Raw genomic sequence first — 57,671 nt, 5'->3', positions numbered from 1 at the left:
GTTGAAATTCTTAATTTAGCATCTAAGTTTGAAAGTGGTTCATCTAATAAAAGAATTTTTGGTTTTTTAACAAGAGCACGTGCGATAGCAACACGTTGTTGTTGTCCACCACTTAATTGAGTTGGTTTTTTGGCTAAATTCTTTGTAATATCAACACGTTCAGAAACTTCAAGCACATCGCGAGCAATCGCTTCTTTCATCGAAATTAAGTCTTTTTTATATTCTTCAACTTCATGTTGAGCTTCAATAGGTAACAATCTAATTAATTCATTAAGTCCTTTGTTTGAATTCGATGAACTAACTGATGTTTGACTAGCAAAAATTTGTGAAACCAGTTCCTTTTGAGCAAGTTTGAATTTATTTTGATATTCTTTATTTTCTTGCTTAATAATTTTTTTGGTTTCATTTAACATTCTATTAACTGAGTGAACTTTAGTTAAAGATTTCATGAAATTAAGTTGTAATTTCAAGTTTTTAAGAATTTTATTGTGTTTTACTTTGACGTATTTAAATAAAACTTTATAAATTGATTCATTAATTTTATTTAATAATTTAACTTCAAAAGTACGAACAATTTCTTTAGGTTGAATACTAATGTTGTTTTTGTAAACTTCATTTTTGTAAGTTTCAAGTTCATCAAAAAGACTACTTCTTAGTTTGTAAATTTTGTCAATGTATAAATCTAAAGAATTGGTGTAATTTTCTTGTAAGAAATCATTAATTTCTAAAGAATTTAAGAATTTACTGATTTTTAATGAATTTTGATTTTCACAATATTCTAATTCATGAGTTAAATGTTTTGCAATTGGATTTTCTTTATTTGTCAATTGACTAACATTTTGAATAGGATTTGAATGAATTCTTCTTAATAATTCAATTTCTAAGCTTTCAGTGTATTTTAATTTTGATGAAAATTCATCTAATAAATCGTTAATTTGTTGAGTTTTATTTGCATAGATCTCTTTAATTTTTTCATTAATTAGCTCTTGATCAATTTCAGCAACGATTTTCTTTTGGTAAAGTGTTTTTTCGTTTGCTGCTTTTGCTTTTTTATATGATTCAAGCGAATCCTTAACAATAAAGTTCTTTTCGGCAGCAGACTTAGATTGAGCAATTTCTAAAAGGTTAACCTGATTTTGTGAAATATCTTCTTTACGAGTTTTTAAGTTTAAAAATGAAACATTATTTTTTTCAAAAATGTCATTTCTCTCGTTAAAAGCGTTTTCTAAATCAGTAATGTATTTAGATTCGACATTAAAATGTTTAGCTAAAATTGTAAAAATGTTTTTTTGTGCTTTTTCAAAATTTAACTTATATTCTTTTTGTCAGTGTTCATCATTGTAAAGTGGAAAAGCAATATTATCAAAAACATTCATGTGTGGATAAAGGGCATAGTTTTGAAATACTAATCCTAATTCTCTTTGTTGAGGTGAATATTTTGTAACATCAATTCCGCTAAAATAAATTTTACCGCTACTTGGTTTTAAAAGACCTGAAATGGCATTAAGAGTTGTTGTTTTACCACTACCACTAGGTCCAAGTAAAGTTACAAGCTCTCCTTGGTTGATTTTAAAAGAAACATTATCAACTGCAATTGAAGTACCAAAGTCAATAACTAAGTTTTTAATTTCAATTGCTGGAGTTTGCAATTTTACAGATCTTTGTTCTTTGTTGTCCATTATTTCCTTTCTTTATTACTTTAATTTTAATAGATTTCTAGAATTTAATGTTAATTGACATTCTTAATTTTCGAAATTCCATTTAGTTTATAATAATTTTTTCTTGTTTCTAAACCACCAAATTCTGGATTGCTTGGCAACATGAAAAATTCTCTTGCACTACTAAAACTTTTACCGTGTTCACTATAGAAAACAACTAAATCATCAGGTTTTTCAATTCGTTTATTTAAAACATTTTCAATACCATATTTTTCTTTTAGAATATTGTTTACTTTATTTACAGTTTCAGGAGAATAAAAACCTTTTTGATTTATAAAACCATAGTTATATGCATTAGCAATATATGGTGTTGCTAAAAGTTCAAATGAAGGATTTGGTTCATTTTCTTCATTTTTCTTATATGTGTTATATGCAACTACTGTAGTGTCATTAATAATTGGTAAGGTATAACCATTTTTTAAAAGTTCAAGTGCATATAATTTTCACTGACCGCTAGTTTCATCTTGATATAAAATGTGTGTCACATATCTATCATATGATCTTGTCGCTCAATTATCTGCAATTAATTTAACTTTTTTTCCTACTTTTAATACTGATTTAGCAAATTCTGTATCTAATTCTGATAAAGTTCTTTCGATTCGATTAATTTTCAATTTATTTTTCAATATTTCAAGATTAGCTTCTTCAACTGTTACTTGTTTTTGATCACCAGCTTTTTTAGCTTCATCAATTTTTTGCTTGTTGAGCATCAAAAATAGCTTGAATTTCTTCTGGTGTTTTTTCTTTTTGTTTGTTAGAGGCTGAAACAAATGGATCCACAACATAAGCTTCAGGAGTATCAATAAATGGAATACGAATATTAATCTGATTTTCAGTAATATGACTTTCCGCTCCTGATTGTTCTTGAGCTAATTTTAAATCATCGAATTTAACTACAACTGTATCTCCATCAATTACTCTAACAATTTCAGCATCAACAGCATGATAGTATTCTCAAAAGTTTTGTGTGACTTCGGTCGAAACACCACTGAAGTAATTATATTTTGTATATTTAATAATTTTATTATCAATGTCTTTGGTTAAATTATCAAAATCAAATTCATTAATTGAAAAAGCTTTGTTAGAAGGAGCACATTGACTTGAAAGCATTGGTACTGCTAGAGTTGTAAGAAAAATACCCGTAGATAGGGTAAGTATTTTTCTTCGTTTATTAACGATTTTGAACATTAAATTATTCAATTCCTCTTCTGAATTTTGCTAATGCTTCAGCAGGTTTAACTTTATTTCCAGTAACAAGACTTTTTGCAGTAGTAGAAATAGCTTTTCTAACTCTATCAGCTTCAGTTGCACCTGGATCTTCTACCAAGAAGTTACTTTCAGGATGTGTAACAAGTGCTTGGAATGCTTTAAAAATTAAGTTGTGTGGTGTACCTTCTTTAGCGAATAAACCTTTTGGTTGGTCAAAGAATTCTTTTGTAGTGTTTAAGTAGTTACCAAATTCATTGAAAATATCGATTGGTTTTTTGTTTGTAAATGTTTGAAACTTATCACTTTTATCTGGATTTTTTCCATTAGGAATTCGCAATTCTTCAACTGTAGTAGAAATAAATCATTCAACAAATTTTCTTGTTTGTTCGTCTTCATTAGCATTAGAGTGAATTCCGATAATAGATGGTCCTTGTCCTACAATGTAACTTTTATCAGATTCTGCTGTAGCTTTTGTAGGTGCCATTAAGTTATAAACTTCATCACTATTAACAAATGAACTTGCAGAAGCTAGTGTAATTTCAAATTCTGCAGGATCAATTAAGTAAAGTTGTTTTTTACCTAATCTAAAGTCGATTTCACCTAATAACTTACTTTTATCACTCAATTGGATTCCTTTAAATGTAACGATTCCTTTTGAATCAGAAGAAACTGCAGTAGAATTAGCATCTGCAACAACAATTACATAGTTTTTACCATTACCAAATGCTTTTAAAGTAGCATCTTGTTCTGCACTTGTTAATTTACCATCGTGTTTTAATTTATCAGGTTTTTGTTTATCATTAGTACTTAAATAAATACTATTTTGATAAGAACCATCGATAAATTTGATACCATCATCGCTAGAAGATTCTACAACGTATAAATTAGTTGTTTTTCTTTCATCATCAGTTAAAATTTCAGTAAGATCATTTTTCTTATCTTTGAATTTAGCGTTAATGAATTTAGCGCCATCAACTTGTGCAGCTTTACCAGATACATAGTTATATGAAACTCCAGCACTTGATCCAATTGTTGCAAGATATTCATGTTTTGAGAAACGAGTTGAACCATATGATCCATCACCATTAATAATTAATGAACTAGTAGAAATAGCTGGATTAAAAATATCAAAAATTTTCTTAATTCCATCATATTCTGCAGTACCTGATTTTTTGTATGATGTAAAGTCAAATCCACCGTAAATTTCAGTACCAGCTGCATTAGTTTTAGGGAATAATGTAATACCGTTTTGTGCAGCACTTGTATAGAAATCATTAGGGAATGAGTCTGTTGAAGCGATGTAAGAAACTTTTTCTGGATTGTAGTATGATCTTACAATTGTAATGAATTTTAAATAATCATTTCAATTACCGAAAGTAGTATCTGAAAGAGTAAATCCTGTTCTTAAGTCTGCTGCTTCGTTTCATGATTTTTCATCAAAAGCACCATCTCATTTTTTATTAATCATAGCTTTATCAGCATCTTCGCTTGCAGATGATCATTTTTCAATAGCTTTATTAATAATTTTATTTGATTCAGATTTATCAACCGCAAGTCCTTTAGCTTCTAAATCTGAAATGATTTTACCTAATAATGGCAAGTTAATTGTTAATATTGAAGTTGATTTTGAAGTAGGAATAAATACAATTTCACCATCATTAATTCCAGCGATTTTTTTGTTAATGTCTAAGAATTGGTCGGCAATATTATCTAAACCACTAATTCCTTTAAAATCTAAACTCATGTCATATTCAGCGATTTCAGCTGCTGCTGCAGGATAGTTAAAGATCAAGTTACCGATTGAACCACTTTTATCACGTGCTTTAAGACCTTGAACAATAGAAGTTGTTGTATATCCACCAACTCTAACTATTTCAATTGGATAAAGATTGTTTGGTGCGACCACATTAGCGTTGTAATAATCAACAATTGCTTGTAGTGCTTTACCTTGTTTATTAGTTTCTGAAAAACCAGAAGTAATAATGATCTTTTTATCATCATTTTGATCAAAACGTCCTTTAGCACCACAAGCTGCTGAAAGCAATGGTGCAGCAAGCATTGAAGCACTCGCAACAGTTAATAAAGTTTTAAATTTTGTTTTCATTTTTCTCCTTGAAATTGATTGCAAATAAATACACAAATAATTATATTATTTATTTCTGTAGAATCTGAATTTTTATTCAATTGTGGAAAAAACATGGAAAAAAATAAAAAACGGATTTTAAAGCTAAAAATTACATTTTTTAGTGAAAATTATTTTCGTTTTAGAGTTTCACACAACAGTGGAGAAACATTTTTATATTAAATAAATCAAGCAGAACAAAAATAAAAAAATAAACTATTTGCGAATTCCAAAAAAATTCGGTCATAGTTTATTTAGTGAGTTTAAATTATTTGTTTTTGTTTACAAAATCATCTAAACGTGAGTGTTTTCTAGCACCTTTATTAGCGTGGAAAACACCTTTTTTCACAGCTTTTCCAATTAATGAGTGTGCTAAAGCAACTTTTTCAGCAACTTTTTCATCTTTTGCTAAAACTGCTTCACGTGCAGCTCTAATAGCTTTACGTACACGTGATTTCATAGCAGCGTTTTTAACTCTAGCAGCTTCCATTTTTGAAATGCTTTTGATTTTAGATTTAATATTTGCCATGTTAAACCTCCCTTTTTCATACATTTTTATATATTTTTAAAAATATAGAAAAATCGTGTTTATTATATCAAAAAGACAAAAGAAATGATAAAATTAATTCATATATTAGATGTGAAAAGGAGTCAAAATGACTGTATCAAACAAAAGTCGTGTTGTTCTTGTTATATTGAGTTTCTTCTTAGGAGCATTAGCGATTGATCGATTTTATGCTGGTAGAATTGGATTAGGTATTGCTAAATTATTATTAGGTGTATTTACTTTATATATTTGAAATTTTGTTGATTTTATTTTAGCAGTTGCTGGAAGACAAAAAGATAATTTTGGATTATATATTCAAAACTGATAAACATAAGATACGAAATATTCTAGAGAAATTAAAATTCAAACTCTATTGCACTGCGATAGAGATTTTTTATTAACTAAATTCAATTCAAAAAGTGAAAAAAATCTCCATTTATTTAACGGAGATTACTTTAGCATCACAAAAGTGAAAGTTTGTAGTTTATTTACGCTTAGTTACAATTACAAGCGAACCATCTTGTAAGTCACATTCAACTGGATTGGCTAAATTCAAACTATATAAAATATTTCTAAAATCAAAAATTTGTTCTAAGGAGATTTCTTCAAATTTTTGTTCAGGAATTAAGACGTAATTATTTCCTAAATGACAAATTTTAGTTTTTTTAATAAATTCGACTGGATAATAATCTTTAAGTCATTGCAATAATAAAATATCACTATGATCTAAATCTTTTTCATTAATATGAATTTTAAGATTTTCATCGATGTATCTTTTACGAATTATGTTGAAATTATAAATAAAGTTTTGAATTTCTTTTCTGGTCAAAACAGTTGCAAGAAAAGCACACAAAATAGCTCTATTTTTATTTATCGCATAACTTGTGTTTTTAAATTCTTCAGATTGAAGAAGTTTAATTAATTGTGTTTTTTCTTTTTTTAAATCATGTAATACATTCATAAAAATTGGATATCTTTTATAAAGTACTAAGTATTTAAAATCACAAACATCGTATTCTATTTTTGAGTATAATTCATATAAAAATAGAAAAAAATTAAACTTAATCGTGTTATCAAACAACTTTGGTTTATTCGTGTAAATTCATTTTGCTAAGTGTAATTTTCTAATATTTAAGCACAACATTTGACCTTCTTTTTTATCTACTCATTTTAATTATAGTTTTATATATGCATAAAATGCAAAAAGTGCAAATTAATTGATGAATTTTTGCATTTTATGACATGTTTTTTCATAAAAAAGTCGATTTTGCCTAAAAATTATGAAAATTAATTTATTTTCGTTTTTGTTTCTTGAAATTATATTTAATTTAAAATTAAAGATTTGTTGATTTTATGCTTTTGAAGAATATGATAAAATAATATTACAAGCCCAAGTGGTGGAATGGTAGACGCTGCGGACTCAAAATCCGCTGGAGCAATCCGTGCAGGTTCAAGTCCTGTCTTGGGCACCAGAAAAATTGCGACATTGAGTGTCGTTTTTTTTTTTTTTTTTGCCTTAGTCAAAATGATTTTCCTTTTAAAAAAAAATTTAAAGTATTAAAATTTAATTAATATGAATTAGAAGAAAGGAAAAATATGATTATCAAAGAAATTACATCACAATTAAGAAGTGATTTAATGCAATTAAAAGCGGTTTTTAAAGGTGATGAATATCCAAAAACACTTTTAGAAAAAAATTCACAAATTACTGAATATTTCGATAAAAACGAAGCTTTGGTTTACCTTGGAGAAAAAGGTAAATTAAAATATGACGATGTCTATGCTTTCGCTAAAAACTTAGCAAGTGCTAACACACGTGCTTACCAAGTTAACTTAGACTCATTTGTTGGTGAAGGATTATGCATTAAAGGTGTTGTTAAAGCTTTTGTTGAAGCTATTAACTACACAAATGCACAATTATGAAATGCTAAAACTAAAGAAAAAGAAGTAAAACACGAAATTAGTTTATATTCAAGTGCAAACCAAAGTGAATACGAAAAAGCTTTAACTGAAGCTTTAGTATTATCTCAAGCAGTAAACTTTGTACGTGATTTACAAGTTACACCACCAAATATCTGTAATTCAGAATGATTAGCTGATTTTGTAGCAAATGATTTAAAACAACACGAAAACTTAAAAGTTACTGTTTTAAATAAGGCACAAATCGAAGAGCAAAAAATGGGATTATTACTTTCAGTTAACCGCGGAAGTATGTATGAACCTCGTGTAGTTGTGATTGAATACAACGGAAATCCTGAAAGTGACCAAAAAACTGTTTACGTTGGAAAAGGAATTACATTCGACTCTGGTGGATACAACATCAAAACTGGTGGACACATGTTAGGAATGAAATTCGACATGTCAGGTAGTGCAATTGTAGCCGGAGCTCTTAAAGCGATTGCTCAATTACAACCAAAAGTTAACGTAGCGGCTGTAATGTGTATTACTGACAACCGTGTAAACGGAGACGCTTCATTACCTGATTCAGTATGAACAAGTATGAACGGAAAAACAGTTGAAATCAACAACACAGATGCTGAAGGTCGTTTAGTAATGGCTGATGGATTAACATACGCAGTTAGAAACTTAAAAGCAACTCGTTTAGTTGATGTGGCAACTTTAACCGGAGCTATCTTAGTTGCTTTAGGTTCAACATACACCGGAACATGAGCAACAAGCGAAAAAGCATGAGAAGAATTAAAAGCTGCCGCTGATAAACAACACGAATTAGTTTGAAGAATGCCATTAGACGAAGCATTTGCTAAAGAAATTAGAAACTCAGTTGTTGCTGACTTAAAAAACACTGACTTAAGTGGTCGTGGTGGAGGTAGTTCTTCAGCCGCTATGTTCTTAAAAGAATTCACCGAAGGTGTTGAATACATTCACTTAGACGTTGCCGGAACTGCTGATTTAGGACACAGACCTACCGGAGTTATGGTTAAAACTTTAACTCAATTAGCACTTGGTACTTCTTGCGGATGCTCAAGTAAAAAAGAAGAAAAATAATACTGAGGATATATGTATTTTTTAATACATATATTTTTTATTCTCTTTTTGTGTATCATTGCTAAATTGCAACCGCGACTACTCACAAGTAAAATTTAAGCTAGCGGTTTTGCAAAAAAGAGAAATATTATAAAATTTAAAGTATATATTTTGAATAAGAGATAAGAAATTTAATTAATGTTAGTTTGAAAGGAATATTAATGTTTATGATTCAAAAATGGTTCAAAACTTTTTTTAGTGTTCATTTTCCAGATTCAAAACGACAGTGATGAGAATACTTCATTCACGCTTTTCCGGTTGTTTTATCAGGATTGTGTTTTGCCTTTAATAACTTTGTCGACAACTTCATGGTCTTAACGGTTAATGGTGGTACTTCAGCACTAAGCTTTGCCAACTTCTATACTTCAATCATTTTAGCGATTTTTACCGGAATTGGATTTATCGGTGCTACTTTGGTTGGACAATATTTAGGAGCTGGTAATATTAAGAAAACCCGCGAAGTTATCAGCTTAAGAATTATTCTCAGTGCAATCGTGGTTATTGTCATTTTAGTTTTTGCTTACGCAACTCCACAAGCTATGATTGAATTAGTTGCTGGTCCGCGTAATAATGAATCCGGTCAAAGTTACGATGAAATTGTACGATTGGCACAGGATTATCTAAAATATATTGCAATTGCTTGAATTTTATTAATCTGAACCTTTACATCTGGAAATTTATTACGTGAAATAGGTCTTGGAAAATATTCAATGTACTCGACCATCACAACTTTATGTGTTAATATTACATTCAACTCGATTTTTATGTATGCCCTAAACATGGGGGTTATTGGTGCTGCTTTAGCTAGTGTCATCGCTCGTGTTTCGGCTCTGGTTATGAATTTCTTATTCTTATATATCAAACGTAGAGAATTAAATGTCTTTCCATGACAACTCTTTCATGTTTCACCAATTATTTTTATTCAATTCGTTAAACGTTTTCCGTCAATTCTATTATCTTCAAGTGCTGTTGCATTTAACACCGTAAGACAAATTTTCTACAATAGTGCTCATACTGATAATGCATATAACATTATGAACGTGGCGGTTTTATCAATTACAGCTACTTTTACTGGTATCTTTACTGCAACATTCGCTTCCTTTAGTGCCAATATCACTAAATATGTTGGTATGCATCTAGGTCGTAGTGAATTTGATATTGCTGTTAAAAATGGAAATCAACTCAAAGGATTCCACTTTATGATGCAAGTGTGCATGTCACTCTTTTTCTCAATCTTTCTTTTTATTCTTCCACACATTGGACTCTTTTCAAACTCAGCAATTAAAAACTGAGCTCTTTCAAATCCAAACCAAACTCAAGAAACATTAGAAGCGGTTAAAAAAGTTTATAATGAATATCTAATTGGTACATTGATTATCATGTTAGCTTTTAGTCCATTTTGAGCTTGATTTATCACCAGTGCAAGGTTAATTTCTGCTGGTGGTAGAAATAACGTTATCTCACTCTTAGAATTTATCACTGGCGCCTTACAACTTGCTTGATTAGCTCTTTTAACTTATGTTTTTGTTGCTCCTAATAAATGAGATTTAAACGTTGTTTGATTCTACTTAGTCTTTTTCTTATCAGATATTGTTAAACTTGCAATTTTTGAAATTGTCTACTACAATATTCGTTGAGACCGTAATCTAACTCACGAAAAATTTAATTTTCACAAGAAAAAAGTAGCGAAATCCGAATAAAATTATTAATTTAAAACACACAAGTACAACCGTTGCTTTGTGTGTTTTTTTGTAATTTCCTTAAGGCATCAATCTTTTTTCACTGTAATTTAATTTTGATATTAATTCCTGAAAATATTTGAAAAAATGTACTTTGAAATGAAAATGCGGTAATTTTTTTCATAAAAAAACGAAATTTCATATTTTTCTATGTATTTTTACAAAAAAAAAAAAAAAAAAGGAGCTAGTTGTATAATGTGAATGAAATTGTATTTTACATATAAATTTCAAACTTATTTTTGATCAAAAAAGAGGAAATTATACATGAAAAGATTCAATAAGAAATTATTAATTTTAGGACTAGGTTCAGTTGCTGCTCCTATTGCTATTTCACCAGTTATGTCAGCTGCAAATAATGATTCATCGGAACAAAAAGTTAATGAAGTACTTCAGGCTGTTTATGGTACTCTTGTTGGGATGCCAAATAATAGCATTAGTCAAAAGTACAGTTTAGCAGGTATGTCTTTAGCTGGTACTCAATATTATAAAAATCTTTTTAATAATAAAGTAACAGAAATAAAAACTAAATATGGTGACGGAATTAACTTCGGTGAAAAATATCTTGAAGAATATTGAAATGAGTTTAAGGAAAAACATGATATGGCTATCAGTACAGAACAGACAGCTGAAAATGTTCAAGGTATAATTAATATTGTATCTCATGAAGTTCTACCAGCCGCTTATGAAATGTTAAAACAATATGAAGCTTTAATGGCTATCGAAAGCTTATTAGATACTGATGAAAAAAATGTCGCTCTTTTAAAAGCTAATTCAGAAAGAATTAGTTCAAAATTTCCTTCATCTCCATCTACTTATCATTTATTAATAAAATACATCGAATTAATTAAATTAACAAGTAAAGTGAGTGTCGAAACAGCAGAAAAATTAGCTTCAGATGCATTAGAAGTGAAATTAAGTCAAGATAGACAAATTGAAGAATTAAAAGCTCTTTTAGAAAAAGCAAAAAGTGAAATTGAAAAACTAAAAGAAGCAGGTAAATTAAAAGACCAAGAACTTGCTAAAATTGCTGCTCAACTTGTTGCTCAAAGAGGTGAATATTCAAAACTTTTAGCTGAAAATCAAGCACAGACAAATAAAATTATCGAATTACAAGCTTTAGCTGCTTTAGCAAATGATAATGATTCAAAATTAGTTGATTTCATTAAAGCTGTAAACAACATTTTTAAAGAATTAGACTTAAATTACAACATCGAATTAACAGCCACTGTTGATCAATACAACGACACAATTAAAAAAGCATTAAGCGATCTTCAAAACAAATTATTAGAAACACAAACTGACCTTAATAACCACAAAAATAGTGTAAAGACCAACAATAACTCAACTAGTTGAAAAACACCATTTATCATTTCTACTGTTATAGCTGTATTGCTATTAGCAGCAGTTATTGGTGTTTCTCTTAAAAAATCTAAAAAATAATTTCTTTCAAATAAAAAACACAGAATTAAGTTTCTGTGTTTTTTGTTGTTCCTAGTCTAAAATGGCTATAAATTCAATTCGTTGTTTCTTTGATCAATTATCTACAATGAATTTTGGTCTAACACTTTTAAAATGTTTTGAGAAATTGCATGAATTACTGGTACAGCAACAGAGTTACCAAATTGCTTATATGCTTGCGTGTCGCTCACAGGAATGATAAATTCGCTTGGAAACCCCTGTAAACGACTAGCTTCACGCGGTGTTAATTTACGAGGATTTTTACCAATTTGTTAAATCAAGATTTCACTTTCATCCTTATAATAACGAGCTGAAATAGTATTAGCGTATTCACTTTCTTCATTAAATAAAGAATAACCAAATCCATTTCCGTTCTTAAGGTGTTGTTGTTTACGACTTTGATGACCTTCTCGTAAAGCATCAGAAATGGTATATTTATCATTAACCGACTTTTCTAATATAATGACTTGGTTGCTGCTAAGCTTCACGCAAGTATGGGCTATCCGCTTGTAGAGCAAACCACAAAGGTGATGGTGATATTTGAGGATTTTGAGTTTACCAATAGTAGCAAAGTCATTGTGGGAGAAGGTTTTACAAAGTACATGAAGCAGTATGCAAAGAAAAAAGAAGAAGTCATACTACCAAAGATTGAAGCTAACGAAAACTATGAAATTCAAGCAAGGGAAATCAAAGAAAAGTTCACAAATCCTTCAAAGCACTACACCGAGGATACACTTCTAAAGGCGATGGAGCTTGTGGGAACGGAAGATTTGGAAAAAGGGATTGAAGTGGAGAGAAAAGGAATAGGGACACCTGCCACAAGAGCCGGCATTCTGGAGAGTTTAATCTCTAAAGGATTTGTGGAACGTGATAAAAAGAACCTTCTTGCGACACACAAGGGAGTGGCACTGGTTACCATTGTTTCTGAAGCTTTTAAATCAGCAAAGACCACAGCGGAGCGGGAAACAAAGCTGAGTAAAGTTACTGCTGGGCGTTGGATAAGGCGGTCTTTTTGAAAGAGATTGAAGGTGGTATTCTTGAGGAAATCAGTCATTATCAAAAGTAGCGGTTGTGAAAATAATAGTAATAGGCACAAAGAAATGTTATAATTAAACAAAAATACAAAGGTGAGGTGAGCTATAATGCAGCGTTCTGATATACAGAGAATGGCTCATGATATTTTAGAAAAACAGGTGCTTGAAAATAGCTATATCGAGTATAAGAAATCAGCTCAATTTAAAGATAAAATCTTAAAGACAGCATGTGCTTTTGCAAACAATTACATGAATAATGAGATTGGACTGATTTTTATTGGTGTAGAGGAAGTGGATGATAAAGAAACAAAAGAAAAGGCCATCCCAAAGCGTCCAATCTCCGGCATTAAAGAAGCAATGATTGAGAGTATTGAAAATCGGCTTAAATCATTACTTTCCTACATCACACCTAAAATTAGCTATCAGCTTATTCAAGATAAGATTGATGATGAATACTATATTGTCATTGCTGTTGAGCCAAGCGTAAAAGGGCCATGTCAAACGACCGAGAAAGCTGAAAAGGATAAGGAGATCGGACTTAAATCTGGAAGATATATTCGAGTTTCAAGAGATTCAAAGCTACCCAATACTACAGAAGAATTTGAGCTACTAAAGAAATTTGCAAATTTTAATTTCAGTTCAAGTTTAAATAAAACAGCTACGCTTGATGATTTGAGCTATGAATATATGAAAGAATATCTTACTTTGACAGGAGCCAAAGAGGATCTTAGAAGTCTTTCTAAAATAGAAATGGCAAAGGCATTAGGATTAATTGATGAAAGTGAATATGGTGGATTTAGAGCAAAAAACTTTGCTGTTTTGATGTTTTGCGAAAAACCAAATCGCTTTATTCCTAATGCACAAGTAGAAATCATTCGTGAAATTGATGGAACAGATAAGATGGAGAGAACAACATTCGATGCTCCAGTATGGTTACAAGCAAAGCAGGTTGTTCGCTACTTTCAAGACAATATCATGCGTTCTTATACTTTACGTTATCCAGATCACATGGAACACAAGATTATTTATAACTATCCTGTTTCAGCGTTTGAAGAATTAGCAACAAATGCAATTTTACACAAAGAGTACGATGAGGATGAATATGTTGGAATCTATGTTTATAAAGATAGAATCTCTTTTGTAAATCCGAATCGTCCACTTCCTCCGGTTACAATTGAAGCTTTGAATAAGGAGAGAAGTTTTGATAAAAGAGAGTACCTGAATAAAGAATTAAAAGATATGTTTTATGCTTTAGATTTGATTGAATCATATGGTTCTGGAATCAGAAGGACAAAAGAAGCTATGGAAGCTAATCTTTCCCCTGATATTGTCTTTTTACCAAATGACGATTTAGGAAATTATACAAATGCAATTATTTATATTCAGCCTGAATTCTTAAAGGATCATTTCTTGGCTAGTACTAACCTAGAAACTGGCCTAGAAATTGGAAAAGAAACTTCCATGAGTAAGCAAATTATTGACTTGATGAGTGCAAATCCGCATATTACAATCAAGGAACTCGCAGAAAGGATTGGAGCTTCAATTAATGGTGTGAAGTACAATATTAATCTTCTAAAAGAGAATGGAAGAATCACCAGAAAAGGCTCAACTAAGTCGGGTAAACTAGGACTCGAAATATGGACATTCCATGTTTCGAGTTTTTTTATAGAGTTAGTGAAATGAAACAATTAAAAGAAATACAATGATTAGAATTATTTGAAAAATATCACGATTACAAGAACGGAGTTTTAGGCAAAAATGAATTCGAATCTTTTTATCGCTCAATTAGAGGTGTGAGCTATTTTGATAATAAGTCACGATACACAAGAAAATATTTCGTATCAAAATATAATAGATATAATTTAGGAATGATTGATTTAAACTCACAAACAGGTAAAGCTACTAAAAAAGGAAAAGGTACAGGTCGACCAAAAAAGAGAAAAATAACACCAGTAGAAATTGCTAGAAAAGAATGAAAAAAATGCCAAAAGAGCAATTAATTGAAATTTTGGAAATCTTTAAAGATTCTTTTGATAAAAATAATATTGAAGTTGGCATATCTAAAATCGAGAAATCATCAATTTCATCAAGACGTTTAAGCGTTACCTTTAATAAATCTAAATCAACTATTCATAACATTAAAAATGGTCAAGAGAAAACTAATAAATTAGTAATAAATAAGAATAAACATGACGATCTAATAATCGAAGCATTTAAAAAGAATAAATGCTTGTTTGGAAGAGTAAGGTTAGCAAATTATATTAGAGAAAAATATCAAATTTATCTTAATTATAGGACTTTAGGAAGAATTATGAATAGATTAGGATTGTTCTGTGTAATCCGTAGAAAAAGAAAACAAAGAGAACAAAAAGATACAAAGTGTTAAAATTCTTAGAATCTTGTTCAGCGTGACTACAATGGTGAAAATAATCAAATAATAGCAACAGACGTTACCTACATTCCTGCACCTAGAGATTGTGAAAACAATTTTGTATTTTTATCTATTGCAATCGACCATAGAAGTAAATATATTGTAAATTACAACATTTCAAAAACAAATGATTTGGAACTTGTTATGAAACATATGTCTAAAATCAAATTTAACAAAAAATGAATAGCACATTCTGACCATGGATTTCAATATTCATCAAAAAAATATTTAGAATCAATTCAAAACAATAATGGTGTAGTTTCTATGGCGAGAATTGGAAATTCATTAGATAACCGAGAAGTTGAATATTTTTTCTCAATTTTAAAATCTGAGTGTTTAAAATTAATCGACGTGACAAAGATAAATTTTGCCGAATTAAAATCAATTATCGACAATTTTATACTTTGATACAACAATGAGAGAATTCAATCTTCATTGAAATGAAAAAAACCTCAAGATTTTTGAGGTGTTTGCGGACAATAAATAAGCTTTTTTCCATTTTCGTTGTCCTAGTTTACAAAAAATGGTATTTTATTATTATTTGTTGTTATATTGTAGATTAACTCTAGAAATCGTTGTTTTTGACTAAAAAGCGGGATTTTGTTACTTTGTAAAGAAAAATAAACCAGCAGTTTAAATTTTCCTGATTAGGATTTTATCATTCAGATTATAAAAAAGAATTCTATATATCATTATTATTTTAAATTGAATATTTCTTTTATTTGTTTTCTTAATTCTCCTGATTTTGCTGTTTGATAATTCATTAATAAGATGTTGTTAAAAGCTTTTTCTAGAAGATTTTCTTGCACAGTTTGTCAAAAATAACCGTCTGTTATTAAAATAAATTCTATATTGTTATTATTTAATTCTTGTTTTCTATTTATATAACTATCAATTGTCTCTTGTGGTTTTGAACCAGCAGAACCATAGAAATTAACTTCAATATTTAAAAATGTGTTACCTTTATATAGGATAAAATCAGGTTTTTTACCTGAAATGTTATTGTTTATTCTTATATTGAAATTTTCTAGATTTTTAAACTTATTTTGAACTAATAAATTAATATCGTAATCTTTGCATATAGATTCAATTATTTCTTTGCACATTTCTTCAAAAACTAAACCACTTCTATTTTTTCTACCATTACTATCTAAACCAACCAAAACACCAGTAATATAATCATAAACACTTTTTTCTATAATTTCTTGAAACAATTTTTTTAATCCTATTTTTTCGAAAAATCTATAATATATCTCTTTTTCTTTTTCATTTATACCTTTTTTTGCTTTTTTTATAGAAAAATCAAATTCTTCCACAAAACCATCTTCATTTAAAACCTCAAGGTTTGAATTACCTAATTTTATTCTTTTTCTAGAGTCTTTCGAAATTGCGATTAATAAAGGAAAAACAGTTATTACAGTAGGCACTTTTTCTAGTAATTCAAAAAATTTGTTCTTAAAATCATTGCATTTTATTAATGAATTCATAGCGTTGATTTCAATGCTATTTTCTATTTGACTTGTTACGTTGTCTCAGTTAACAAAATAATCATATTTTTTGTTTTTTGTCAATAAAGTTTTGACAAATAGTTTTTCATTTATTTGATTCTTTTTCATTTTTTAATACCTATTTTTAAGTTTTTTATAAACTAATTATTTTTTTTAATTGTTATATACAATAAATTTTAAATAAAAATATAACTATTTGCAACTAATATTCATAATTAGTAATTATAACTTCAAATCCTTTTCTATTTTTACCGTCACTATTTACATTTCTTTTGACATTAACTGTTTCTATATTATATTCAGAATATAAATCTCTAATTAAATCAGTATTATGATTTGTTAGCATTACAAAACATCCTTTTTCATCAAGAGTTTTAAATACTTTTGACAACCTAATATGACTTTCTAAATTAAAACCTTCTTTTGTATAAGATTCAAATGTGTTTGAATTTAAAGGAACATAAGGACTATCTATGAAGATAAAATCTCCTTTTTGAGCTTGTTTCAAACTTTCTTCAAAATCTAAATTAGAAATTTCTACATTTTGAAGATAATTACTGATTTTTAAAATATTTTCTTTGTCATAAGAACGTACTTTGGTTTTATTGTTAAATGGAACATTAAACAAACCTTTTGAATTAACTCTATATATGCCATTAAAACATTTTTTGTTTAAAAAAACAAACAATGATGCTAACTCTATATCAAATTCATTTGCTATTATTTTTTTGTTAAATTGTTCTCTTTTCTCGTAAAAAAATTCTTTAGTGCATTCTTTTTCATCCAGTTCTTTTAAATTTTCTATTAAATGATTCGGGTTAGTTTTTATGACATTAAATGCATTTATAAGAACAGCATTAATATCATTTACATATGCCTTTTTGGGTTGTAAATTAAATAAAACTGCCCCTCCACCTAGAAATGGTTCAAAATAATTTTTGATTTTTTTAGGAAGTCTTTTCTTAATTTCTTCAATTAATTGAGTTTTACCACCTACTCATTTTACAAAAGGTTTAATATCATTTTTCATCTTGTAAATCCTTTATATTTTGTTTTATCATTTAATTTATATTTTAATATTAAAAATACTTTATTTTTATAAAAATAATTAAAACATTTTTAATAATTAAAAAATAAACTCGAAGTAAAATAAACTAGGACAACGAAAATGGACAAAAGCTTATTTATTGTCCGCAAACACCTCAAAAATCTTGAGGTGTTTTTCATTTCAATGAAGATTGAATTCTCTCATTGTTGTATCAAAGTATAAAATTGTCGATAATTGATTTTAATTCGGAAAAATTTATCTTTGTCACGTCGATTAATTTTAAACACTCAGATTTTAAAATTGAGAAAAAATATTCAACTTCTCGGTTATCTAATGAATTTCCAATTCTCGCCATAGAAACTACACCATTATTGTTTTGAATTGATTCTAAATATTTTTTTGATGAATATTGAAATCCATGGTCAGAATGTGCTATTCATTTTTTGTTAAATTTGATTTTAGACATATGTTTCATAACAAGTTCCAAATCATTTGTTTTTGAAATGTTGTAATTTACAATATATTTACTTCTATGGTCGATTGCAATAGATAAAAATACAAAATTGTTTTCACAATCTCTAGGTGCAGGAATGTAGGTAACGTCTGTTGCTATTATTTGATTATTTTCACCATTGTAGTCACGCTGAACAAGATCTAAGAATTTAACACTTGTATCTTTTTGTTCTCTTTGTTTTCTTTTTCTACGGATTACACAGAACAATCCTAATCTATTCATAATTCTTCCTAAAGTCCTATAATTAAGATAAATTTGATATTTTTCTCTAATATAATTTGCTAACCTTACTCTTCCAAACAAGCATTTATTCTTTTTAAATGCTTCGATTATTAGATCGTCATGTTTATTCTTATTTATTACTAATTTATTAGTTTTCTCTTGACCATTTTTAATGTTATGAATAGTTGATTTAGATTTATTAAAGGTAACGCTTAAACGTCTTGATGAAATTGATGATTTCTCGATTTTAGATATGCCAACTTCAATATTATTTTTATCAAAAGAATCTTTAAAGATTTCCAAAATTTCAATTAATTGCTCTTTTGGCATTTTTTTCATTCTTTTCTAGCAATTTCTACTGGTGTTATTTTTCTCTTTTTTGGTCGACCTGTACCTTTTCCTTTTTTAGTAGCTTTACCTGTTTGTGAGTTTAAATCAATCATTCCTAAATTATATCTATTATATTTTGATACGAAATATTTTCTTGTGTATCGTGACTTATTATCAAAATAGCTCACACCTCTAATTGAGCGATAAAAAGATTCGAATTCATTTTTGCCTAAAACTCCGTTCTTGTAATCGTGATATTTTTCAAATAATTCTAATCATTGTATTTCTTTTAATTGTTTCATTTCACTAACTCTATAAAAAAACTCGAAACATGGAATGTCCATATTTCGAGTCCTAGTTTACCCGACTTAGTTGAGCCTTTTCTGGTGATTCTTCCATTCTCTTTTAGAAGATTAATATTGTACTTCACACCATTAATTGAAGCTCCAATCCTTTCTGCGAGTTCCTTGATTGTAATATGCGGATTTGCACTCATCAAGTCAATAATTTGCTTACTCATGGAAGTTTCTTTTCCAATTTCTAGGCCAGTTTCTAGGTTAGTACTAGCCAAGAAATGATCCTTTAAGAATTCAGGCTGAATATAAATAATTGCATTTGTATAATTTCCTAAATCGTCATTTGGTAAAAAGACAATATCAGGGGAAAGATTAGCTTCCATAGCTTCTTTTGTCCTTCTGATTCCAGAACCATATGATTCAATCAAATCTAAAGCATAAAACATATCTTTTAATTCTTTATTCAGGTACTCTCTTTTATCAAAACTTCTCTCCTTATTCAAAGCTTCAATTGTAACCGGAGGAAGTGGACGATTCGGATTTACAAAAGAGATTCTATCTTTATAAACATAGATTCCAACATATTCATCCTCATCGTACTCTTTGTGTAAAATTGCATTTGTTGCTAATTCTTCAAACGCTGAAACAGGATAGTTATAAATAATCTTGTGTTCCATGTGATCTGGATAACGTAAAGTATAAGAACGCATGATATTGTCTTGAAAGTAGCGAACAACCTGCTTTGCTTGTAACCATACTGGAGCATCGAATGTTGTTCTCTCCATCTTATCTGTTCCATCAATTTCACGAATGATTTCTACTTGTGCATTAGGAATAAAGCGATTTGGTTTTTCGCAAAACATCAAAACAGCAAAGTTTTTTGCTCTAAATCCACCATATTCACTTTCATCAATTAATCCTAATGCCTTTGCCATTTCTATTTTAGAAAGACTTCTAAGATCCTCTTTGGCTCCTGTCAAAGTAAGATATTCTTTCATATATTCATAGCTCAAATCATCAAGCGTAGCTGTTTTATTTAAACTTGAACTGAAATTAAAATTTGCAAATTTCTTTAGTAGCTCAAATTCTTCTGTAGTATTGGGTAGCTTTGAATCTCTTGAAACTCGAATATATCTTCCAGATTTAAGTCCGATCTCCTTATCCTTTTCAGCTTTCTCGGTCGTTTGACATGGCCCTTTTACGCTTGGCTCAACAGCAATGACAATATAGTATTCATCATCAATCTTATCTTGAATAAGCTGATAGCTAATTTTAGGTGTGATGTAGGAAAGTAATGATTTAAGCCGATTTTCAATACTCTCAATCATTGCTTCTTTAATGCCGGAGATTGGACGCTTTGGGATGGCCTTTTCTTTTGTTTCTTTATCATCCACTTCCTCTACACCAATAAAAATCAGTCCAATCTCATTATTCATGTAATTGTTTGCAAAAGCACATGCTGTCTTTAAGATTTTATCTTTAAATTGAGCTGATTTCTTATACTCGATATAGCTATTTTCAAGCACCTGTTTTTCTAAAATATCATGAGCCATTCTCTGTATATCAGAACGCTGCATTATAGCTCACCTCACCTTTGTATTTTTGTTTAATTATAACATTTCTTTGTGCCTATTACTATTATTTTCACAACCGCTACTTTTGATAATGACTGATTTCCTCAAGAATACCACCTTCAATCTCTTTCAAAAAGACCGCCTTATCCAACGCCCAGCAGTAACTTTACTCAGCTTTGTTTCCCGCTCCGCTGTGGTCTTTGCTGATTTAAAAGCTTCAGAAACAATGGTAACCAGTGCCACTCCCTTGTGTGTCGCAAGAAGGTTCTTTTTATCACGTTCCACAAATCCTTTAGAGATTAAACTCTCCAGAATGCCGGCTCTTGTGGCAGGTGTCCCTATTCCTTTTCTCTCCACTTCAATCCCTTTTTCCAAATCTTCCGTTCCCACAAGCTCCATCGCCTTTAGAAGTGTATCCTCGGTGTAGTGCTTTGAAGGATTTGTGAACTTTTCTTTGATTTCCCTTGCTTGAATTTCATAGTTTTCGTTAGCTTCAATCTTTGGTAGTATGACTTCTTCTTTTTTCTTTGCATACTGCTTCATGTACTTTGTAAAACCTTCTCCCACAATGACTTTGCTACTATTGGTAAACTCAAAATCCTCAAATATCACCATCACCTTTGTGGTTTGCTCTACAAGCGGATAGCCCATACTTGCGTGAAGCTTAGCAGCAACCAAGTCATTATATTAGAAAAGTCGGTTAATGATAAATATACCATTTCTGATGCTTTACGAGAAGGTCATCAAAGTCGTAAACAACAACACCTTAAGAACGGAAATGGATTTGGTTATTCTTTATTTAATGAAGAAAGTGAATACGCTAATACTATTTCAGCTCGTTATTATAAGGATGAAAGTGAAATCTTGATTTAACAAATTGGTAAAAATCCTCGTAAATTAACACCGCGTGAAGCTAGTCGTTTACAGGGGTTTCCAAGCGAATTTATCATTCCTGTGAGCGACACGCAAGCATATAAGCAATTTGGTAACTCTGTTGCTGTACCAGTAATTCATGCAATTTCTCAAAACATTTTAAAAGTGTTAGACCAAAATTCATTGTAGATAATTGATCAAAGAAACAACGAATTGAATTTATAGCCATTTTAGACTAGGAACAACAAAAAACACAGAAACTTAATTCTGTGTTTTTTATTTGAAAGAAATTATTTTTTAGATTTTTTAAGAGAAACACCAATAACTGCTGCTAATAGCAATACAGCTATAACAGTAGAAATGATAAATGGTGTTTTTCAACTAGTTGAGTTATTGTTGGTCTTTACACTATTTTTGTGGTTATTAAGGTCAGTTTGTGTTTCTAATAATTTGTTTTGAAGATCGCTTAATGCTTTTTTAATTGTGTCGTTGTATTGATCAACAGTGGCTGTTAATTCGATGTTGTAATTTAAGTCTAATTCTTTAAAAATGTTGTTTACAGCTTTAATGAAATCAACTAATTTTGAATCATTATCATTTGCTAAAGCAGCTAAAGCTTGTAATTCGATAATTTTATTTGTCTGTGCTTGATTTTCAGCTAAAAGTTTTGAATATTCACCTCTTTGAGCAACAAGTTGAGCAGCAATTTTAGCAAGTTCTTGGTCTTTTAATTTACCTGCTTCTTTTAGTTTTTCAATTTCACTTTTTGCTTTTTCTAAAAGAGCTTTTAATTCTTCAATTTGTCTATCTTGACTTAATTTCACTTCTAATGCATCTGAAGCTAATTTTTCTGCTGTTTCGACACTCACTTTACTTGTTAATTTAATTAATTCGATGTATTTTATTAATAAATGATAAGTAGATGGAGATGAAGGAAATTTTGAACTAATTCTTTCTGAATTAGCTTTTAAAAGAGCGACATTTTTTTCATCAGTATCTAATAAGCTTTCGATAGCCATTAAAGCTTCATATTGTTTTAACATTTCATAAGCGGCTGGTAGAACTTCATGAGATACAATATTAATTATACCTTGAACATTTTCAGCTGTCTGTTCTGTACTGATAGCCATATCATGTTTTTCCTTAAACTCATTTCAATATTCTTCAAGATATTTTTCACCGAAGTTAATTCCGTCACCATATTTAGTTTTTATTTCTGTTACTTTATTATTAAAAAGATTTTTATAATATTGAGTACCAGCTAAAGACATACCTGCTAAACTGTACTTTTGACTAATGCTATTATTTGGCATCCCAACAAGAGTACCATAAACAGCCTGAAGTACTTCATTAACTTTTTGTTCCGATGAATCATTATTTGCAGCTGACATAACTGGTGAAATAGCAATAGGAGCAGCAACTGAACCTAGTCCTAAAATTAATAATTTCTTATTGAATCTTTTCATGTATAATTTCCTCTTTTTTGATCAAAAATAAGTTTGAAATTTATATGTAAAATACAATTTCATTCACATTATACAACTAGCTCCTTTTTTTTTTTTTTTTTTGTAAAAATACATAGAAAAATATGAAATTTCGTTTTTTTATGAAAAAAATTACCGCATTTTCATTTCAAAGTACATTTTTTCAAATATTTTCAGGAATTAATATCAAAATTAAATTACAGTGAAAAAAGATTGATGCCTTAAGGAAATTACAAAAAAACACACAAAGCAACGGTTGTACTTGTGTGTTTTAAATTAATAATTTTATTCGGATTTCGCTACTTTTTTCTTGTGAAAATTAAATTTTTCGTGAGTTAGATTACGGTCTCAACGAATATTGTAGTAGACAATTTCAAAAATTGCAAGTTTAACAATATCTGATAAGAAAAAGACTAAGTAGAATCAAACAACGTTTAAATCTCATTTATTAGGAGCAACAAAAACATAAGTTAAAAGAGCTAATCAAGCAAGTTGTAAGGCGCCAGTGATAAATTCTAAGAGTGAGATAACGTTATTTCTACCACCAGCAGAAATTAACCTTGCACTGGTGATAAATCAAGCTCAAAATGGACTAAAAGCTAACATGATAATCAATGTACCAATTAGATATTCATTATAAACTTTTTTAACCGCTTCTAATGTTTCTTGAGTTTGGTTTGGATTTGAAAGAGCTCAGTTTTTAATTGCTGAGTTTGAAAAGAGTCCAATGTGTGGAAGAATAAAAAGAAAGATTGAGAAAAAGAGTGACATGCACACTTGCATCATAAAGTGGAATCCTTTGAGTTGATTTCCATTTTTAACAGCAATATCAAATTCACTACGACCTAGATGCATACCAACATATTTAGTGATATTGGCACTAAAGGAAGCGAATGTTGCAGTAAAGATACCAGTAAAAGTAGCTGTAATTGATAAAACCGCCACGTTCATAATGTTATATGCATTATCAGTATGAGCACTATTGTAGAAAATTTGTCTTACGGTGTTAAATGCAACAGCACTTGAAGATAATAGAATTGACGGAAAACGTTTAACGAATTGAATAAAAATAATTGGTGAAACATGAAAGAGTTGTCATGGAAAGACATTTAATTCTCTACGTTTGATATATAAGAATAAGAAATTCATAACCAGAGCCGAAACACGAGCGATGACACTAGCTAAAGCAGCACCAATAACCCCCATGTTTAGGGCATACATAAAAATCGAGTTGAATGTAATATTAACACATAAAGTTGTGATGGTCGAGTACATTGAATATTTTCCAAGACCTATTTCACGTAATAAATTTCCAGATGTAAAGGTTCAGATTAATAAAATTCAAGCAATTGCAATATATTTTAGATAATCCTGTGCCAATCGTACAATTTCATCGTAACTTTGACCGGATTCATTATTACGCGGACCAGCAACTAATTCAATCATAGCTTGTGGAGTTGCGTAAGCAAAAACTAAAATGACAATAACCACGATTGCACTGAGAATAATTCTTAAGCTGATAACTTCGCGGGTTTTCTTAATATTACCAGCTCCTAAATATTGTCCAACCAAAGTAGCACCGATAAATCCAATTCCGGTAAAAATCGCTAAAATGATTGAAGTATAGAAGTTGGCAAAGCTTAGTGCTGAAGTACCACCATTAACCGTTAAGACCATGAAGTTGTCGACAAAGTTATTAAAGGCAAAACACAATCCTGATAAAACAACCGGAAAAGCGTGAATGAAGTATTCTCATCACTGTCGTTTTGAATCTGGAAAATGAACACTAAAAAAAGTTTTGAACCATTTTTGAATCATAAACATTAATATTCCTTTCAAACTAACATTAATTAAATTTCTTATCTCTTATTCAAAATATATACTTTAAATTTTATAATATTTCTCTTTTTTGCAAAACCGCTAGCTTAAATTTTACTTGTGAGTAGTCGCGGTTGCAATTTAGCAATGATACACAAAAAGAGAATAAAAAATATATGTATTAAAAAATACATATATCCTCAGTATTATTTTTCTTCTTTTTTACTTGAGCATCCGCAAGAAGTACCAAGTGCTAATTGAGTTAAAGTTTTAACCATAACTCCGGTAGGTCTGTGTCCTAAATCAGCAGTTCCGGCAACGTCTAAGTGAATGTATTCAACACCTTCGGTGAATTCTTTTAAGAACATAGCGGCTGAAGAACTACCTCCACCACGACCACTTAAGTCAGTGTTTTTTAAGTCAGCAACAACTGAGTTTCTAATTTCTTTAGCAAATGCTTCGTCTAATGGCATTCTTCAAACTAATTCGTGTTGTTTATCAGCGGCAGCTTTTAATTCTTCTCATGCTTTTTCGCTTGTTGCTCATGTTCCGGTGTATGTTGAACCTAAAGCAACTAAGATAGCTCCGGTTAAAGTTGCCACATCAACTAAACGAGTTGCTTTTAAGTTTCTAACTGCGTATGTTAATCCATCAGCCATTACTAAACGACCTTCAGCATCTGTGTTGTTGATTTCAACTGTTTTTCCGTTCATACTTGTTCATACTGAATCAGGTAATGAAGCGTCTCCGTTTACACGGTTGTCAGTAATACACATTACAGCCGCTACGTTAACTTTTGGTTGTAATTGAGCAATCGCTTTAAGAGCTCCGGCTACAATTGCACTACCTGACATGTCGAATTTCATTCCTAACATGTGTCCACCAGTTTTGATGTTGTATCCACCAGAGTCGAATGTAATTCCTTTTCCAACGTAAACAGTTTTTTGGTCACTTTCAGGATTTCCGTTGTATTCAATCACAACTACACGAGGTTCATACATACTTCCGCGGTTAACTGAAAGTAATAATCCCATTTTTTGCTCTTCGATTTGTGCCTTATTTAAAACAGTAACTTTTAAGTTTTCGTGTTGTTTTAAATCATTTGCTACAAAATCAGCTAATCATTCTGAATTACAGATATTTGGTGGTGTAACTTGTAAATCACGTACAAAGTTTACTGCTTGAGATAATACTAAAGCTTCAGTTAAAGCTTTTTCGTATTCACTTTGGTTTGCACTTGAATATAAACTAATTTCGTGTTTTACTTCTTTTTCTTTAGTTTTAGCATTTCATAATTGTGCATTTGTGTAGTTAATAGCTTCAACAAAAGCTTTAACAACACCTTTAATGCATAATCCTTCACCAACAAATGAGTCTAAGTTAACTTGGTAAGCACGTGTGTTAGCACTTGCTAAGTTTTTAGCGAAAGCATAGACATCGTCATATTTTAATTTACCTTTTTCTCCAAGGTAAACCAAAGCTTCGTTTTTATCGAAATATTCAGTAATTTGTGAATTTTTTTCTAAAAGTGTTTTTGGATATTCATCACCTTTAAAAACCGCTTTTAATTGCATTAAATCACTTCTTAATTGTGATGTAATTTCTTTGATAATCATATTTTTCCTTTCTTCTAATTCATATTAATTAAATTTTAATACTTTAAATTTTTTTTAAAAGGAAAATCATTTTGACTAAGGCAAAAAAAAAAAAAAAAAAACGACACTCAATGTCGCAATTTTTCTGGTGCCCAAGACAGGACTTGAACCTGCACGGATTGCTCCAGCGGATTTTGAGTCCGCAGCGTCTACCATTCCACCACTTGGGCTTGTAATATTATTTTATCATATTCTTCAAAAGCATAAAATCAACAAATCTTTAATTTTAAATTAAATATAATTTCAAGAAACAAAAACGAAAATAAATTAATTTTCATAATTTTTAGGCAAAATCGACTTTTTTATGAAAAAACATGTCATAAAATGCAAAAATTCATCAATTAATTTGCACTTTTTGCATTTTATGCATATATAAAACTATAATTAAAATGAGTAGATAAAAAAGAAGGTCAAATGTTGTGCTTAAATATTAGAAAATTACACTTAGCAAAATGAATTTACACGAATAAACCAAAGTTGTTTGATAACACGATTAAGTTTAATTTTTTTCTATTTTTATATGAATTATACTCAAAAATAGAATACGATGTTTGTGATTTTAAATACTTAGTACTTTATAAAAGATATCCAATTTTTATGAATGTATTACATGATTTAAAAAAAGAAAAAACACAATTAATTAAACTTCTTCAATCTGAAGAATTTAAAAACACAAGTTATGCGATAAATAAAAATAGAGCTATTTTGTGTGCTTTTCTTGCAACTGTTTTGACCAGAAAAGAAATTCAAAACTTTATTTATAATTTCAACATAATTCGTAAAAGATACATCGATGAAAATCTTAAAATTCATATTAATGAAAAAGATTTAGATCATAGTGATATTTTATTATTGCAATGACTTAAAGATTATTATCCAGTCGAATTTATTAAAAAAACTAAAATTTGTCATTTAGGAAATAATTACGTCTTAATTCCTGAACAAAAATTTGAAGAAATCTCCTTAGAACAAATTTTTGATTTTAGAAATATTTTATATAGTTTGAATTTAGCCAATCCAGTTGAATGTGACTTACAAGATGGTTCGCTTGTAATTGTAACTAAGCGTAAATAAACTACAAACTTTCACTTTTGTGATGCTAAAGTAATCTCCGTTAAATAAATGGAGATTTTTTTCACTTTTTGAATTGAATTTAGTTAATAAAAAATCTCTATCGCAGTGCAATAGAGTTTGAATTTTAATTTCTCTAGAATATTTCGTATCTTATGTTTATCAGTTTTGAATATATAATCCAAAATTATCTTTTTGTCTTCCAGCAACTGCTAAAATAAAATCAACAAAATTTCAAATATATAAAGTAAATACACCTAATAATAATTTAGCAATACCTAATCCAATTCTACCAGCATAAAATCGATCAATCGCTAATGCTCCTAAGAAGAAACTCAATATAACAAGAACAACACGACTTTTGTTTGATACAGTCATTTTGACTCCTTTTCACATCTAATATATGAATTAATTTTATCATTTCTTTTGTCTTTTTGATATAATAAACACGATTTTTCTATATTTTTAAAAATATATAAAAATGTATGAAAAAGGGAGGTTTAACATGGCAAATATTAAATCTAAAATCAAAAGCATTTCAAAAATGGAAGCTGCTAGAGTTAAAAACGCTGCTATGAAATCACGTGTACGTAAAGCTATTAGAGCTGCACGTGAAGCAGTTTTAGCAAAAGATGAAAAAGTTGCTGAAAAAGTTGCTTTAGCACACTCATTAATTGGAAAAGCTGTGAAAAAAGGTGTTTTCCACGCTAATAAAGGTGCTAGAAAACACTCACGTTTAGATGATTTTGTAAACAAAAACAAATAATTTAAACTCACTAAATAAACTATGACCGAATTTTTTTGGAATTCGCAAATAGTTTATTTTTTTATTTTTGTTCTGCTTGATTTATTTAATATAAAAATGTTTCTCCACTGTTGTGTGAAACTCTAAAACGAAAATAATTTTCACTAAAAAATGTAATTTTTAGCTTTAAAATCCGTTTTTTATTTTTTTCCATGTTTTTTCCACAATTGAATAAAAATTCAGATTCTACAGAAATAAATAATATAATTATTTGTGTATTTATTTGCAATCAATTTCAAGGAGAAAAATGAAAACAAAATTTAAAACTTTATTAACTGTTGCGAGTGCTTCAATGCTTGCTGCACCATTGCTTTCAGCAGCTTGTGGTGCTAAAGGACGTTTTGATCAAAATGATGATAAAAAGATCATTATTACTTCTGGTTTTTCAGAAACTAATAAACAAGGTAAAGCACTACAAGCAATTGTTGATTATTACAACGCTAATGTGGTCGCACCAAACAATCTTTATCCAATTGAAATAGTTAGAGTTGGTGGATATACAACAACTTCTATTGTTCAAGGTCTTAAAGCACGTGATAAAAGTGGTTCAATCGGTAACTTGATCTTTAACTATCCTGCAGCAGCAGCTGAAATCGCTGAATATGACATGAGTTTAGATTTTAAAGGAATTAGTGGTTTAGATAATATTGCCGACCAATTCTTAGACATTAACAAAAAAATCGCTGGAATTAATGATGGTGAAATTGTATTTATTCCTACTTCAAAATCAACTTCAATATTAACAATTAACTTGCCATTATTAGGTAAAATCATTTCAGATTTAGAAGCTAAAGGACTTGCGGTTGATAAATCTGAATCAAATAAAATTATTAATAAAGCTATTGAAAAATGATCATCTGCAAGCGAAGATGCTGATAAAGCTATGATTAATAAAAAATGAGATGGTGCTTTTGATGAAAAATCATGAAACGAAGCAGCAGACTTAAGAACAGGATTTACTCTTTCAGATACTACTTTCGGTAATTGAAATGATTATTTAAAATTCATTACAATTGTAAGATCATACTACAATCCAGAAAAAGTTTCTTACATCGCTTCAACAGACTCATTCCCTAATGATTTCTATACAAGTGCTGCACAAAACGGTATTACATTATTCCCTAAAACTAATGCAGCTGGTACTGAAATTTACGGTGGATTTGACTTTACATCATACAAAAAATCAGGTACTGCAGAATATGATGGAATTAAGAAAATTTTTGATATTTTTAATCCAGCTATTTCTACTAGTTCATTAATTATTAATGGTGATGGATCATATGGTTCAACTCGTTTCTCAAAACATGAATATCTTGCAACAATTGGATCAAGTGCTGGAGTTTCATATAACTATGTATCTGGTAAAGCTGCACAAGTTGATGGCGCTAAATTCATTAACGCTAAATTCAAAGATAAGAAAAATGATCTTACTGAAATTTTAACTGATGATGAAAGAAAAACAACTAATTTATACGTTGTAGAATCTTCTAGCGATGATGGTATCAAATTTATCGATGGTTCTTATCAAAATAGTATTTATTTAAGTACTAATGATAAACAAAAACCTGATAAATTAAAACACGATGGTAAATTAACAAGTGCAGAACAAGATGCTACTTTAAAAGCATTTGGTAATGGTAAAAACTATGTAATTGTTGTTGCAGATGCTAATTCTACTGCAGTTTCTTCTGATTCAAAAGGAATCGTTACATTTAAAGGAATCCAATTGAGTGATAAAAGTAAGTTATTAGGTGAAATCGACTTTAGATTAGGTAAAAAACAACTTTACTTAATTGATCCTGCAGAATTTGAAATTACACTAGCTTCTGCAAGTTCATTTGTTAATAGTGATGAAGTTTATAACTTAATGGCACCTACAAAAGCTACAGCAGAATCTGATAAAAGTTACATTGTAGGACAAGGACCATCTATTATCGGAATTCACTCTAATGCTAATGAAGACGAACAAACAAGAAAATTTGTTGAATGATTTATTTCTACTACAGTTGAAGAATTGCGAATTCCTAATGGAAAAAATCCAGATAAAAGTGATAAGTTTCAAACATTTACAAACAAAAAACCAATCGATATTTTCAATGAATTTGGTAACTACTTAAACACTACAAAAGAATTCTTTGACCAACCAAAAGGTTTATTCGCTAAAGAAGGTACACCACACAACTTAATTTTTAAAGCATTCCAAGCACTTGTTACACATCCTGAAAGTAACTTCTTGGTAGAAGATCCAGGTGCAACTGAAGCTGATAGAGTTAGAAAAGCTATTTCTACTACTGCAAAAAGTCTTGTTACTGGAAATAAAGTTAAACCTGCTGAAGCATTAGCAAAATTCAGAAGAGGAATTGAATAATTTAATGTTCAAAATCGTTAATAAACGAAGAAAAATACTTACCCTATCTACGGGTATTTTTCTTACAACTCTAGCAGTACCAATGCTTTCAAGTCAATGTGCTCCTTCTAACAAAGCTTTTTCAATTAATGAATTTGATTTTGATAATTTAACCAAAGACATTGATAATAAAATTATTAAATATACAAAATATAATTACTTCAGTGGTGTTTCGACCGAAGTCACACAAAACTTTTGAGAATACTATCATGCTGTTGATGCTGAAATTGTTAGAGTAATTGATGGAGATACAGTTGTAGTTAAATTCGATGATTTAAAATTAGCTCAAGAACAATCAGGAGCGGAAAGTCATATTACTGAAAATCAGATTAATATTCGTATTCCATTTATTGATACTCCTGAAGCTTATGTTGTGGATCCATTTGTTTCAGCCTCTAACAAACAAAAAGAAAAAACACCAGAAGAAATTCAAGCTATTTTTGATGCTCAACAAGCAAAAAATTGATGAAGCTAAAAAAGCTGGTGATCAAAAACAAGTAACAGTTGAAGAAGCTAATCTTGAAATATTGAAAAATAAATTGAAAATTAATCGAATCGAAAGAACTTTATCAGAATTAGATACAGAATTTGCTAAATCAGTATTAAAAGTAGGAAAAAAAGTTAAATTAATTGCAGATAATTGAGCGACAAGATCATATGATAGATATGTGACACACATTTTATATCAAGATGAAACTAGCGGTCAGTGAAAATTATATGCACTTGAACTTTTAAAAAATGGTTATACCTTACCAATTATTAATGACACTACAGTAGTTGCATATAACACATATAAGAAAAATGAAGAAAATGAACCAAATCCTTCATTTGAACTTTTAGCAACACCATATATTGCTAATGCATATAACTATGGTTTTATAAATCAAAAAGGTTTTTATTCTCCTGAAACTGTAAATAAAGTAAACAATATTCTAAAAGAAAAATATGGTATTGAAAATGTTTTAAATAAACGAATTGAAAAACCTGATGATTTAGTTGTTTTCTATAGTGAACACGGTAAAAGTTTTAGTAGTGCAAGAGAATTTTTCATGTTGCCAAGCAATCCAGAATTTGGTGGTTTAGAAACAAGAAAAAATTATTATAAACTAAATGGAATTTCGAAAATTAAGAATGTCAATTAACATTAAATTCTAGAAATCTATTAAAATTAAAGTAATAAAGAAAGGAAATAATGGACAACAAAGAACAAAGATCTGTAAAATTGCAAACTCCAGCAATTGAAATTAAAAACTTAGTTATTGACTTTGGTACTTCAATTGCAGTTGATAATGTTTCTTTTAAAATCAACCAAGGAGAGCTTGTAACTTTACTTGGACCTAGTGGTAGTGGTAAAACAACAACTCTTAATGCCATTTCAGGTCTTTTAAAACCAAGTAGCGGTAAAATTTATTTTAGCGGAATTGATGTTACAAAATATTCACCTCAACAAAGAGAATTAGGATTAGTATTTCAAAACTATGCCCTTTATCCACACATGAATGTTTTTGATAATATTGCTTTTCCACTTTACAATGATGAACACTGACAAAAAGAATATAAGTTAAATTTTGAAAAAGCACAAAAAAACATTTTTACAATTTTAGCTAAACATTTTAATGTCGAATCTAAATACATTACTGATTTAGAAAACGCTTTTAACGAGAGAAATGACATTTTTGAAAAAAATAATGTTTCATTTTTAAACTTAAAAACTCGTAAAGAAGATATTTCACAAAATCAGGTTAACCTTTTAGAAATTGCTCAATCTAAGTCTGCTGCCGAAAAGAACTTTATTGTTAAGGATTCGCTTGAATCATATAAAAAAGCAAAAGCAGCAAACGAAAAAACACTTTACCAAAAGAAAATCGTTGCTGAAATTGATCAAGAGCTAATTAATGAAAAAATTAAAGAGATCTATGCAAATAAAACTCAACAAATTAACGATTTATTAGATGAATTTTCATCAAAATTAAAATACACTGAAAGCTTAGAAATTGAATTATTAAGAAGAATTCATTCAAATCCTATTCAAAATGTTAGTCAATTGACAAATAAAGAAAATCCAATTGCAAAACATTTAACTCATGAATTAGAATATTGTGAAAATCAAAATTCATTAAAAATCAGTAAATTCTTAAATTCTTTAGAAATTAATGATTTCTTACAAGAAAATTACACCAATTCTTTAGATTTATACATTGACAAAATTTACAAACTAAGAAGTAGTCTTTTTGATGAACTTGAAACTTACAAAAATGAAGTTTACAAAAACAACATTAGTATTCAACCTAAAGAAATTGTTCGTACTTTTGAAGTTAAATTATTAAATAAAATTAATGAATCAATTTATAAAGTTTTATTTAAATACGTCAAAGTAAAACACAATAAAATTCTTAAAAACTTGAAATTACAACTTAATTTCATGAAATCTTTAACTAAAGTTCACTCAGTTAATAGAATGTTAAATGAAACCAAAAAAATTATTAAGCAAGAAAATAAAGAATATCAAAATAAATTCAAACTTGCTCAAAAGGAACTGGTTTCACAAATTTTTGCTAGTCAAACATCAGTTAGTTCATCGAATTCAAACAAAGGACTTAATGAATTAATTAGATTGTTACCTATTGAAGCTCAACATGAAGTTGAAGAATATAAAAAAGACTTAATTTCGATGAAAGAAGCGATTGCTCGCGATGTGCTTGAAGTTTCTGAACGTGTTGATATTACAAAGAATTTAGCCAAAAAACCAACTCAATTAAGTGGTGGACAACAACAACGTGTTGCTATCGCACGTGCTCTTGTTAAAAAACCAAAAATTCTTTTATTAGATGAACCACTTTCAAACTTAGATGCTAAATTAAGAATTTCAACTAGAAAATGAATTCGTGAATTACAACAAGAAAGTAAAATTACTACAGTTTTTGTTACTCACGATCAAGAAGAAGCGATGTCAATTAGCGACAAAGTTATCTGTATGTCAATGGCTCAAGTGCAACAAATGGGATCACCAATGGAACTTTACCGTAGACCAGCAAACGAATTCGTTGCTAAGTTTTTAGGTATGCCTGAAATGTCAGTCTTTCCAACCAAAGTTCACAATGGTGAAATCTTAATTAATGACAAGGCAATTACTACAATTTCAAACTATTCAAAACCTGAAATTAAAGTTGGAATTCGTGGAGAAGATTTAGTTGAAACTACAGCGGCTAAAGGAATTTTCAAAGGTACAATTAAATCTGTTGAATACTTAGGAAAAGAAATTCAAGCCCAAGTTATCATTGAAGAACCTAAAGTTATTGCTAACGTATTCTTAAGTAAAAAAGATGAATACAATATCGGTGATGTTGTTTACATGGATATTTCAAAAGTTTCAAGATTGCATTTATTCGATATTGATACGACTGAAAGAGTTAATTAATTCATGTTTTTTAATAATTTATCATTATTTTCAATTCGAATTAAAAACTTTTTCCGTTCAAAGTTTTCTATTACTAAAAAGCAATCAAGTTTAAGAATTATTGATGCAAAATCTCCATTTTGAAAACCATCATTATTAATATTACCTTCAATTTTAATTATTTTACTTTTTACAATTATTCCGTTTATTTTAACTATTTTTGTCGCTTTTGAAAGAAGAGTTGGGCCAAAAGCGTATGACATTGTATACTCAACTCAAAATTTCATAGATTTCTTAGACGCTAAAACTAAAATCGGTGGTGAGTTTTACATCGCATTAAGAAACTCATTCGTGTATTCAGTTGCTGCGTTACCAATCTCATTAACTATTTCGATTCTAATTGCATCCGCAATTTTCCACGTTATTAATAAATATACACGTGGATTTGTACAAACGGTGTTCTTCTTACCGTATGTTACTAACGCTATTGCGGTTGGTTTAACGTTTTTCTACCTTTTTGGTGGAACTGAACCACAAGAAAAAGGGTTAGTTAATTTAATTTTTGGTACTAATCTTAAGTGATTAAAAAGCGGTGAGAGCGATTCATGATTACCTTTAGTCGTTATTTTAGTACGTGGTGTTTGAGGTAATCTAGCTTTCCAAATTTTAATCTTAACATCTGCAATGTTAGGTGTTAACAAACAGCTTTATAAATCAGCTTCAATTGATGGAGCTTATAAAGCAAAACAATTCTTCTTTGTTACTTTACCATCAATCCAAAAAACAATTTCATTCTTAATTACGGTCGGATTAATTGGTGGTATTAAAGTCTTTCCACTTGCTATTTTCAACAACTCTGCCGGTGCAGCGGTTCAAAATGGTGGTGGATCGATTATGTTATTAATCTATAAATATATTACTGTTGATAAAAGTTTTGAACGTGCCGCAGCTTTATCTGTGTATTTAGTTATCATCGGTATAACCGTATCATATACTTTACGTAAATTTGTAGCATTAATGTTTACACTTAAAGAAAAGAAAGGAGAAAAGAATGTTTACAGTAAAATTGCTAATAAAACAAATGTTCTTAAAACGAAATTTAAAATCTAAACAAGAAAAAGTAGCAAATCCTATTGAAACAACCAAATATATCAGTAAATTACTGATTATGTTTTTCAAATTATCAGTTTTATTATTCTTTGGTGCGGTAGTTCTTTTCCCTTTTTACTTTATGATCGCTAATTCTCTTTTCACACGTCAATTAGCTGAAGATACAGGTACAGTGCACTTAGTACCACGTGATTTAGAGTCTGGTAAAATACTATTTGAATGATCAAACTATGCTAAAGCATTCCAAGACGGATACTGAAAAGCTTTAATTTTTACTTCATTAATTACTGCAGTAAGTATCGCCGGAAAAACATTTTTCTCAATGACTTTTGGATACGCATTTAGTTTAAAACAATGAAGATTTAAAAATGCGATGTGATTCTTCTTCTTATCATTACTTGTTTTACCTGAGCTTGCATTGCTTTCGCAACAATATATCGTTATTGTTAAGCTTGGATGAAAAGATGCGGCTAACAACTTTAAAATCATAATCGCTTTAACAATGCCATTCGTTGCTTCAGTATTCTCAGGATTTATGTTCCGTAATGCTTTTGAGGCGATTAATGATAGTGTTCGTGAATCTGCAAAAATAGACGGTGCAAGTGAATTAAAATTCTTTGTCAAAATTGCAATTCCAATGATTAAACCAACTATTTGAACTGTAGCTATTTTAACCGCTTTTGCTTCATGAAACAGCTACTTATGACCTTCTACTGTTTATGAAGGTAGAACCGATGCTCCTTTATTATCAATTTGATTATTTACAACCGGAAAAGAAGAAGTTGATGGTCTTACCAGAATGGTAGTTAACATCAGAATGGCCGGGGCTGTCTTAGTTGTATTACCATTAATTATTATTTACTCATTGATTAGAAAAAGAATTATGAATGCTATATCAAGACAAGGTGTTGCAACGAAAGGATAATATGTTTTCATTTTACTTTAAAAAATATGTTTGAACAAACCTAATTAAATATTCGAAATTAATTATGGTTCTTGCAGCATTTTCGGTTTTCTTAATCTTTATTGGTTTGGTTATCTTTGGATTAATTTACTTACCAATTGGATACTTGGAATAATAAAAATCAGTGTAGCGATATCGCTACACTTTTTATTTACTTTTCTCTCTACCAATAAGACGTTATCGTTTTAATTGACTAAGGATGAAAATGTGGAAAAAATATGAAAAATACCGTTATTATTATTATTATTATTATTATTATCGCAGAACTTAATAAAATTATTTTGTATGGCAAAACAAAATCTTATCGAAAAGAAATACAAGTCGAATCTTTCAAATAATCAAAATAATCGTTATTTAATCGATTTTATAGAATCTAATCCTGATTTAGTAATTCAATTGTCTGCAAAAGAATTATCAGTAAAGGTTTTTTGCTCACAATCAACTCTGACTCGTTTTATTCAATCTTTAGGTTTTGAGAACTATCGTTTATTTCAACTTTATATTCAAAAACGTAAATATATCGTTGAAAATAACGACCTTGAGCTTAAAGAAGAGGGACAATTAAGTATTCATGATATCATCAATAACATCCACAAACACTACAAATTTAGTATTGAAGATGCTTTTGAGCGTTACAGTGAAAATTTCGACAATATTCGTGAATACATTCGTAGACTAAAATACTGCAAAAACCACATTATTTTTGGAATCGGAGAAAGTTCGTTTGTCGGTTCGTATCTGTCAAAAAATCTGAATAAAATCGGTATAACGACACACAATATTTCAAGTGTGCATGACTTTTTTGGTCTTAGTCACGTTCTAAAAGATAACTGTTTTGTTACAGTCATTACTCGTAGCAGTAATACGGCAGAAATTTTTCCGGTATTAAGCCATTTAATTAATAATCGAATTCGTCATTGTGTATGAACACGTAATAAATCGCTTGAACGCAATGACATTCGTAATGTATTAATTGTAAACTCATTACCACAACAACACCGCATTACTAGTGCTGGTAGCAAAATTGGATTTTTATTCTTAGCTGATTTAATTTATTTTATTTTGGTTAATCGCGTTGATCCAAAATTCTCGATTTTTGACGAGATAAATTCTAATATTAAAAAATGAAATGATTCAAACAAATAACATTAAATTGAATTTTTCGGCAAAAAGTTTTAAAGTGCACCAAAAATGCACTTTTTATTTGACCTAACAAGATTCTCAAAAGATAAATTTGATAAATTCATATAATAAAAATAATATGAAAAAAAGTTTGATTTTTATGAAGTTAGCAACATTAGCTGGTAGCTCTTGCTTGCTAGTACCTTCATGTGTTAATAATGCTAAAAAGTTAAAAAATTGAGGTGATCAAGAATTTACTCAGAAGATTCAAAGTCAAAACATGAATCATTTGTCATATATTTTAGAAGCTCAAAATGCAAAATTCATCGCTCCATTTAACAAACAAGCTCCACAAAGTAATGTAATGTACCAATTAATCGTTTATTCATTTGCTGATGGAAATAACGATGGAATTGGTGATTTTATCGGTCTAAAAAATAATTTAGACTACTTTAGTAAGCTTGGAGTGGACACTTTATATTTATCACCTATTCATCCAGCTAGTTCATATCATGGATATGATGTGATTGATTATTTAGATGTAGCTCCAGAATTAGGTGGAATGCAAGCTTTTGACGAGTTTTTAATTGAAGCACATAAACGTGGAATCGCGGTTATTTTGGACTTAGTTTTTAACCATACTTCTTATGAACATCCATGATTCCAAGCAGCTTTAAGAGGCGAGCAAAAATATCGTGACTTTTATCGTTTTTATGAACGCAAAAATGATGAACATGTTCAAGCATATGGTATAGATGATCAAAATTCAATCGATATATTTTTAAACATTGATAAAACTCGCAAACCAACTAATTCTGAATATGTCGCAGAATTTTGAAAAGGTATGCCCGACTTAAACTTGGACAATCCTGAAGTGGTTGAAGAACTTAAAGCAATTCAAAGCTTCTGAAGTAAAAAAGGAGTCGATGGATTTAGGTATGACGCATTCTACCATTTTTGAGGTTCAAAAAACAAATACGAACCATCAGATTTAGATGGAACTAAAACTGCTAAATTATTTACACAATTGCGTCAAGCGAGCGAAAATGCGATGAATGATGGTGAATCAAGAAAAAGTGACAAAGTCTTTATGTTTGGTGAATGATGAGAAAGTCCATTGAACGCAAAAAAATACTTTGCTTACCAAAATAATCCAGCACTTTCAAGTGTAATTGATGGTTGACATTCTAAAGGTTTAGGAAACATCCAAATGAACTTTAATGAAAATGATGACTTTTTAAATTCAATGAATGATTTAGAAAAAACAGTTAATCATCATGTTGAATGATTACCATTTTTAGATAATCATGACGTACACCGTTGAATTAATAATGTAAGAATTAATGAATTAAATGGAACTTGAAATGAAGAACTTTCAAAACTTGACCAAGATTTAATGAAATTTGGTTTAAGTGCACTTTTGGTCAAACAAGGGACACCTATTTTATACGACGGAAACGAATTAATGATGCATGGTGGTCCAAAAGAAAGAGGGGACAATTTAATTCGTGAAGCTTTCCCTTGATCTGATGCGAAGAAAAATGTCGATTTCTATGAAAAACGCAGTGGAAGTGAATATAGTCGTATTTTCTTAAATTCATCAAAAGACATTCCAACTATCGAAAAACAAATGAGTGATTCTGACTCTGCTTATAATTTAACTAAAAAATTAATCCAAATTCGACAAGCAAATAGTGATATGTTTAAAATGAAAAATTTAGACTTAGATCCTAGTTTGGTAATTGACTCAAAAGCATCAATTGGAATTTCAGAAAATAGTATTGTAGTTCGTAAGAATCCAAAAGAAAATGACGATTTTGATTATTTAGTTTATTACTTTTCATTTAACCAATCACCGCAAAATTGAAAAATGGTTTTAAAGGATAATTATAAAATTACTGATGTTTTAATTAAGCAAAAAGTATCGATTAATCAAAACCAAATTGAACGTAGCAAAAGCGGATTTTCAATCATCGGTTTTAAAGTTAAAATAATTTAAGTAGTAAATGTGAAATAATTTTCATATGCATTTTTTACTCAAGCACAAAAGTTAGTTTTTTGTGCTTTTTTTAACCAAAATACTTGACCGGTCAAAGCTTACCAACAACTTATGCAACAATAAAATACGTGAATAAATTGATTTAATACATATAATTTAATTGCTTAATATGAAAAAAAACAAATCAAAATTCACGATTAAAAAATTACCATGAAAAACTAAAATGCGGTATCTCTTTTTAGGTAAATATCCGCTTGAACGACGTTATTTACCTAAAGTTTTAGAATATTTAATTTTAGTTTTTGCAAATACTGTTATGTTAATCTCGCAAATCTTATTGTTTTTCTATGTTATTAAGATTGATGCTAATTCTAAAATAACAGTCGATACAAAAATTTTAATGGAATATCACTGAAGAATCGTACTTGCAATAATAATACTATCTTACCTTGTGATTGCGTTTATGAGTTTACATATCTGCTCAATTTTGTCTAAAACTGAATTTAATAAATGAATTGGAATAGTAAGTATGTTAGCGTCATTGTTATTCTTAAGTCCGATCGGAATGCTCTTTGCAATGGTAGCTTATGTGAAAAATGAAATTGTTTTTGAATAGAATTTAAGGAGAGAAAATGAAATTAAAGAAAAAGCTTCTTTTAGGTGGTTTAGGATTAGGTGGTTTAACTTTAGTAGCTACTTCAGCAGCTTGTGGACCTGACACTAAAGCTGAAGAAATTAAAGAAATTGTTATTGGTGTTGACGGTGTTCAAAAAGATTTTTACAACAAAGTAATTGAAGAATTCAACAAAACAGAATATCACACCAAACACGGATTTAAAATTACTATTTTAGAAAAAGACGTCTTTTCAGCAAAAGAAATCGGAACAACTGGGGCGAGTGACTATAAAGTAGTACCTGACATTTTCTATGCACCAGAAATTACTGACTTAGCATCAAAAAATGCTTTAACAAACTTAGATAAATTTGATCCAAGTTTATTTGATACAATTACAACTCAACTTGGACTTAGTGATGCTGAAAAACAATCAATGAAAGAATACGGAACTGTTTCAGGGATTGAACGTAATGCTGCAAAACCAACTCCTGAAAAACGTCTTTACGGAATTCGTCACAACGTTGAGGGAATCGTTATGGCGTCAAACTTGGATTATGAAACAACTAAGAATGTTTTATTAAGTCCAAATACCAACTCATTAAAAGAATTGGTTGAGGAGGGTCTTGCAATTGTTCGTCTTCAAGACTTTTGATACGGAGCCGGAATCATGGGAGGGGTTTTTACAGAAATTGCTAAACAAAACTCTGGTAAAAAAGATTTACAAGATTTAATGGCTAAAATCCTTTATAGTGATGGAGCTTCAGCTAAATCAGGATTCATTATCGGTGATAAATACCACGAACACTTTAAAAAAGGTGTGCAAGCGGCTATGGACTTAGTTTTCCCTATTTGACAAGCAGCATATTTAATGAATGAAGAAGAATTCAAACAAACTAAATGAGCTCAACGTGGTATTACACAATCAGATTTAGTTGCAGTCATCGACAAGGATATGGGGACAGTTCAACAAAAAATCTGAGAATTATTAAAAGCTAAGAAAATTAACTTCGCAGTTGTTGGTACTTGAGACGTGCAAAACACACAGAAAAATGCTGACACTAACGTATTTGTTAACGTAATTAAAGCAACTGATGAAAGTGCTTATGTACAACAACCAGGTGCTTGATCATATGCAATTAACTCAAGAAATAATGGTGCGAGTGCAGAACGTAAAGGTGCTATTTCAGAATTTATTAAGTTAATTTTTAAATTAGAACCTTACAAAGCTTACTTTAAATCAGACTCAAAAATTCCATATGGTAACCATATGCAAGATGAGTTGAAAAAATCAATGACCAATGAATTGAAAGAAGAAAATAAAGAATTTGCTAAATTCTACGAACCTTTAGGATATACAAGTGCAGATGAATTTATTGATGCATATCACTCACAAGGAAAAGTTCTTTCAAAAGCAAAAGTTGACTATGGAACATGAGATATTTCAAATTCAAATACACCTTTAGATGAAAAAAATATTATCAAAGTTGATTATGGTCTTGATGGTGCAGAATTTGAATCAGAAGCTTGAGTTGAATTAAAAAATGCTCTTAAACCAGTTACAGGACTTCGTAATGCTGAAGCTGCATTACTTGGAATTGAATTATCAGCACTTGTTGGGGACGGTCAACCATGACAAGTTGGACCTGAAATTATTAAGAGTGAATTTGTTCAAGCTCATCCAGAATTAATTCAAAATGCCGAAATAGGAACTTTACATGTAAGAAAAGTTGAAGATTATATTTTTGGTGCTAACGGTGATTCAGGTGACTCAAAAGAAGCTTTATATGCAAAAATTACTGAAGCAATCAAAAACAATACTTTGAATGCACTTTATGAAGAAGTAAAAGCTAAAGCAACTGAATTTGCTAACGCAGCTAAAGTTGAAGTATCTGACGAAGTAATTACTAAAGCGAGCGAATTGTACTTCAACAACTATGTAAACAATGCACAAATCCGTGTATTAGTTGAAAAAGTTGCACCTAAATTCGTGTTAAGAAAAGATGGAACAGCTAGCGATGTTGAGTTATCAAAAGCGACTGATGAAATTGCTAAATACGAAAAAAATGGTGCAATCAACAAAATTCTTGACGTAGTTACATCACGTAGAAGTATTGAAGATGGTGGTTTAGGTGTTTTAACAACCTTAACTGAACGTATTGACCACTCAAATCCACAATTTGCTTCAACCGTTTGAGGAATTTGAAATGACAGTACATTCGGAAACAAAGTATTTATTAAAGAAACAGCAGATAAGATTTTAGCCAAAAAAACCGAAACACCTGATCTTGATGCTAAAGCTGAATTTACAGCTGCAGTGTTAGAACAAATGAGCAAATTATACTCAGATAAAGCTAAAATTATGACTGAAACTGCATTACAATTAGTGGTGACATTCGAAAAATAATCATGTATAAAAAATTAAAAATCAATCTCTCCAAAATTGATTTTTATTTTTTAATAAGCTTACTTCCGTTTTGGACTCTCTCTTATATTGTTTGATTTTTGATTCCGTTTGTGTTTGGAATTAAAAATGCTGAGACATATAGCGAGATTGAATTGGAAAATTACACAAGATTGCTAATTCTTTCGTTTATCGGAAGTAATCTCTTGGTGGTATTTTTCTTAATTTATATAAGTTTATTACGAAATAAACTTCAAGCTGGATACATATTCTTTATTTGTTGAATAATAATTTTTATCATCTTAGGGTTTACTCCATTTTTTAAAGGTTTTGATACATTATTATTAGAACAAATAATTTCCGGAGTTTTTGTTTCACTCAGTGCTGCATTAATTGCTTTGTATTTAATTTACATGTGTTTTAAATACCACATTGCACGTAAAATACATAATTTCGAAGCAATACGTAAACGGCAAACTAAAGGATAAAAATGGAAAAATTAAAATTATATAACTGGTATGGTGAAGAATTTGACACCGTCATACCACAGCAGGCAACATCACTAAAAGCATATAAAAAGAATGCTAAAAACGTTTTTAATCGTCGTATTCGTGCAATTAAGATACGTCGCGAGATTGAAAAAGATCTCTTTTTACGTGCTAAAACTAAAATTCAGGATAACCTTAAACGTGAGTTGTACAGTCATAAAGTTGCTTACTTAAACAAAGTTAAAGTTGTCAAAGATTCAATCAGGAAGCTCAAAATTGCTTCGAGTGTGCAAAGTTTGATTGCTTTTGAAATTAAAAAATTAACTAAAGAACGTAAAAATTTAGATAAATATGCAAAAGATTATCAAACATCACTTAAAAACACTACCGACACCTATGAAGAAAAAGTCGCTTCAATTCAAAAATTAGTCACTAAAACTAATTTAGATCAAACTCAGTTAAACCTTAAATTCATTTTCTACAATTTAATGCTTGAATACATCAAGAAATTTGACGATTTAGAATTTGATTTTACCAAACTAACAAATTTACTTGAACCTGAGCTTGAATTTCTTAAATCAATCTCAAATCCTAAAGCTGTCTTTTTAGAAGCTTATAATGAAATCAAAAAGACTCAACAACGTTTATTAGCTAAACGTGAAGAACTCAGAAAACAATTTTCACTTGAACACAAAGAGATTAAAACTAAATATGTTGATGGTAAATATAACATTAAATTATCAGCTCGTCAAAGAATTATTCAAGCTGAGTATGAATACAATGAGAAATATCAAAATTCAAAAGTAGAAATTCAAGAATATAAAAAAGCTGCTTTGGCAAAAATTGAGCAACATAAACAAGAAATTTTGCAAGCAGAGAAAAATAATCAATCAATCGTTGATAATTTAATTAAACAAAGTAACAACTCTAAGCAAGAGTATAAAAAACTTTATCAAGCTAATTTGAAAAAAGTTCAAGCCAAAACTTTATCATATATGCTTGAAAGATTCAAAGATTTTGCGACTTCAGATGAATCACACTTGAAAAATTTAGACTTAAATTCAGTTGCAACCAATTCACTTTCTGAAATTAAAAAATCAATTCAAGAACATAATAAATTAAATGATTTAGATACACAAATCTTAAAAATTTATGTCGATGTTTTCTTTAGTCACAAAAGTTATTTTGAACATTCTAAAATTGCTAAATTGATTCTTCAAAGTGATTATGCAAAAAATTTAAGCAAATCATATAAATCAGTTTCTCACGAATCTGAGTACCAATTAGTTAAATCACAAGCTTTATTAGAAAAAGCACAAGGACTAAATTCGATTATTCAAAAATACAAAATTGAAAAAATCCTAGCCAAAGTTGAAATTCTAAAACTTAAAGCAAGTAATTTAATTCAACAAGAAAAAACGACTAATCAAGAAAAGAAAAAATCAATTTTTGATGAGTCAAAAGAATTATTTGCTCTTTACAAAAACAAAATTAAATCAAAAGAAATTACTAAAGCAGCATTTAAAAACAAAAAAATTGAAATTAAAGTTGCTGAAAAAGAAAAATTATTAGGATTAAAACTAAATTCTAATTTATATAAAAATAAAAACATTTTATCAACTAATTTATGACGTGAAAATGCCGAAAAGAAAATTGTTAATAAAATTTTCGAAAGTAAAATCAACGAAGCTCAAAAATCAATTCCAATTGAAGTTAACAAAGGAATTAAATTATGAGCGACAATTTTAGGATTCATTTTACCGGGACTACCTGAAATTCTATTTTTCAAACAATATCTTAAAGGTATTTTAATGTTGTTATTTACTGTTTTTGTTTGATCATTCTTAATCCCCTTTAGTTTGGGATTCTATTGATCAAAAATGAACGGTATCCCTGGTTTCTATGATCTAGGGTCTTCTAAATTTAATAGCCAAGCAGGTTCATTCCCTGATGCTCGTTACTACCTTTTTGGTGGAGTAATTTCGGTTATTTTCTTTAGTATCTCAATTATTTACTTATTTATTTCGTCTATTGGAGCTCGTAGAGTTGCGACTGCACTTGAAGAGGGTTCTCGTCCAAGTAAGTGATCACATACAAAACGCTGATTAAACACCAGTGGATTTCCATGAATGATTTCGATTTTTGGTTGATTTTTAATCGCCTTTATCGTAGTTGCTCCAATTGTAACCTCAATTCTAATTTCATTTACTGACTATGGATACTTACATGAAGCTCCAACTCAGCCAGTGCATTGAGTTGGTCTTAAACAATGAGGTCTATGATGACAACTTCGTAAAAATGACCTATTATTATCACTTTCACGTGTTTTAGGATGAAGTTTTATCTGAACTATCTTTAGCACCATTTTACCTATTTCACTAGGTATTATTCTTGCGGTATTAGCAAATAATCACCGTATTAGAGGGAAGAAATTTTTCCGTTTAATTTTCATTTTACCATGAGCAATCCCTGCCTTTGTTACTTTAAGTTTCTTACGTAAAAGTTTCATGGCCGGGGATACTGGGTACATTAACTTTGTACTTATGAGTCTCCACTTAATTGATCAACCAGTCGATTGATTAAATGACATAACTAAAGCTCGTGTATTGGTAATTTTAGTACAAACATGAATTGCGTATGCATGAATATTTATGCTCGTAACAGGTAATTTACAATCAATTCCAAAAGATATTTATGAAGCTGGTTCAATTGATGGAGCTAAGGGAAGACAACTATTTTTCAGTTTAACTCTACCTTCATTGTTACTTGCAATTGCACCAATGTTAATTGGACAATTTGTTGGTGCATTTAACAACTTCACCACAATTAGCTTATTTACAGGTGGTGGTCCTGCTTTTGCAAAACCTACTGTTTTTGGTGAAGCCTCAACAGATATTGTTATTTCGTGAGTTTACAAAATGACAACCGGTGTGGTTAAATTCGAAAGTGACCAAGCCTTCGCAGCAGCCTTAACTACATTAGCAGCAATCTTAAGTGTTGCGGTTGCAGCTCGTGGATTTATTAAATCAATGACAAGGAGAGACTAATGTTTTCAAAATTAATTAGAAAAAATTATTATAAACGTATTAGTGATTCAGTTTCAATTGATAAAAAAGCATTAGTGAAAAAACGGATCAATTTTAATGAATCAGACGCAAAACCACCAACACCAATGGAAATTATTTGATTATTTTTTAATTATTTAATTTTAATTTTTTGAGCTTTAATTGTGCTATTTCCAATTGTTTCATTGTTAGTTTCAGCCTTTAACATTAACAACGTTAAAATTATTTCTTTAACACCATTTAAGTTTGGTTGAGATAACTTTGCTTACTTATTTACTAGTCCTAGAAGTCGTTTTTTAAAGTGATATGCTAATACCTTATTTATTGCAGTGCTAACCATGGTAATTTCAACTGTCTGTGTCGCGCTTAATGGTTATGCGTATTCAAGATTCAAATTTGCCGGTTCACGTAACTCGCTAACCTTAGTTATGATGCTACAAATGATCCCTGCTACAGCAAGCTTAATTAGTTTGTACATTGTGGTACGTTTAGGAAACAACATTGGACTCTCATCAGTTTTAATGTTAGTGGTCATTTACTCAGGTGGTTCGATTGCAGGAAATACCTTTATGCTTAAGAGTTATTTGGACACAATTTCGCATGAATTGGACGATTCTGCCAAAGTTGACGGATGCAACAACTGGGGACTATTCTTTAAAATTTTAATTCCAGTAATCCGTCCAGCTTTAATTATGGTTGCACTTTGATCATTCTTAACTCCATTTACGGACGTTATTCTACCTAAATTTATTTTAATTGATATTGATGATAAAACCTTAGCAATCGGTTTAGATACATTTATTACAGCCGAAGAAAAACAAGTTAATGCTGGTGCTTATGCCGCTGGTTCACTTTTAGCTTCAATCCCTGCCTTTGCTCTATTTATGTACTTACAAAGATACATCATAGGTGGTTTATCTGATGGTGCAGTGAAAGGATAAAAATGTTTAAAAATAAAACAAACGATATGAATCTAGCAATTGATAATGAATTTAATTTTGAACAACTTGATTTAGACAAAATGCTGAATGAAGTTGGTGAAGTGACATCAAAAAATAATGGTGCACACATTAAATTGGTTAATTTATCAAAAAAATACGAAGGTAATGAAAAGTATACTTTAGAAAATATTAACCTTGAAATTAAACCAGGTACTTTCTGCATCTTTTTAGGACCAAGTGGATGTGGTAAAACAACTTTATTAAGAATGATTGCTGGACTGAACTCAATAACTAAAGGTGATTTATTATTTAACGATAAAAGATACAACAATTTACTTCCTAGTGAACGTAATATTGCCATGGTCTTTCAATCTTATGCTCTATATCCACACATGAATGTGTATAACAATATTAGTTTTGGACTAAAAATCGCAAAAGAACGGAAAGATGTAATCGACCGTCGTGTTAAAGACGTTGCTAAAATTCTAAAAATTGACGAATATTTATACCGTAAACCACGTGATTTATCTGGTGGACAAAGACAACGTGTAGCAATTGGACGTGCGATTGCACGTAAACCGTTAGTATTCTTGATGGATGAACCACTTTCAAACTTGGATGCAAAACTAAGAGAAAGCATGCGTCGTGAAATTGTTGCAATCCACCGTATGCTTAATACCACAAGCATTTATGTTACTCACGACCAATTAGAGGCCATGACGATGGGGGATCAAATCGTGGTATTTAACGATGGAAAAATTCAGCAAAGTGGTACCGGAAGGGACTTATACTTTAAACCAGCTAACGTATTCGTAGCTAAATTCATCGGTTCACCAACAATGAATACTTTTAAAGCGACTGTTAAGGATGGACAAATCATTTCTGAAGATGGAAAAATTACTTTGGCTATTCCCCAAGATGTGGTTGGTAAGGTTCACCAAAATCAAGAATTGGTGATTGGATTTAGAAGTGAAGATATTAAAATTTCCAAAGAAGCAATTAAAAATAGTTTTGCAGCAAAAATTTCAAACATTGAATTAATCGGTAAAGATCAATTAATCGCTTGCAGCATTAGTGAGGAACTAGAATTGATTATTAATGCAAGTAATAGCGAAGAATATGTGTTATATTCTACAATTTACATCAGTTTTGTCGAATCAAGAATCCACATTTTTGATGCTAAAACTGAAGTTCGGATTAATTAATGCTCTCAAAATTATTTCACTCATATACCAAACGAAAAATTTTATTAATTCTAATTGTTATTTTTAGTTGTATTAACATTGCTTTATTAACTATTCTTTCTGCAAGATTTTGAGCTCGAATTCCAGTCGAAATTGAATGATTAAAACAAGGTTACTATAATCCAGAAACCTTTAGCACACCGGAATTAATCGAAGAATCAGTGTTAGAAAACTCAACAACTTATCAATTAAGATATGTTTTCCTTGGAATGTTTATTGTGCTACAAACCAGTTTTAGTATTTGTATTTTAATTAGTGTAATTAGTTTATACTTACTATTTTCAAATAAATCAAATGCTGAATTTCTATTTAATTCACTAATTAGTTTATTTGGATTTATTTTCGCTGTAACCTTTTTCTTGATTGCACTCAAACCAGTCGAAGCGAAACGGACAGCCATATTTGAATTAAATGGTACCGAATCTTATTATAAAGATATGTTAGCATCAATTTCATACACCGAAGGATGAATCGTACTTTTTAGTTCATTTTTCTCTTTAGTCATTTCTGTTATTGCAAAAAAATCGTATGGATACGTAACAAATGACTTTATCTTGAAAAAAGCGTTTCGTGAAGATATCTTAAAATCTTAAAATACAAAATTATCAAAACAAATCAAAACACAAAGTTTTTTAATTAAATTTTGTGTTTTTTTTATTTACTGTCCCTACTGGGGACGATGAGGATTTGTTGATTTGGTATCTTAGCTAATTGATAAATTACCATAAACTTTTGAGAATTTGAATTTCCAAGTAGTAAAATATTCAAAAATTAAATATAATAATAAAATTATGTCAAAAGAAATTAAAAAGACTCAAATAGTTATTGACTATTTAATGGATTTAATTAAAACCAAAAAAGTTCCAACAAATCGAATAATGCCAAGTGAACATGCTTTAATGGCTAAATTCGATTGTTCACGTAGTGTTGTAATTTCTGCTTATAATAAACTCGAATCATTAGGTGCGGTGTACTCAATCAGTAAGAGGGGACACTTTGTTGCTGAAAATTTTCATAATTTAATTAAACCTTTAGGATATATGCTTGGTGCGGACTCTGAACGTGGTTGAGAGATACAAACTGACCAATTACCTGAATGAACTGTTGAAGATAACATTATTTTTATTCAAGGATTTCGTTTTTTTGAAAAAGAATACTTTTTGAATCAAGAAATGATTGCCAAATCAGAAATTTATTTATCAAAGAAATATTTAAGAGATGATCAAGTTCCAAATCTAAATCAACCACTCTTAGACTTATTAAACGACCAAAACGGAATTAGTAATATTGTTTATAAATTAAAATACGAAAAAATTAAATTATATGATCGCGATGAGTTAGTTGTTGTATACTTTTTTGGTTACGACGATGAAAGTATTTCAATTGCTGGTAAGTATTTTATTAAACCGGAAAACTTCATTTTCTTTCATCAAGAATTTTCAGCAAAACAATAAAGTTTTACCACAAAAGGATAAATCTGAAAAATTTTCCATTTTTTTAAATCATTAAAATCTAAAAACGCTATAAAATAGCGTTTTTTTATTATTTTTTCTTTGTATATAACATTTGATATGTCAAGAAAAACGCGTTTTTTCTGTTTTGTTTTACATAAAATATAAAATTTAATAGCTATGAATTTAATTGGAAAAAATGATGATTTTTTTAAAGAATTTGATGAAATTCATTTTTATGAAAAAGATGATTTAGGTGTTCATTTTGTTAATGAAAAATTAGTCATTAAACTTTGACAACCAATTGCAAAAAAAGCCGAAATTTTGATTTATCCAGACTATGAAAATGAAGATAATTTTGAAGTTTTTGAAATGAACTTTAATAAACCAGTTTGGTCAATTGAACTACCAAAAAAATACTTAAATTATTATTATCGTTATCGAATTACTCATCAAGATTCAACAGTGACATTAGCATTAGATCCTTATTGCATTAGTTTAGCACCTTTTAATTGAAAAGGACAAGAAAACAAAGTTGCTTTAGGAGCTATTTTACCTTTTGAAGTTGAAAATTTACCAAAAATTAAAAAATTAGAGTCAGCTTTAAATAATGGTGTTGATCCACTTGTGTATGAGTTAAATATTCGTGATTTTGCCCCAGCTGGGGACGGTTTAAATTCAACCTTTAGTACTTTAGCGGACAATAAAGTTTTTGAATATTTAAAAGAATTGAATTTTACACATGTGCAATTTTTACCAATTCAATCTACTTATACAATTAACGACCTGGGGACACGTTTTATCCCAAAAGGGGAAGCTCAAGGATGAGTGACCAATTATAATTGAGGTTATGATCCGCACAACTATTTTAGTATTAATGGATTTTACTCAACTAATCCCAAAAACCCTCAAGGTCGCATTAATGAATTTGCCAACTTAGTGGATAGTGCACACAAAAGTGGTATTGGTGTGATTTTAGATGTTGTTTATAATCACATGATGACAAATTCAATTATGGACAATATTATCCCTGGTTATTACTTTAGAGATAATGCTAAAGTAACGCCAGTTAATTTACCACCTTTAGCCTCACAAAGAAAAATGGTGCGTAAGTTAATAATTGATAGTTTAAAATATTTTGTCAAAACTTTTGATGTTGATGGTTTTAGATTTGATTTATCTTGCTTTATTGATGGAGACACTTTAGCTGAACTTTCTCAAGAATTACGAAAAATCAAACCTAATATTGTACTTCACGGTGAAGCGTGACCATTTAGTGATTTACCATTTGAAAAAAGTTGAATTAAAGGTACTAAAGGTAATGATTATAAATTCGCATATTTTAACGATACAATTCGCGATGCTATAGGTGTAAATGAAAATGATTCAACACAAAAAGGCCTGATTATCGAACATAATCAAAACCAATTTTTAAGATATGTCACTTCAGTTACTGGGAATATTAAAAATTATGACTGAAATGATATTCCGCATAGTAATAGTGAATATGATGTTTTTGCAAATGATATTAACATCACACTTTCGTATAATGCTTGTCATGATGGATTAACATTGTGAGATAAGATTATCACACAAGGAAAAGAATGAAGTTTTGAGCGTTGTATCGAAGCTTACCGTCAAGCCTTGATTTTAACAACTGCAACACAGGGACGTAAGTTGTATTTAGCTGGTACAGAATTAGCTCAGACTAAACCACTTGATATTTCTGGTGAAGAAGTCCACCGGGGACACAAAATTGTTAGTTATGACTTTTTTAACCTTAAACCAGATTATGATATGGTTCAGTCAAATTCTTATAAAACAAGTGATTACACTAATGAACTCAAATGAAATAATTTAAAAAATCCAATGATTAAAGAATTAATTTTCGAATTCTTGAAACAGTTAAATGAATTTAGAAATTCAACACCTTTCTTTCGTTTAGACATGAATGAAAAAATTAACAATTCAGTTAAGTTTAAGCTAGTAGATATCGAACAAGGGATTTTGATTTTTAATGTTAGCGACATTGCTGGTGAAGTTTTAGTAGCACACAATTTTAGCGACAATGATTTTAAATACAACTTTAATAATTACAAAGTTTTATTTAATAGCAAAATTAATCCAATTGATTCAAAAGAAATTTTAGAATCGCATTCATCATTAATTTTATTAAAGGAGCATTCTGATGAAAACAATTAAATTAGAGGATAAAGTAATTTACCAAATTTTTCCTAGATCGTTTTATGATTCAAATAACGATGGAGACGGTGATTTAAAAGGTATTACACTTAAACTTGATTACTTACAAGATTTAGGAATTAATGCAATTTGATTATGTCCAATTTACAAAACTAACTTTGTTGATGCAGGATACGATGTATTGGACTATAAAAGTGTTTGAAAACAATTTGGAACACTTGAAGATTTTAAAGAGTTAACACAAGAAGCCAAAAAAAGAAATATTGATATTATTATGGACATTGTGTTAAATCACGTATCAAATGAACATGAATGATTTAAAAAAGCCTGTGAATCAGTAGAAAATGTCGAACATAACTACTTTATTTGACGTGAAAAATTAAGTGAATTCGAAGCTAAAGCGACAAGTATTTTTGGTGGTAATGCTTGAGAATATGTTCCGAGTGTTAATAAATATTACTTCCATTTATTTGCAAAAGAGCAAGTTGATTTAAACTGAAATCATCCAGATACAATTAATGCAATCAGCGATGTGATTCAATTTTGATATGACTTAGGTGTTAGAGGTTTTAGATTAGATGCAATTAAACATGTAGCCAAAGATTTTAAAACTGTTGAAAATAACCCTGCTTTTGCTTGATGTGACGGTGCAGTTGAATCGCTTAGAAAATTCAATGAAATTGCTTTTAGTGATAAACCAGATGCATACGTACTTGGTGAATCAAGTGGTATCTCTTATGAAGAACTTTTAAAATATGGTGATGGACCTGATAAAGTTGCTGATAATTACTTTAACTTTGCTTGATGATGAATCGGATGAGGTCGTAAAACCGGACGTAATGGATATGATGCAAATTGAAATTATCACGAATTTGTTTATCAACAAAAACCATTTCAAGAATCAACTAAAGTTAAACCACATATGATTACTAACTTCTTATCAAATCATGACACTTCTCGCAGTGTTTCAAGATGAGGGAATGAAACATTTTTTAGAAGTCAAAGTGCTAAAACACACGCTCTATTTTTAATGATGCTTAAAGGTGTACCTTGCATCTATTATGGTGAAGAAATTGGTATGTTAAATACTGAATTTAATGCTCGTAATGAATTTAGAGATGTGGACACTTACAATGCTTTTGAGAATTTTGTGGACAAAGATAAAACTTACAGCGAAAGTGAAATGTTACTTTATTCAAACATTAACTCACGTGATGCAGGTCGTGTGATTATGCAATGAAATGACCAAATTAATTCTGGATTTAACAAAGGTGAAGAAACTTGAATTAAATTAGGACGTAGTAGTAGTGAAATTAATGTTGAAAATGATCTAAAAAATGCAAATAGCATCTTGAATTTCTACAAAAAAATTATTAAAATGCGTAAGGTTGATTTCCATGACTTAATCGTGTATGGAGAAGCAAAAATTGAATTGCAAAATGACGGTTCAATTTTATTAACCAGATTTGCACAAGACACTAATAAAGTCTTAAAAGTGCTAATTAATATGACTAATAAAGAATTAAATTTAGAACAAGAAATTGACGGAAATCAAATTTTATCATCATATGAAGATAATAAACTAGTAACAAATGTTTTAAGACCATATGAGTCAATTCTATTAATTAAGGAGTAATAAATGAATTTTTTAAAGTATGATACCTTAAATAAAACTATTTCACAAGTTAAATTTGATCCAAAAGTAACTGGTAAAACTGAAAGTATTTTTTCGCTTGGTAACGGTTATTTAGGGATTCGTAGTGTTGATGAAGAAAAAGCGATTTACAATAAAGAAGACTTTTTTGTTAATGGTATTTTTAATCGTGACACTAAAAAAGAAGTACCTGAATTAGCTAATTTAGCTGATTTAATCCAAACACCAATTTATCTAGATGGAGAGAATTTTCAAGTATTAAAAGAAGATAAATATACTAAAACACTTCACATTCGTGACGGAGTTTTAGTGCGTGAAGTGGAAATTGTTCGTGAAAGTGGACGTTTCTTATTAACTTTTGAGAGATTTGTATCTCAAAGTAACAAAAACGTTTATGCTCAAAAAATCAAAATTAAAGTTTTAGAGTTATTCGCAAAAGATCAAGTTGAAGTAATGTTGCAACCCGGGATTAATGGACAAGTTACAAATACTGGGACACAACACTTTGAAGAGGGACTCAAAACTAGACCAACCACAGAATCGTTGAAAATGGTCCAAAAAACGACAATTTCAAAACGTGTAGCTGTCCACAACTTAGTAACTAAGTTCTACAAAAACGGAGAATTAATCAAAGGTGGAAATGACGATTATGTAATTGACATTCAACGTCGTTATATTTTCTTTAAAATCAAATCAAAAGCCAAAGCTGGGGATGAATTTGTTTTAGAAAAATTAATGTCAGTTAATACCAGTGTGGACCATCATTCACACTTATTAGTAGAGCCAATAGTATTAGAAAAATCAGATCAATTACATGAATTTTTACTTTCAAGTAGCTATGACAAATTAAAAGTTGAATCAATTCAAGAAATGAATAAGAAAGTTTGAAATCAATTCTTTGTCGAAATTGAAGGTGATGAAGAAAGTAAAATGGATTCTTTAGCACTTGATTTTAGTATTTTCCACTTAAATAACTTTGTACCAAAAGAATCAACTAATTTAAACGTAGGGGCTAAAGGTTTATCTGGTGAGGGATACCAAGGTCACACTTACTGGGACACTGAATTTTTTATCAATCCAAATTATTTATTTACTGATCCTAAAGTTGCTCGAAACTTACTTGTTTATAGATTCAAAGGTCTTAAAGGAGCACGTGCTAAAGCGTATGAAACCAAGGAAAGACTTGAAGAAAGTAAATTGCTAGGAGCACAATATCCTTGAGAAATGGCCTGACCAACTGATGGAGAAGTGTGTCCATACTGGGGACAAGCAGACGTAGTTAGTGGTGTGCAAGTTCCAATTGCTTCACGTAGACAAGAAATTCACGTATCTTCAGATGTTGCTTTTGCAGTTAACCAATACTACAATTTCACTAATGATGACGTATTCATGGAAAAATATGGTTATCAAATGATTATTGAAACTGCTGTGTTCTATTCTAATCGTGCTGAATTACAGGAAAATGGTACCTATGAAATTCGCGACGTTATGGGACCAAATGAATATAAAGGTAATATCGATAATAATGCTTTTATTAACTATATGGCTAAATTTAATATTGATTTAGCACTTGAATACATGAGTAAATTGAAAAAAACTCGTCCACATTTACTTGATAAAATTATTAAACAAATCCCTTATAAGTTTGATGTTGCTAAAATGAAAAAAGTATCAAAACACTTGAAGCAACAAAAACCAAATCAGGATTTAATTATTGCAGAAAATGATCAATTCTTATCTCTTCCTTTAATTGATGTGTCTCCATTCCAAATGTTAGGGGACGCTGGTAAAAAACTTTTTAGTACTCAAGAAGGACACAAAAGACTATGTTCACAATTAGTTAAACAAGCTGATGTGGTACTTTTAACAAGTATTTTTCCTGAGTCGTTCACTTTAGAAGAAAGAAGCAAGAATTTTGACTATTATGAAGCAATTACCACACACGATTCAAGTTTAAGTGCTGCAACTTATGCAATTGAAGCGGCACGTTTGAAAAAAATCGAAAAAGCATATGAATTGTTTAAATATGGAATTAATGTAGACTTTGGACCTGCAATGCACACTTCTAATGCCGGAATTCATGGCGGAAGTTTAGCAGCAATTTGACAAATGATCGTTTTTGGTTTTGGTGGTTTAACTTGAAGCAATAACAAGGTTTCATTAAATCCTAATTTACCAAAAAACTGGACTTCACTGAAATATCGCGCAATGTATCAAGGTGTAACTTTTGAAGTGCATGTTACTCAAGATAAATTAAAAATTAAAACTTTAAGCGCACACAAAGAATTAAAACTTATGATTAAAAATAAAGAAGAAATTATTAATAATATAAGCAAGGAGTTTAGTCTTTAATATGCAAATTAAAGGTATTTTATTTGACGTAGATGGAGTAATTACTGACACAGCTAAAATTCATTATAAGTCATGAGCTAAGGTGGTTAAAAAAATTGGAATTGACTATACTGAAGCTGAAAACGAAAATTTACGTGGATTACCAAGAATTGATACGCTTAAAGAAATTATTAAATTAAAACAACCACAAGCAACTTATGAACTAGAATTTTTAAATTCGCTTGCTCATGAAAAAAATGAGCTTTATGTGGAATTATTAAAACAAGAATTAGATGAAACTTATTTATTACCAAATATTAAAAAATTCATTATTGATGCCAAAAATAAAGGTATAAAATTAGCAATAGCATCAAGTAGCTATAATGCACCTTTTATTCTTAAAAAGTTGAACGTCTACGATTATTTTGATGCAATTGTAAATCCTGCAAATGTTGCTAAAGGTAAACCGGCTCCAGATATTTACATTCAAGCCTATGAACTAATCGGAGTTCCTAAAGAAGAATGTATTGGATTAGAAGATGCAGTTTCTGGTGTAGAATCAATAGTCGGAGCAGGTGTTAAAGCAATTGCGTTTGACTATCACTCAGGAGTTGATTTCTCTAAAGCTTCATTAGTTTTACACGATACTAGCGAACTTAATTTAGACTCGGTGATTAGTTACTTTAAAAACATCAATTAATAAATAAGGAGTAACAATGAATTCAGAAAAATATGCGGTGGTTGATATTGGTGGTACTAACACGCGTTTCGCCTTAGTTAAGGACTTAAAAGTAATACATAAAGAACGTTTTAATACTGATGCAAATGATCCGATTAAGACATTAAACAATTTAGTTGAATTAATTAAAAAACACGAAATTACTTCATTAGCTTTATGTATCCCGGGTCCGGCTGATTATGATAATGGAATTGTATTACATTCCCCAAATTTAGCTGGATGAAGCAATTTTAATGTTAAAAAATTTTTATTAGAAAATACAAAGATTAACAAAATTGTTTTTGAAAATGACGCTAATGCAATGGCTTTAGCAAACCACTATCGTTTTAAACAAAGTGATAAAGAAATTACTCAATTTTTTACAGTCAGCACCGGTTTTGGGGCTGGTTTAGTTATTAACAACCAAATTTTTTCTGGTTTTAATCATTTAGGTCAAGAAATCGCTTACATTCCCCTAGGGGACAAAAAAGAATTCGGATTACACTTACCAGCCTTATCTGCTGAATTATTCGTTGGTGGTAATGGGATTGTTAAGCGTTATGAATATTATTCACAACAAAATAAAACAACTAAAGAAATTTTTGATTTAGCAGAAAATAACAATCCTTTAGCTCAACAAATTATTAACGAGGGGATTGATGTTTTAGCAAAGACAATCGCAACCACACTCGCTTTTATTAATCCATCAGTCATTGCTTTTGGTGGTTCTATTTCTTTAAAAAATAAAACATTCGTACAAAAAGCAATTGAAAAAGCTGCGGAGTACACTGAAGAAAATCAATACAAAAGTGTTCGTTTTGTTTTTGATGAACATGGTGATGATTCAGCTTTAATTGGGCTCGATTTATTAATTAAGCAAATTTAAAATACAAATCACATTAAACTAAGACTTTATTTTCTAGTTTGGTGTGATTTGTATTTTTGTTCTTCTTTCGTTTTGTATTTCTCAAATACCCTTATACCAAATTAGGTCTTATCGAGATTAAAAACGAAAACCACTATTAAATAGCTATATTCATTTTTATGTAAGTCACTGAAT

General features: G+C 29.7%; 53 protein-coding genes and 2 tRNA genes (1 of these 55 running past the window's edge). 36 read left to right on the top strand and 19 right to left on the bottom strand.

All coding sequences use genetic code 4. The features are described from left to right. From BLA55_RS04575 to rpsT (BLA55_RS03990), 5 genes are all read right to left on the bottom strand, one after another. On the bottom strand, nucleotides 1-1,679 hold the 5' portion of the coding sequence (locus tag BLA55_RS04575; protein ID WP_073372107.1) for an ATP-binding cassette domain-containing protein. Its footprint begins 547 nt before the window's first position; the window shows 1,679 of its 2,226 coding nt (coding positions 1-1,679); the start codon lies at nucleotides 1,677-1,679; its stop codon lies beyond the left edge, outside the window. 50 nt (nucleotides 1,680-1,729) lie between these two features. Then, nucleotides 1,730-2,428: a hypothetical protein gene (locus BLA55_RS04005; RefSeq protein ID WP_073372744.1), complete on the bottom strand. Its 699-nt coding sequence runs from the start codon at nucleotides 2,426-2,428 to the stop codon at nucleotides 1,730-1,732. Next, complete coding sequence (locus BLA55_RS04000; protein WP_157089931.1) at nucleotides 2,397-2,906, bottom strand: hypothetical protein; 510 nt, start codon at nucleotides 2,904-2,906, stop codon at nucleotides 2,397-2,399. Before BLA55_RS04000 ends, BLA55_RS04005 begins: the two co-directional genes overlap by 32 nt. A 4-nt stretch (nucleotides 2,907-2,910) precedes the next feature. Beyond that, nucleotides 2,911-5,031, bottom strand: coding sequence for a P68 family surface lipoprotein (locus BLA55_RS03995; RefSeq protein ID WP_073372109.1), 2,121 nt, complete (start codon nucleotides 5,029-5,031; stop codon nucleotides 2,911-2,913). Nucleotides 5,032-5,317: 286 nt separating this feature from the next. Then, nucleotides 5,318-5,578 (bottom strand): 30S ribosomal protein S20, encoded by a 261-nt coding sequence (rpsT, locus tag BLA55_RS03990; protein ID WP_073372110.1) that lies wholly within the window; start codon nucleotides 5,576-5,578, stop codon nucleotides 5,318-5,320. Between the two features lie 127 nt (nucleotides 5,579-5,705). On the opposite strand from rpsT (BLA55_RS03990), the gene BLA55_RS03985 reads away from it, so the two are divergent. Continuing rightward, a complete protein-coding gene (locus BLA55_RS03985; RefSeq protein WP_073372111.1) occupies nucleotides 5,706-5,924 on the top strand; it encodes a TM2 domain-containing protein in 219 nt (72 codons plus the stop codon). Nucleotides 5,925-6,080: 156 nt separating this feature from the next. On the opposite strand, the gene BLA55_RS03980 is transcribed toward BLA55_RS03985, so the two are convergent. Then, nucleotides 6,081-6,557 carry a hypothetical protein gene (locus BLA55_RS03980; protein ID WP_157089890.1) on the bottom strand — a complete coding sequence of 159 codons (477 nt, stop codon included), beginning with the start codon at nucleotides 6,555-6,557 and terminating at the stop codon, nucleotides 6,081-6,083. A gap of 427 nt (nucleotides 6,558-6,984) precedes the next feature. On the opposite strand from BLA55_RS03980, the gene BLA55_RS03975 reads away from it, so the two are divergent. The 4 genes from BLA55_RS03975 to BLA55_RS03960 all read left to right on the top strand — a co-directional run bounded on the left by BLA55_RS03975 (nucleotide 6,985) and on the right by BLA55_RS03960 (nucleotide 11,820). Beyond that, nucleotides 6,985-7,068, top strand: a tRNA-Leu gene (locus BLA55_RS03975). 124 nt (nucleotides 7,069-7,192) lie between these two features. Continuing rightward, nucleotides 7,193-8,602 carry a M17 family metallopeptidase gene (locus BLA55_RS03970; RefSeq protein ID WP_073372113.1) on the top strand — a complete coding sequence of 470 codons (1,410 nt, stop codon included), beginning with the start codon at nucleotides 7,193-7,195 and terminating at the stop codon, nucleotides 8,600-8,602. Nucleotides 8,603-8,802: 200 nt separating this feature from the next. Further along, nucleotides 8,803-10,341: an MATE family efflux transporter gene (locus BLA55_RS03965; RefSeq protein ID WP_073372114.1), complete on the top strand. Its 1,539-nt coding sequence runs from the start codon at nucleotides 8,803-8,805 to the stop codon at nucleotides 10,339-10,341. Nucleotides 10,342-10,644: 303 nt separating this feature from the next. After that, nucleotides 10,645-11,820: a hypothetical protein gene (locus BLA55_RS03960; protein WP_073372115.1), complete on the top strand. Its 1,176-nt coding sequence runs from the start codon at nucleotides 10,645-10,647 to the stop codon at nucleotides 11,818-11,820. Between the two features lie 101 nt (nucleotides 11,821-11,921). On the opposite strand, the gene BLA55_RS04455 is transcribed toward BLA55_RS03960, so the two are convergent. Both BLA55_RS04455 and BLA55_RS04450 read right to left on the bottom strand, forming a co-directional pair. After that, on the bottom strand, nucleotides 11,922-12,107 hold the full coding sequence (locus tag BLA55_RS04455; RefSeq protein ID WP_256373990.1) for a DNA cytosine methyltransferase: 186 nt from the start codon (nucleotides 12,105-12,107) through the stop codon (nucleotides 11,922-11,924). A 3-nt stretch (nucleotides 12,108-12,110) separates the two neighbouring features. Beyond that, entirely contained in the window at nucleotides 12,111-12,326 is a 216-nt protein-coding gene (locus BLA55_RS04450) for a hypothetical protein (RefSeq protein WP_235631833.1), read from the bottom strand. Nucleotides 12,327-12,332: 6 nt separating this feature from the next. Here BLA55_RS04450 and BLA55_RS03950 point away from each other — a divergent pair, with 6 nt between their 5' ends. From BLA55_RS03950 to BLA55_RS04220, 5 genes are all read left to right on the top strand, one after another. After that, on the top strand, nucleotides 12,333-12,947 hold the full coding sequence (locus BLA55_RS03950; RefSeq protein ID WP_073372116.1) for a DNA topoisomerase: 615 nt from the start codon (nucleotides 12,333-12,335) through the stop codon (nucleotides 12,945-12,947). 33 nt (nucleotides 12,948-12,980) lie between these two features. Further along, nucleotides 12,981-14,564, top strand: a complete 1,584-nt coding sequence (locus tag BLA55_RS03945; RefSeq protein WP_073372117.1) for an RNA-binding domain-containing protein — start codon at nucleotides 12,981-12,983, stop codon at nucleotides 14,562-14,564. Then, nucleotides 14,552-14,872 (top strand): hypothetical protein, encoded by a 321-nt coding sequence (locus BLA55_RS03940; RefSeq protein WP_073372120.1) that lies wholly within the window; start codon nucleotides 14,552-14,554, stop codon nucleotides 14,870-14,872. The genes BLA55_RS03945 and BLA55_RS03940 overlap by 13 nt, the downstream gene beginning before the upstream one ends. Beyond that, nucleotides 14,845-15,258: an IS3 family transposase gene (locus BLA55_RS04225; RefSeq protein ID WP_084107697.1), complete on the top strand. Its 414-nt coding sequence runs from the start codon at nucleotides 14,845-14,847 to the stop codon at nucleotides 15,256-15,258. Before BLA55_RS03940 ends, BLA55_RS04225 begins: the two co-directional genes overlap by 28 nt. Before the next feature lie 198 nt (nucleotides 15,259-15,456). Then, on the top strand, nucleotides 15,457-15,786 hold the full coding sequence (locus BLA55_RS04220; protein ID WP_084107695.1) for an IS3 family transposase: 330 nt from the start codon (nucleotides 15,457-15,459) through the stop codon (nucleotides 15,784-15,786). A 212-nt stretch (nucleotides 15,787-15,998) separates the two neighbouring features. On the opposite strand, the gene BLA55_RS03930 is transcribed toward BLA55_RS04220, so the two are convergent. The 6 genes from BLA55_RS03930 to BLA55_RS03905 all read right to left on the bottom strand — a co-directional run bounded on the left by BLA55_RS03930 (nucleotide 15,999) and on the right by BLA55_RS03905 (nucleotide 21,446). Continuing rightward, nucleotides 15,999-16,919, bottom strand: coding sequence for a DpnII family type II restriction endonuclease (locus BLA55_RS03930; protein WP_073372118.1), 921 nt, complete (start codon nucleotides 16,917-16,919; stop codon nucleotides 15,999-16,001). A gap of 94 nt (nucleotides 16,920-17,013) precedes the next feature. Beyond that, complete coding sequence (locus BLA55_RS03925) at nucleotides 17,014-17,841, bottom strand: DNA adenine methylase (RefSeq protein WP_073372119.1); 828 nt, start codon at nucleotides 17,839-17,841, stop codon at nucleotides 17,014-17,016. Nucleotides 17,842-17,995: 154 nt separating this feature from the next. Continuing rightward, nucleotides 17,996-18,934, bottom strand: coding sequence for an IS3 family transposase (locus BLA55_RS03920; protein ID WP_084107693.1), 939 nt, complete (start codon nucleotides 18,932-18,934; stop codon nucleotides 17,996-17,998). Further along, on the bottom strand, nucleotides 18,907-19,227 hold the full coding sequence (locus BLA55_RS03915) for a hypothetical protein (protein WP_073372120.1): 321 nt from the start codon (nucleotides 19,225-19,227) through the stop codon (nucleotides 18,907-18,909). The genes BLA55_RS03920 and BLA55_RS03915 overlap by 28 nt, the downstream gene beginning before the upstream one ends. Further along, a complete protein-coding gene (locus tag BLA55_RS03910; protein ID WP_073372117.1) occupies nucleotides 19,215-20,798 on the bottom strand; it encodes an RNA-binding domain-containing protein in 1,584 nt (527 codons plus the stop codon). The genes BLA55_RS03915 and BLA55_RS03910 overlap by 13 nt, the downstream gene beginning before the upstream one ends. A 33-nt stretch (nucleotides 20,799-20,831) precedes the next feature. Further along, nucleotides 20,832-21,446: a DNA topoisomerase gene (locus BLA55_RS03905; RefSeq protein ID WP_073372116.1), complete on the bottom strand. Its 615-nt coding sequence runs from the start codon at nucleotides 21,444-21,446 to the stop codon at nucleotides 20,832-20,834. 6 nt (nucleotides 21,447-21,452) lie between these two features. Between BLA55_RS03905 and BLA55_RS04445 the strand changes: the two genes are divergently transcribed. Beyond that, the gene (locus tag BLA55_RS04445; protein ID WP_235631833.1) at nucleotides 21,453-21,668 is read left to right on the top strand and encodes a hypothetical protein; all 216 of its coding nucleotides are present in this window, start codon (nucleotides 21,453-21,455) and stop codon (nucleotides 21,666-21,668) included. 3 nt (nucleotides 21,669-21,671) lie between these two features. Beyond that, the gene (locus BLA55_RS04440; protein ID WP_256373990.1) at nucleotides 21,672-21,857 is read left to right on the top strand and encodes a DNA cytosine methyltransferase; all 186 of its coding nucleotides are present in this window, start codon (nucleotides 21,672-21,674) and stop codon (nucleotides 21,855-21,857) included. 101 nt (nucleotides 21,858-21,958) lie between these two features. On the opposite strand, the gene BLA55_RS03895 is transcribed toward BLA55_RS04440, so the two are convergent. The 4 genes from BLA55_RS03895 to BLA55_RS03880 all read right to left on the bottom strand — a co-directional run bounded on the left by BLA55_RS03895 (nucleotide 21,959) and on the right by BLA55_RS03880 (nucleotide 26,795). Next, nucleotides 21,959-23,134, bottom strand: coding sequence for a hypothetical protein (locus BLA55_RS03895; protein ID WP_073372115.1), 1,176 nt, complete (start codon nucleotides 23,132-23,134; stop codon nucleotides 21,959-21,961). A 303-nt stretch (nucleotides 23,135-23,437) separates the two neighbouring features. Then, nucleotides 23,438-24,976 carry an MATE family efflux transporter gene (locus tag BLA55_RS03890; RefSeq protein ID WP_073372114.1) on the bottom strand — a complete coding sequence of 513 codons (1,539 nt, stop codon included), beginning with the start codon at nucleotides 24,974-24,976 and terminating at the stop codon, nucleotides 23,438-23,440. 200 nt (nucleotides 24,977-25,176) lie between these two features. Next, nucleotides 25,177-26,586, bottom strand: a complete 1,410-nt coding sequence (locus BLA55_RS03885) for a M17 family metallopeptidase (RefSeq protein WP_073372113.1) — start codon at nucleotides 26,584-26,586, stop codon at nucleotides 25,177-25,179. A gap of 125 nt (nucleotides 26,587-26,711) precedes the next feature. Then, a tRNA-Leu gene (locus BLA55_RS03880) sits at nucleotides 26,712-26,795 on the bottom strand. A 427-nt stretch (nucleotides 26,796-27,222) separates the two neighbouring features. Here BLA55_RS03880 and BLA55_RS03875 point away from each other — a divergent pair. Then, the gene (locus BLA55_RS03875; RefSeq protein ID WP_157089890.1) at nucleotides 27,223-27,699 is read left to right on the top strand and encodes a hypothetical protein; all 477 of its coding nucleotides are present in this window, start codon (nucleotides 27,223-27,225) and stop codon (nucleotides 27,697-27,699) included. Between the two features lie 156 nt (nucleotides 27,700-27,855). On the opposite strand, the gene BLA55_RS03870 is transcribed toward BLA55_RS03875, so the two are convergent. Next, on the bottom strand, nucleotides 27,856-28,074 hold the full coding sequence (locus BLA55_RS03870) for a TM2 domain-containing protein (protein WP_073372111.1): 219 nt from the start codon (nucleotides 28,072-28,074) through the stop codon (nucleotides 27,856-27,858). A gap of 127 nt (nucleotides 28,075-28,201) precedes the next feature. On the opposite strand from BLA55_RS03870, the gene rpsT (BLA55_RS03865) reads away from it, so the two are divergent. The 23 genes from rpsT (BLA55_RS03865) to BLA55_RS03760 all read left to right on the top strand — a co-directional run bounded on the left by rpsT (BLA55_RS03865) (nucleotide 28,202) and on the right by BLA55_RS03760 (nucleotide 57,497). Beyond that, nucleotides 28,202-28,462: a 30S ribosomal protein S20 gene (rpsT, locus tag BLA55_RS03865; RefSeq protein WP_073372110.1), complete on the top strand. Its 261-nt coding sequence runs from the start codon at nucleotides 28,202-28,204 to the stop codon at nucleotides 28,460-28,462. A gap of 286 nt (nucleotides 28,463-28,748) precedes the next feature. Continuing rightward, complete coding sequence (locus tag BLA55_RS03860; RefSeq protein ID WP_073372109.1) at nucleotides 28,749-30,869, top strand: P68 family surface lipoprotein; 2,121 nt, start codon at nucleotides 28,749-28,751, stop codon at nucleotides 30,867-30,869. A gap of 4 nt (nucleotides 30,870-30,873) precedes the next feature. After that, nucleotides 30,874-31,383 (top strand): hypothetical protein, encoded by a 510-nt coding sequence (locus tag BLA55_RS03855; RefSeq protein ID WP_157089931.1) that lies wholly within the window; start codon nucleotides 30,874-30,876, stop codon nucleotides 31,381-31,383. Then, complete coding sequence (locus tag BLA55_RS03850) at nucleotides 31,352-32,050, top strand: hypothetical protein (RefSeq protein WP_073372744.1); 699 nt, start codon at nucleotides 31,352-31,354, stop codon at nucleotides 32,048-32,050. Before BLA55_RS03855 ends, BLA55_RS03850 begins: the two co-directional genes overlap by 32 nt. A gap of 50 nt (nucleotides 32,051-32,100) precedes the next feature. Then, nucleotides 32,101-34,326, top strand: coding sequence for an ATP-binding cassette domain-containing protein (locus BLA55_RS04570; RefSeq protein ID WP_073372107.1), 2,226 nt, complete (start codon nucleotides 32,101-32,103; stop codon nucleotides 34,324-34,326). 3 nt (nucleotides 34,327-34,329) lie between these two features. Continuing rightward, entirely contained in the window at nucleotides 34,330-35,415 is a 1,086-nt protein-coding gene (locus BLA55_RS03840; RefSeq protein ID WP_235631832.1) for a carbohydrate ABC transporter permease, read from the top strand. Next, nucleotides 35,357-36,340 (top strand): carbohydrate ABC transporter permease, encoded by a 984-nt coding sequence (locus BLA55_RS03835; protein WP_073372106.1) that lies wholly within the window; start codon nucleotides 35,357-35,359, stop codon nucleotides 36,338-36,340. The genes BLA55_RS03840 and BLA55_RS03835 overlap by 59 nt, the downstream gene beginning before the upstream one ends. A 1-nt stretch (nucleotide 36,341) precedes the next feature. After that, entirely contained in the window at nucleotides 36,342-36,494 is a 153-nt protein-coding gene (locus tag BLA55_RS04310; RefSeq protein WP_157089888.1) for a hypothetical protein, read from the top strand. Between the two features lie 170 nt (nucleotides 36,495-36,664). Next, a complete protein-coding gene (locus BLA55_RS03830; RefSeq protein ID WP_073372105.1) occupies nucleotides 36,665-37,525 on the top strand; it encodes a MurR/RpiR family transcriptional regulator in 861 nt (286 codons plus the stop codon). A gap of 115 nt (nucleotides 37,526-37,640) precedes the next feature. Further along, the gene (locus tag BLA55_RS03825) at nucleotides 37,641-39,500 is read left to right on the top strand and encodes an alpha-amylase family glycosyl hydrolase (protein WP_073372104.1); all 1,860 of its coding nucleotides are present in this window, start codon (nucleotides 37,641-37,643) and stop codon (nucleotides 39,498-39,500) included. Nucleotides 39,501-39,669: 169 nt separating this feature from the next. Then, the gene (locus tag BLA55_RS03820; protein WP_073372103.1) at nucleotides 39,670-40,116 is read left to right on the top strand and encodes a hypothetical protein; all 447 of its coding nucleotides are present in this window, start codon (nucleotides 39,670-39,672) and stop codon (nucleotides 40,114-40,116) included. 16 nt (nucleotides 40,117-40,132) lie between these two features. Beyond that, complete coding sequence (locus BLA55_RS03815) at nucleotides 40,133-42,520, top strand: hypothetical protein (RefSeq protein ID WP_073372102.1); 2,388 nt, start codon at nucleotides 40,133-40,135, stop codon at nucleotides 42,518-42,520. A 2-nt stretch (nucleotides 42,521-42,522) separates the two neighbouring features. After that, complete coding sequence (locus BLA55_RS03810; RefSeq protein WP_073372101.1) at nucleotides 42,523-43,005, top strand: hypothetical protein; 483 nt, start codon at nucleotides 42,523-42,525, stop codon at nucleotides 43,003-43,005. Between the two features lie 2 nt (nucleotides 43,006-43,007). Beyond that, on the top strand, nucleotides 43,008-46,052 hold the full coding sequence (locus BLA55_RS03805; RefSeq protein ID WP_073372100.1) for an ABC transporter permease subunit: 3,045 nt from the start codon (nucleotides 43,008-43,010) through the stop codon (nucleotides 46,050-46,052). Then, nucleotides 46,052-47,011 carry a sugar ABC transporter permease gene (locus tag BLA55_RS03800; protein WP_073372099.1) on the top strand — a complete coding sequence of 320 codons (960 nt, stop codon included), beginning with the start codon at nucleotides 46,052-46,054 and terminating at the stop codon, nucleotides 47,009-47,011. Before BLA55_RS03805 ends, BLA55_RS03800 begins: the two co-directional genes overlap by 1 nt. Before the next feature lie 2 nt (nucleotides 47,012-47,013). Continuing rightward, on the top strand, nucleotides 47,014-48,216 hold the full coding sequence (locus tag BLA55_RS03795; protein WP_073372098.1) for an ABC transporter ATP-binding protein: 1,203 nt from the start codon (nucleotides 47,014-47,016) through the stop codon (nucleotides 48,214-48,216). Then, nucleotides 48,216-48,848 carry a hypothetical protein gene (locus BLA55_RS03790; RefSeq protein WP_073372097.1) on the top strand — a complete coding sequence of 211 codons (633 nt, stop codon included), beginning with the start codon at nucleotides 48,216-48,218 and terminating at the stop codon, nucleotides 48,846-48,848. Before BLA55_RS03795 ends, BLA55_RS03790 begins: the two co-directional genes overlap by 1 nt. 198 nt (nucleotides 48,849-49,046) lie before the next feature. After that, nucleotides 49,047-49,709: a GntR family transcriptional regulator gene (locus BLA55_RS03785; RefSeq protein WP_073372096.1), complete on the top strand. Its 663-nt coding sequence runs from the start codon at nucleotides 49,047-49,049 to the stop codon at nucleotides 49,707-49,709. Nucleotides 49,710-49,886: 177 nt separating this feature from the next. Then, nucleotides 49,887-51,908, top strand: a complete 2,022-nt coding sequence (locus BLA55_RS03780) for an alpha-amylase family glycosyl hydrolase (protein ID WP_073372095.1) — start codon at nucleotides 49,887-49,889, stop codon at nucleotides 51,906-51,908. Further along, on the top strand, nucleotides 51,895-53,544 hold the full coding sequence (locus BLA55_RS03775) for an alpha-amylase family glycosyl hydrolase (protein ID WP_073372094.1): 1,650 nt from the start codon (nucleotides 51,895-51,897) through the stop codon (nucleotides 53,542-53,544). Before BLA55_RS03780 ends, BLA55_RS03775 begins: the two co-directional genes overlap by 14 nt. Before the next feature lie 3 nt (nucleotides 53,545-53,547). Next, nucleotides 53,548-55,914 carry a glycosyl hydrolase family 65 domain-containing protein gene (locus tag BLA55_RS03770; protein ID WP_073372093.1) on the top strand — a complete coding sequence of 789 codons (2,367 nt, stop codon included), beginning with the start codon at nucleotides 53,548-53,550 and terminating at the stop codon, nucleotides 55,912-55,914. A 1-nt stretch (nucleotide 55,915) separates the two neighbouring features. Continuing rightward, nucleotides 55,916-56,593: a beta-phosphoglucomutase gene (pgmB, locus tag BLA55_RS03765; protein ID WP_073372092.1), complete on the top strand. Its 678-nt coding sequence runs from the start codon at nucleotides 55,916-55,918 to the stop codon at nucleotides 56,591-56,593. Nucleotides 56,594-56,609: 16 nt separating this feature from the next. After that, nucleotides 56,610-57,497 (top strand): ROK family protein, encoded by an 888-nt coding sequence (locus BLA55_RS03760; RefSeq protein WP_073372091.1) that lies wholly within the window; start codon nucleotides 56,610-56,612, stop codon nucleotides 57,495-57,497. The last annotated feature ends 174 nt before the right edge of the window (nucleotides 57,498-57,671 follow it).

Origin of the sequence: Mycoplasmopsis pullorum (assembly GCF_001900245.1) — a bacterium.
Classification (GTDB): domain Bacteria; phylum Bacillota_I; class Bacilli_A; order Mycoplasmatales; family Metamycoplasmataceae; genus Mycoplasmopsis; species Mycoplasmopsis pullorum.
Note: the sequence above shows the minus strand (reverse complement) of the source record. Positions and strands in the feature narration are given on the sequence as shown.